Genomic DNA, 55,567 nt, shown 5'->3' with positions numbered 1-55,567 from the left:
GGCCCACTGGGGCCTCGGCACCGGGCCGATCAGCCACCTGGTGCGGCACATGGAGTCGCGGGGGATCGTCGTCGTCTTCCCCCAGGCCGACGAGGACGCGGTCACGGTGGACGCCTTCTCCACCTCCAGCCTGCCCCGGCCCATCGTCGTCCTGACGCCCAACCGCTTCGACGACGTCTACCGGCACCGCTTCACCGCCGCCCACGAGCTGGGGCATCTGGTGCTGCACGGGGACGCCGCGGCCGGGGACAGCCAGCAGGAGCGCGAGGCCGACTCCTTCGCCGCGGAGTTCCTCACACCGCGCGACAGCATCCTGCCCGGTCTGCCGGCCCGCGCGGACCTGCGGCGGCTCGCGGAGCTGCGCCGCGTCTGGGGCGTGTCGGTCGATTCCCTGCTGTATCGATGCCGGGAGGTCGGCCTGCTGTCCGACTCCGCGGCCGGACGCGCCTACCAGCGGCTCGCCGCGCTGCGCGGGCAGCCGGGTTTCGCGACCGAGCCGGTGTCGGGTTACCCCGGCGAGCAGCCGGTGCTGCTCGCGCAGGCGTTCGAGATGGCGGCGGCCGAGACCGGGCTGACCGGGCCCGCGCTGGCCCGGGAACTCGCCTGGCCCCTGACGCGCGTACGCGAACTGATCGGCCTGCCCGCCCATCGCCCCCAGCTGAGACTCGTCCCCTGAGGCCGCGTCCCGGGTGATGCCTCCTCACCCTGCGGACAGACGCTCGTTGAGGATCAGATCGAGCATGCCGGGAAACTCGGCGTCGAACTCGGGACGCCGCAGGCGGTTGAACCGGCGTGCCCCCTCGTCCCGCTGTTCGATGAGGCCCGCCTCGCGCAGAACCGCGAAGTGGTGACTGCGGGTGGCCTTGGAAACCGGCAGGTCGAAGGTGCCGCAGGCGCGCGTCCAGTCGGGCTGGCCGGCGAGTTCGCGGATGATCGCCCGCCGTACCGGGTCCGCGACCGCGTCGAGGGCGGTCTGCAGGCTCACCTCGCGCGGATGCCTGTGCACCAGACTGCGGGCACGGGCCGTGGACGCGGTGTTCGATCCCTGTCGTACACTCATGGTGTTAGACCTCCATCGAACATTTTAGATGGGAGCTCAGCGTGATCCAGCAGAACGACGCCCGATACGGCACCGCCGCGCGCAACCGGCTCGACGCCACCGGCGACCCCTCGGCCGAAGGTGCGTACGCCGCGCTCGAGACCTTCTACTACGCGCTGAACCACCGTGATGCGGCCGTGCTCCGCGAGGACTGGAGCGATCACCCGCTGGCGCAGCTCAACAACCCGCTGGGCGGCATCCTGCGCGGCGGCGACGCGATAGCGGAGCTGTACGGAAGGATCTTCGACGGCCCCGTGCGGGTCGAGGTCACGTTCGGCGACATCGTCGAGTATCTGGGCGAGGGTCACGCCGTCTTCGCCGGCCGCGAGATCGGCACGTACACCGGCCCGGACGGCCTCGCCGTGCCGCTCGCCATCCGCACCAGCCGTTACTTCCGGTACGAGAACGGCCGCTGGCGGCAGTTCCACCATCACGGCAGCATCGACGACCCCGACGCGCTTGCCGCCTATCAGCAGGCGGTGTCCGGCCGCCACGCCACTGGTTGACCACGCCGCTGGTGTCGCTCGCGACTTTCATGACCTATCTGGACAACAACGCGGTCAACGTGGCCCTGCCGACGATCCAGCGAGGTTTGGACCACGCCTGCCCCGGCGGAAGCGCGGGTCAGACGAGCGGGGTGGGGTCGGCGGGGGTGAGCAGGCGGCGGGTGGTCTCCAGCCCCCACGCGTCCAGGCCGCGCAACCGGTCGCTGGAGGCCCGCAGGCCGCCGTATCGCTCGACGGTGCGCGCCCAGTCCTCCCGCCGTTCGACCTCCGGACGGAGCATGAGGCAGTCGGGGTCGTTGATCCAGAACCTGCCGTGCTGCCACGCTCTGGCGACGGTGTTCCTGGTGGCGTTGGCCTGGCTGGGCTCGGACGGGTGCGCGCTCGGGTTCTGCCAGTACGCGGCGATGTCCGGGCCCACCCGCATCGCGTCGACCATGCCGACCGAGGGCAGGATCGGCGCACCGCACCCCAGCAGGTACGCCTCGGGACCGATCGCCTCGCGGATGAGCCGCAGGCCGTGGCGGTAGGCCTGCACGCCGGTCACGTCCTCGTGGCGACGGCCCTCCAGCGCCCCCGCGTACACGAAGTCGATTTTGAAGTAGTCGACGCCCCAGCCCCGCATGGTGCGCAGCACGTCCGCCAGGTATTCGGCCGCGCCGGGGTGGGTGAGGTCGAGCGCGGCGCAGGAGCCGCCGAGGACGTCGCCCGCGGAGACCGGGTCGCCGCTCCCGGGATCGGTGACCAGCCACTCCGGGTGTGCGGCGCAAAGGGCGCTCTCGCGGGCCACGACCATGGGGGCGATCCAGATCCCGGCGCGCCGCCCGTGCTCGCGGACGCTCCGGACCAATCCCGGCAGGTCGTCGAAGCGGCCCGAGGACGTCAGCCAGTCGCCCGGCGCGGCCTGGTAGCCGTCGTCGATCTGCACGACGTCCACCGGGACCGCCAGGTCGTCCATGGCCGCGAGGTTCTCGGCGACGTCCTCCTGGGTGACGTCGGAGAAGTACTGGTACCAGGAGCACCAGACCGTGGGCGCCGGGCGCAGGAGCACACCGGCCCGCGCGGCGAACGCGTCGCCCCAGCGGGCCGGCGCCGACTCCAGCCCGCCCTGATGCTTTAGGTGATGCACGGGGGCGTCCGACGCGATCACGACCTGACCGCCGCGCGGCCGCGCCTCGATGACGGGCACCCGGGACTCGGCGCTCGCGGCGCCGAAGACGTGGACCGGCCCGCCGTTCCCGGGATCGACGGCCAGCAGCCCCTCACCCCGGAACACGCCCTCGTCCGGTGCCGAGCCGTAGTGGCAGTCGATGACCAGCGAGTTGGGCAGGGTCACCCGATAGGGCGTCTCGGTCAGGTGAAGGGCGGCGGTGACGCTCCAGGACTGCCAGCCCTCCGCGTAGACCCGGGCCCTCGCCGGGTCCACGCCCAGGGCGGCGACGTCCTCACAGTGTGATTCCATCACCGGCCAGTTCAGCCGTGAACCGGTTAAGGGTCAAGGGCCGTTCCAGCGCGTGGACGCGTCGGGCATTGCGGCAGGCTGACCGTTCAGGCCGCGACGGCGCTCTGCACGACCTGCTCCTTGAGCGGCGCCAGGGCTCCGGCTATGGAGCCGATCGTCTCATCGTCGACGCCGCACGACTCCAACGCACCGGCGAGGTGGAAGACCACCTGGTCGAACTCCTCCGCCGTGATGCCGAGCCCGGCGTGCGCCTCGTCCATCGACCTGCCCCGATATTCCTGTGGGCCGCCGAGCGCGGCGGCGACGAAGCTGCGCTGGTGCGCCTTGAGCTTGGCCATGTCCACGCCGGTGAAATGGCTTCGCAGCATCGGGTCGTCGACGACCCGGGTGTAGAACTCGTCGACCACGGCCGCGACCGCGCCAGAACCGCCGATCCGATCAAAGATGGACGCCATACCGCTTTCCTCCCGCGCGTGCGTGACCTCGTTGTCCATGACGATGGCCACGGATCGTTACGGCCCGATGACGGGGCGGAAATACGTACGTAGCCGGGCGCTCACCCGGTCGACACGACCGAAAAGCGGCCCACGGCGGCTTCCCGCCGCTACGCGCACGCCCGTACGGCGAGGCGACCGGGTGTCGGTTGTTGCTCCAGGTAGTTGTTTAGAGGTGCCGGCCGGGGATGGCAAGGCCGCCCGCGCCGCCTTCGCCCAGATGGGCGGGGGTCAAGCTCACCCAGTTCGAGAAGATGAAGCGGTTCCTGGACTACGGCAGATCCATCGCCTCGGGTGACGACGTCGCCGACTCCTTGGGCCGAGTTATGGAGGCGGGCAGCGAGGCCACGGCGGAGAAACCGGGCAAGCACTCGGCGGAGGCCGCCACATTCGCCCTGGACGCGATCCTGGCGGCCGGCTCGTTCGGCAGCTGCCGCACACCGCCCGGGACTCCATTGGCCTCGATCGCCAAGTCCTACATCCACGAACTCGCCTCCGGCGCCCGCTTCGACAAGGCCGTGTACCGGACCTCCGGCATGACCCGGCCCGGCGAGTGGCTGCCGATCCCCGGCGTCACTCCCGCGTTCTACTTTGAGCCCGGGAGACACCTACCGTTTCCTCCAGACGTTCGCCGGCGAGGAGCGGCTCACCGACGACTTCGACAAGACCGCAGCGCCACAGGCGCCCCGCATCGCCGCGCAGGATCCTCCACCCTTCGCATGCAGGAGCGGGAGCAACCGCTCTATGGTGTGCCAATAGCCAGGACCTCCTTTCCGGCCAAAGGGTCCGTGCGGCGATCCCGCGCCTGCGGACCTCGCGTGTTCACCTCGTCTATCTCAAAAGACAACAGCTGGTAGCCGCCGCATCACAGATGTGATCGGGGGACACTGGGGGTGGCAGGACGCCCCCACGTCTGACGAAGAGGTGCACACACGATGTCCGCCGAACTCCCCCCGTGGGCCGTACGGCTCCGCGCCGAACGACGCGACCGCCTGTGGAGCCAGAAGGAGATGGCCCGCAGGCTCGCCGAGGCCGCCGACGAGGAGACCCGCAACCGCCTGCCTGCCCGCGAGACCGTCATCCGCCGGATCAAGGCGTACGAGGCCGGGCACAACGAGCCTCACGACCCCTACCGCATGCTGTATGCCCGAGCCTTCGGCACCACCGAAACCGACTTGTTCGGCTCGGGGCGGCACCCTGTTCCCTCCCTGACCAGTGCGCCCGACCCGGATCTGTATGAGCGCATCACGAAGGCGATCGAGCGCCCACAGCGCGTGGATGCCACCTCGATCGAGTGGCTTGAACGCTGCCTGGCCGAACACCGCCGTGTCGAGGACACCTTGGGAAGCGGTCCCCTGCTGCCGGTCGTACGCGCCCAGCTCGACGCGATCACGACGCTCGCGCAAGGGGCTCCGGGCCCGCTCGCCGACCGCGTGATCGCCATGCTCGGGCAGTACGCCCAGCTCATCGCCTGGATGTGCCAGGACTCCGGCGACCACGCCGCCGCGCTCGCCTGGTACGACCGCTCGCACGGCTGGGCGCTGGAGGCGGGCGACGCGGCCCTGGCCGCCACCACGCTCAACATGCGCGCTCACCTTGCCTGGGGCATCGGCGACCCGCTGCGGTGCGTACGGCTGGCGGAGGCCGCGCGCTGGCACGACGGACGGACGACTCTCGGCGTGCAGGGCATGGCGGCTCAGATGGCGGCCCGCGGCCATGCCGAGATGGGAGAGGCCGGGGCCGCGCGACGACTCCTCGGAGAGGCCGAGGAACTGATCCGGGCAGCGTGCGAGCGTCCGGAGAACGAACCGCCCTGGATGTACTTCTACGACGACGGCTGGTTCGACATGCAACGAGGAATGGCGGAACTGGTCCTCGGCGACGGTCCGCGCGCGGTGCGATTCCTCGACCGCGGACTGGCGACTCTGCCCGAGGCGTACCGGCGTGACCGTGCCTGGTTCGGGACATGCCTGGCACGCGCCCATGCCCTCGCGGGTGACGTGGAAGCCGCCGAGGATCTCGCGGTCGCCGCGGTTCCCGATGCCGTGGCCGTCAACCGTTACGCCGTTCAGGACCTACGCAAGTTGTCCGGCGCACTGCGCCCCATCCACCGGCAGAGCGGGCAGAGCATCGAGGATGCCTTGAGAGCGGCAGAGCGACAGCATCGCCTGGCGTGAAGGAGACGGAGCCCGGACTCGGGCCGGGCGCGAGGTGCCCCTGGAAGCCGACGCCGTCGATCGGCACGCCCTGAGCCTTGAGCTGCTTCACGAGGGTGTAGCACGCATCGCTCTTCGGCCCGATGGCCTCGAGGTTGTAGTCGTTCAGGTAGAGCTTGGCGTGCGGGTCGGCCTGGCGCGCCCAGCGCAGCGCGTCGGCGATGTAGCCGGGACCGAGCGTCCGGTAGAAGATCGTGTCGCGATAGGTGCCGTCCTCGTTGAACGCCTCGTTGACGACGTCCCAGGAGCAGACCTTGCCGCGATAGTGGCGGGCCTCGTTCAGGATGTGGTTCTTGAGGCGTAAAGAGACACCCGTCCGTCGAACTCCGCGTCGTACCGCTTTCGCCCGAGGAACAGGCCGAGGAACAGGCCGAGGAACAGGTCGCGGCGCGCGGGCAGGATGGCGACGTACGTCGTCCAGTCCTCGTAGTGCCAGCGGGGCGCGCAGGCGCACCCGGTGAAGCGGAAGTTGGCGAGGTATCTGCCCACCTGTCCCGGTCGGAGCGTGAACAAGTGGGAGCGGTGCCGCTGCAGGGGGTAGGCGGCGTGCGAGGGCAGGCGCTCGACCTTCAGGCCGCCGTCCGTCCGGGTCAGCAGGAGGCGCACGTCCTCCGCCTTGGCCGTCGCCCGCTCCTCGACCCGAACGCCCCCCTCGGTGTCGATCAGCACATCGTGGACGAGCGGCGTTCCCGGCGGCGACGCGGGGTGGGGGAACGCACGGCCGAGTTCGGCCCGGCGCGTGGCCTCGCGGGCGCCGCGCCCCTCCTTCGACCAACGGACGCGCACCCGCTGCACCACCACCGTCATCGCCGCCACGTCCGTCGTGTCCGCCATGCCCGTCATGGTCTCAACCGGCGACGGTGAGACACCAGCTCGGGCGCGAGGGCCGGGGCGCCCCCGGCCCTCGCGTGGTCACGGTTCCAGGCTCTCCGGGATGGAGTCGGAGCGGCCCTTCGGGCGTTCGGTGCGGCCGTGGGCGTCGTAGATCTTCACCCAGCGGATGCCCGGAAGGCGCTTGAGCGTGGGCGTGATCTCGTCGGCGACCGTGAACGCCGACCCGCCGCTACCGAGAGAACCGGTGAGCCCCACATGGGCGACCCCGTCACGGACGACGACCGAACGGACGCCGGTGGCACCCGAGGCGACGAAGCGCAGCCCCTTGGCGTACTCCGCCTGCGTCGGCCCGGCGAACAGGCGCTGGAGGGCGGCGCGGGCGGTGGACGGCGGCACGACCGGCCGTGACACCTCCGCCGTGTACGGCCTCCGCCCCGCCGCGTACGCCCGGGAGTCGAGGAAGTACGTTCTCACCGGCACGGTCCGCTGGGGCGTCTTGATGTCCACGACCACCCGGCTCGGGCGCGTGAGGGTGTAGACGCGGTAGGACGCCTTCCTGGTCAGGCCGACGCCGAACGTGAGCTCCGCCTCGAAGTCGCCCGCATTGACGACCTGGATCACGCCGGGCAGCGCGAAGGTCTCGCGAGCGGGCCCATAGGTGGGGCGCCCGCTGTTGTCGTGGCCGGTCGCGCCACCGAAGCGGAGTCCGAGGATCGCGTCGCCGGCCACCGGGACCGTGCGGCCCGAGCCGTCGGCGTTCAACCGGGACACGTAGCCGGCGTTCCGCCGCGCCGGGAGCGGCCCGCGGAACTCGAAGACGACCCGGTCCAGTCCGGGATGGTGTGAGGCGCGCACGCCGACCAGGGTCGCCACGCGCGGGGCCGCATGCGCGGCGGCGGTCGAAGGGACGGGTGTGGCAGCGGCCGGGGAGGCCGGGATCGCCAGCAGTGCGGTCGCGCTCACCAGCGGCACGGCCAACGCCGCGAGCGAGCGCCTGGGGGGCAGAAACATGAGGGCTCCTCTGCCGGGTTCCTTTTTCGCGAGTCGGGGGACCCGCGGGCGGGCGCAGGACCGGTTCCCGGGCCGGCACCCACCTGAAGTATCCCCAGGTGAACAGAGCTCGGGGACGGGACAGACCTGTCACCTTCCATCCGGCTTTTCTGACCCATTGACGGCGCAGTGGGCCCTATGTAACATCTGGGCAACCTAATGTAAAAAATTTGCAGCTCTCAATCGAGACTTTGCGGCTCCCCGCAAGTTCCGGCAGGAAGCACTGCGTCCGTGCGCCCCGCCACCGTCACCTTTCGCATGAAAGGACCTGAGGTGATGTCGGCCACGGCAGTGGGCAACCGGTCGCCGCCGCGACCCCGTCCAGCCCCGATCTTCGAAATCCCCCCACGACCGCGGATCGGACGACCCGCCGGTCGGTTCCTGCCGGACGAAGGAACGCCAATGTCGAAAACGCACGTCCCGTTATTGCGCTTGATCGCTGTGATCGCCGCGGCCTGCCTGCTCGTCGTGGCCGCACCTCTCTCCCCCGCCTCGGCCGCGGGCCCCAACCTCGCCGCCGGCAAGACCATGAAGGAAAGCGCCCACGCCGACGTGTACGGCGCGGGCAACGCCAACGACGGCAACCAGGCGACCTACTGGGAGAGCGCCAACAACGCCTTCCCGCAGTGGCTCCAGGTGGACCTCGGCTCGGCCGTCAGCATCAACCAGCTGGTGTTGAAGCTCCCCAACCTGTCGGCCTGGCAGACCCGCACGCAGACGCTGTCGGTGCTGACCGGCACCACCGACAACCCGGCCACCACGACGGTCCCCTCTGCCGGCTACACCTTCAACCCGGCCGGCGGCAACACCGTCACCATCAACTTCACCGCCACCACCGCCCGGTACGTACGGCTGAACATCACCGCCAACACCGGCTGGCCTGCCGGGCAGATCTCCGAGTTCGAGGTCTACGGCCCGGGCAACCCCGGTGGTGACGATCAGAAGCCGACAGCTCCGGGCAACCTGGCCTACACCCAGCCCGCCTCCGGGCAGATCCGGCTGACCTGGAACGCCTCCACCGACAACGTCGGGGTGACCGGATACACCGTCTACGCCAACGGCACGCAGCGCGGCACAGTGGCCGGCAACGTGCTCACCTACACCGACACCCAGCCCGACACCGCCACGGTGTCCTATTATGTGACCGCCAAGGACGCCGCCGGCAACGAGTCCGGCCCGTCCAACACCGTGACCCGCACCGGGACCGGCGGGCCGGGCGGCACCAACCTGGCGCTCGGCAAGCCGATCACGGCCAACGGCTCGGTGTTCACCTTCGTGGCCGCCAACGCCAACGACAACAACATCGGCACCTATTGGGAGGGCGCGGGCGGCAGCTACCCCAACACCCTCACCGTGGCGCTCGGCGCCAACGCCGACATCTCCCAGGTGAACGTCAAGCTCAACCCCGACAGCTCCTGGGGACCGCGCACGCAGACCATCCAGGTGCTGGGCCGTGAGCAGAGCGCGGCCGGATTCACCAACCTGACCAACGCCACCCAGTACTCCTTCAGCCCGGCCACCGGCAACTCGGTGTCCATCCCGGTCAGCGGCCGGGTCGCGGACGTGCAGCTGAAGTTCACCGGCAACTCCGGCGCACCGGCGGGCCAGGCGGCCGAGTTCCAGGTCATCGGCGTCCCCGCCCCCAACCCCGACCTGACCATCAGCGCCCTCAGCGCGTCCCCGGCCTCCCCCGTGGAGACCGACCCGGTCACGCTGACCGCGACCGTCAAGAACATCGGCAACGCCGCCTCCGGCGCGACGAACGTGAACTTCTACTTCGGCACCACCAAGGTCGGCACGGCGAACGTCGCCGCCCTCGCCGCCGGGGCGGGCGTGAACGTCTCCGCCGACATCGGTCCCCGCGACGCGGGCACCTTCCCGCTCACCGCCAAGGTGGACGAGGGCAAGTCGGTCATCGAGCAGAACGAGGACAACAACGGCTTCACCGCCGCGTCCTCGCTCACCATCCGCCCGGTGGACACCTCCGACCTGGTTCCCGGCACCACCTGGTCGCCCGGCAACCCGGCGGGCGGCGGGACGGTGACGTTCAACGTCGCGATCAAGAACCAGGGCACGGTCGCCTCGGCGGGCGGCGCCCACGGCATCACGCTGACGATCGTCAACGACTCGGGCACCGTGGTCAGGACGCTGACCGGCTCCTACAGCGGCGTGATCGCGCCCGGGTCGACGACGAGCCCGGTGAACCTGGGCACCTGGACGGCCGCCAACGGCAGATACACGGTGAAGACCGTGCTCGCCGCCGACGCCGACGAGCTGCCGGTCAAGCAGGCCAACAACACCTCCAGCCTGCCGTTCTTCGTCGGCCGCGGCGCGAACATGCCGTACGACATGTACGAGGCCGAGGACGGCGTCACCGGCGGCGGGGCGGCGGTCGTCGGCCCCAACCGGACCATCGGCGACCTGGCCGGCGAGGCGTCCGGCCGTAAGGCCGTACGGCTCACCACCACCGGCAGCTACGTGGAGTGGACGACCAGGGCCGACACGAACACGCTGGTCACCCGCTTCTCCATTCCCGACGCGGCGGGCGGCGGCGGCACCGACGCGACGCTGAACGTCTACGTCAACGGCTCCTTCCTCAAGGCGATCAACCTGACCTCCAAGTACGCCTGGCTGTACGGCGACGAGAAGGCCCCGGGCAACTCCCCGGGCGCGGGGAGTCCCCGGCACATCTACGACGAGGCCAACGTCATGCTCGGGACCACGGTCCCGAAGGGCAGCAGGATCCGGCTGCAGAAGGACGCCGCCAACACCTCCACGTACGCGATCGACTTCGTGAACCTGGAGCAGGCGACGGCGATCCCCAACCCCGACCCCGCGACGTACGCCGTGCCGGCCGGGTTCGCCCACCAGGACGTGCAGAACGCGCTCGACAAGGTGCGGATGGACACCACGGGCAAGCTCGTCGGCGTCTACCTGCCGCCGGGCGACTACCAGACGTCGGGCAAGTTCCAGGTGTACGGCAAGGCGGTCAAGGTGGCCGGCGCCGGGCCGTGGTTCACCCGGTTCCACGCGCCCTCCAACCAGGAGAACACCGACGTCGGCTTCCGGGCGGAGGCGTCGGCCAACGGCTCGGCGTTCTCCGGGTTCGCCTACTTCGGCAACTACACCAGCCGCATCGACGGGCCGGGCAAGGTGTTCGACTGGCAGAACGTCGCGAACATGACGATCGACAACATCTGGGTCGAGCACCAGGTCTGCATGTACTGGGGCGCCAACACCGACAACATCACGATCAGGAACTCGCGGATCCGTGACACGTTCGCCGACGGGGTCAACATGACCAACGGCAGCACGGACAACCTGGTCTCCAACAACGAGGCGAGGACGACCGGCGACGACAGCTTCGCGCTGTTCTCGGCCATCGACGCGGGAGGCGCCGACGAGAAGAACAACGTCTACGAGAACCTGACCGCGATCCTGCCGTGGCGCGCGGCCGGGATCGCCGTCTACGGCGGGTACGCCAACACGTTCAGGAACATCTACATCGCGGACACGCTGACCTACTCCGGCATCACGATCAGCTCGCTCGACTTCGGCTATCCGATGAACGGCTTCGGCGCGAGCCCGCCCACCGTGTTCGACAACATCTCGATCGTCCGCGCGGGCGGCCACTTCTGGGGCCAGCAGACCTTCCCGGCAATCTGGCTGTTCTCCGCCTCGAAGGTGTTCCAGGGCATCCGGGTGAGCAACGTCGACATCGTCGATCCGACGTACTCGGGGATCATGTTCCAGACCAACTACGACAGCGGCCGGCCGCAAAATCCCATCAAGGACACGGTCTTCACCAACATCTCGATCTCCGGGGCGCACAGGAGCGGTGACGCGTTCGACGCCAAGTCGGGCTTCGGCCTCTGGGCGAACGAGCTGCCGGAGCCGAACCAGGGCCCGGCGGTCGGGTCGGTGACCTTCAACAACCTCAGGCTCAGCGACAACTACCAGGACGTCAAGAACACGACGTCCACCTTCACGATCACCGTCAACCCCTGACGACGTGACGGCGCCGCCGGAGGGACGTCACTCCGGCGGCGCCTGTTTCCCAGGGGGTGTCAGGGGGTCAGGGCGTCACGAGCAGCGGGTGCCGTTCAGCGTGAAGCCGGTCGGGTTGCCGTTCGAGCCGCTCCAGGTGCCCTGGAAGCCGAACGAGACGTTGCCGCCGGCCGGGATCGAGCCGTTGTAGGACAGGTTCTTCGCGGTCACCGACGACCCGTTCTGGCTGACGTCGGCGCTCCAGTAGCCGGTGATCTTCTGGCCGTTCGGGAAGGAGAAGCCGAGGGTCCAGCCGTTCACCGGGCTGGAGGAGGTGTTGGTGACGGTGACGTTGCCGGTGAAGCCGCCCTGCCACTCGCTCTTGCTGTAGCTCACCCGGCAGGCGCCGTTGCCGTTGCCGCCGGTCGGCGAGACGGCGGGGGACGGCGAGGGGTTCTGGACCACGCCGCCGATGCTGTAGGAGAAGTTGTTCACCGCGAGCCCGGCGCCGCCCACCCAGGGCTCGAATCCGGCCTGCACGCTGGTGAGATACCACGACCGCTGACCGTAGCCCCGGTTCACCATGTCGTCGAAGAAGGTCCGTACGGCGAAGCTGAGCGAGTTCGTCGGCGAGGTGCGGACGTACGAGACGACGTTCCAGCCGGTGTTGCCGTACCAGACGTCCCAGGTCGCGCCGGCGAGGTTGACCGTGCCGACCTTCGAGCCCACGGGCTGGATCGAGCCGGTGTGGTTGAGCCAGACCATGAGCTCGGCGCCGGTGTTCTGGCCGTCCTTGCGCGCCGTCGGGTCGAACCAGATGTCGTACGCCGCGTCGTAGACCCCCGAGCCCGGGTAGCTCATGCTGACGCTGGTCTGGACCGTGTTGAACTGGCTGTTGCTGACCGCGAGGGGCAGGCCGCTGCCGCTGGAGCAGTTGGCGTAGTGGCAGCCGGCGTACACCGCGGGGTACGACCCCGGAGCGCCGTTCTGCGGCTTGTTGTGGGAGGCCTGCGTGACGGAGAAGCCGTTACCGGTGACGTTGATGCACTGCTGAGTGTCATCGCCCCAGTTGTTGTTGATGACGACGTACTTGCCGCCCTGAATCGTGGTCGAGCCGTACTTCTCGCAGATCGTCGTGTCCGCGTGCGCCGCCTGACCGACGACGAGCGACGCGGCGACCGAGCCGAGCATGACGAGGCCCGCCGTGATCATTCGCATCTTCATGTCCCGGACCATAGACATCAGGGCAAGCCGTGCGACATGGGCTGATTTGATCGACAACGTGGACGAAATCCCGACCAGCGACAATGCCCTTACTGTAAGTGAAAGTTTCACTTACACGTTCTGTCCGGCCGCCGGACACCGGCGTGCGCCACCGTGCGGCGGGGGTATGCCCGCAGGAGGAGGTGGTGCCATGTCCGTCACGGTCCGCCGTGTGTACGAGGACCCCGCACCCGGGGACGGGACGCGGGTGCTGGTCGACCGGGTGTGGCCGCGCGGCCTCCGCAAGGAGGCCGCTCACCTGGACGAATGGGTCAAGGACGTGGCGCCGTCCAGTGCCCTGCGCAGCTGGTACGGCCACGTCCCCGAGAGGTTCGGCGAGTTCCGGAGCCGTTATCTCGAGGAACTGGACGATCCCGAGCGGCGCGCCGCGCTCGATGGGCTGCGCCGGCTCATGGAAAACGGCCCGCTGACCCTGCTCACCGCGACCAGGGACGTCGAGCACAGCCAGGCCGCCGTGCTCGCACAGGTCCTGTCCGGGCCGCCCGCCTGACCTTCGGCCGCGGTCCGTGCGGCCACGCGGAGGCCGGTGTACCGGGCGGCGGGAGCGCATGCGGTGGTCCCCCTGTCAGGAGTCGTGCGGCGGCACGGAAACTGCGACGTCCACGTTCATAGGACGACCCTTTGTGTTAGCGCTAACAATCAGTCCGGACCTGCGGTGAGAGTTACGTTAGGGTCGCTCGGATTTACCGTCAAGACTATGCGGCCGATTGTTTCGGGAGAATCGCAAAAGTTTCGGCCACCCGGTGTAGCGACACGTCGGCGACGCCGCCCTTGACAGGGCCGGTACCCCTCGTCGAACCGCTTCTGCGGTCGCCGGGAAGGACGGAGGCGGAGCCGCCGGCCGGGCCGATTCTCCGACGCGGCCCTGGCAGTGGCCCTGGGCAGCGGCCCTGGCAGCGGCCCTGCACCGGAGTTTCGTCACGGTGTCAGCGTCGTATCAAGCTTCTTGTGACCAGGTTCTTGACGAGTTTCAGAAGTGAGACGTAGGGTCCGGCGTTATCAGTCGCCACGTACTACGAAACTTTCTGGCCGCGGGTACTCCCGGAGCTTTCTGGCCGATATCCAGAAGGAGCGCAGTATGAATTCGTCGATTACCGCTCACCCGCCGGTTCGCAACCGGCGCCTCCGCCGCCCGAGCCATAACCGTGATCCGCTGAAACCATAATCGTGATCGCCGCCATGACGTGCCGCCGGCGCAGGCTGTCGACCCGCTCGGGGGCGGCCGGGGGCGGTCACGGTGGCTCGGTCACCGGCCACCCGGCGTCATGCGGCGCCCATTGAGAAGTGTCCGGCGAATACCGCTCTCTTGAGCACGGCGCATCCGGATGCGTCAATCCTCGGCGAGAAAGCCCGGCCGGGTCGCCGCCGGCGACACGATCCGCGGATGACTTCCCGGCGTGGCGGAACACCGAGCACCTCGCCGGCTCCGCGGGACATCGCTCCCACCGAGTCACCGATCTATCACCCCGCATGACGCTGCGCACCGATAAGGACGCCCGGCAGGCGAGTCACGAATGCCTGGCTGTGCGCGGCCGCGTCGGCCTCACAACGTGGGACTGAAGCCGCGAGAACTCCCGGGTCCCCGCCTCCTTCCCCGGCGAGGGGCCTCGTCACCGCGCTACGAGAACGTCCGCGACAAGCCCGCCAAGCACGCGATCGCCGCCGCTCCGACTCCTGAACCCCTGACTCCTGAGCTCCTGACTTCTGCGCCCTGGAAGACCTCCCTCCGCTCCTGACCCCGAAAGGGACTTCCCATGTCACCTGTGTCGTTCCGCAGAGCCACGCCGGCCGTGCTCGCCGCGGCCATCGTTTTGACCGCCGCGGCCTGTGGAGGTGGCGGCGGCACCTCTCAACAGTCAGGGGACGGCAAGTCGTTCGAGTTCTGGTCGTTCACCGGCATCAACCAGAAGAAGACGGTCGAGGCCTACAAGAAGATCCACCCGGATGTGCAGGTGAAGCTCACCGAAGTGGGCTCCACGGCGGAGACCGCACAGGCGCTGACCACGGCACTCGCCGGTGGCAAGGTGCCCGACCTGGTGCTGATCCAGGGCGACGACCTGCCGAAGTTCCTCCAGCAGCCGCAGAACTTCCAGGACCTGCGGCAGTACGGCGCCGACAAGATGAAGGGCGACTACCTGGATTGGGTGATCAGCCAGTCCGTCGCCAGGAGCGGCGAGATCATCGGCATTCCCACCGACGTCGGCGGCATGGCGGTGGCCTACCGGACCGACTTGTTCAAGGCCGCCGGGTTGCCCACGGACCGTGAGGAGGTGAGCAAGCTCTGGCCGACCTGGGACGCCTTCATCGAGACCGGCAAGAAGTACACCGCCGCCACCGGCAAGGCGTTCATCGACAACGCCGCCACCAGTGTCTTCCTCCAGGCGGTCAACCAGGGTCCGGAGAAGTACTACGACCAGAACGGCAACGTCATCTACCGCACCAGCCCGCAGGTCAGGACCGCGTTCGACCTGGGGCTCAAGGCGATCCAGGCCGGCATCAGCGCGAAGCAGAGCTCCTTCTCCGAAGGATGGAGCGCGGGCATGGGCAAGGGGGACTTCGCGGTCATCTCCGCGCCGTCGTGGCTGCTCGGCCAGATCCAGGACAACGCGCCCGGCACCAAGGGCAAGTGGGACATCGCCACGATCCCGGGCGGCGCCGGCAACTGGGGCGGTAGCTACCTGGCCATCCCCAAGCGCGCGGCCAATCCGAAGGCCGCCTGGGAATACATCTCGAAAATGCAGTCTCCGCAGGGCCAGCTCGACCACTTCCTCGAGGCCGGTTCACTGCCCACCACCCCGTCGGTCTACCAGGACTCGAAGCTTCTGAGCCAGAAGGACCCGTTCTTCTCCGACGCGCCGATCGGAAAGATCTACACCGAGTCGCTGCTCGGGCTCAAGCCGTACGTCATCGGGCCCGACGACCCGGCCATCGGCTCGGAGTTCCTGGCCGCGATCACCAACGTCGAACAGGGCAAGGGCGATCCGGCCAAGGCGTGGGACGCGGCGATGGCCAACATCAAGACCGCGATCGGCAAGTGACGTGACCACGACGCTCAGCCCGCGGCGGACGACGCCCGAGGCCGAGACCGAGGCGCGGGTGCGGCAGAGCCTGGCCGAGCGGCTGGCGCCATACGCCTACATCGCTCCGTTCTTCCTCATCTTCGGGATCTTCGGGCTCGTCCCGCTGCTGTTCACCTTCTACGTCGCGTTGTTCGACTGGAACCCGATCGGCGAGCACGTCTTCATCGGCCTCGACAACTTCAGCCGCCTGCTCGGCGACCCGCGGTTCTGGAACGCGGCCTGGAACACGATCAGCATGTGGCTGCTGTCCACCGTGCCGCAGCTCCTGGCGGCGCTGGTGCTGGCGCATCTTCTCAACCACGCCAGGCTGCGGCTGGCGACGTTGTGGCGGATGTCGATGCTGGTGCCGTACATCACCTCGGTCGCGGCCACCACCATCGTGTTCGCGCAGATGTTCGACCGCGACTATGGCCTGCTCAACTGGCTGCTCGGGCTCGTCGGCGTGGGGCCGATCAACTTCCAGCAGTCCGTGTGGGGCAGCCACATCATGATCGCGACGATGGTGACCTGGCGCTGGTTCGGCTACACCACGCTGCTCTACCTGGCCTCGCTGCAGGCCATTCCGCGGACGATCTACGAGGCCGCGGCGGTGGACGGCGCGGGTGCGTGGAAACAGTTCCGGCACATCTCGATCCCGTCGCTGCGCCCGGTCATCATCTTCACCATCGTCACCTCCACGATCGGCGGTCTGCAGATCTTCACCGAGCCGATGCTGGCCTCCCACACAACTCCGCTCACCTGCGGCCCGATCCGCCAGTGCCAGACGCTCACGCTGTTCCTGTACGAGCAGGGCTTCGGCCAGTTCCAGTTCGGCTACGGCGCCGCCATCGGCGTCGCGCTGTTCGTGCTGATCATCGTCATCGCGACGCTCAACTACCTCCTGTCCGCCCGCATCCGTCCGGAGCGATGAATGAAGAAGGCCGACAGGGTCCGCTGGTGGACCTATCTGATACTCGCGCTGGCGACGCTGGCGTGCGTGTTCCCGCTCTACTGGATGTTCGTCGTGGCCACGACGGACACGGCGACCGCCACCCAGCTGCCGCCGGAGATCGTGCCGGGGGGAAACTTCTTCCACCTGGCCGGGCTCGTGTTCTCAACCGTGCCGTTCGTCCGTTCGATCATCAACAGCCTCGTCGTGGCCGGCACCATCGGGGTCGGGCAGGCCGTGCTGTGCTCGCTGGCCGGCTTCGCCTTCGCCAAGCTGCGCTTCCCCGGCCGTAACGTGCTGTTTCTCGTCGTCGTGCTGACCATGACCGTGCCGACCCAGCTCGCCGTCATTCCCCAGTACATGATCATTTCTCAGCTGGGGTGGGTGGACACCCTCCAGGCGCTCATCGTGCCGGGGCTGGCCAGCGCGTTCGGCATCTTCTGGATGCGCCAGCACCTGGCCACCACGCTCAGCGACGAGATCCTCCAGGCCGCCCGCATCGACGGGGCCACGTCCTGGCAGATCTTCTGGCGGATCGCCTTCCCGCTGGTCCGGCCGGCCGCGTTCGTCCTGGGACTTCTGGGGTTCGTCTTCGCCTGGAACGACTTCCTGTGGCCGTTCATCGTGCTCAAGTCACCTGAGATGTACACCGCGCAGATCGCCATCAAGGCGCTGCAGAACAGCCGGAGCATCGATCTCGGCCTGGCCATGTCCGGTTCGTTCCTGGCCACCCTGCCGCTGCTGGTGCTGTTCGTGTTCGTGGGCAGGCGAATGGTCGTCGGGATCATGGACGGTGCGTTCAAGGGCTGACCCCTCGTCCAGGGCGCGGGCGGTGACCGGACGCGAGGTCGAGCCGGACCGTCGCCGGGAGGCGGCGCAGGCCGAGCGTGCTGCGCAGGTCCGGCACGGCCTCATCGTGCAGCCGGGTGACCAGTGCCCCGAGGTCGGCCGGCTCCACGGCGGAGACGCCGAGATCGAGACGCGGGTCGTCGGAGGAGCCGCGCAGCACCGCGTGCGCCCTGCGCACCTCCGGATAGGCGCCGACCTGCGCGGCCAGGGCCTCGCTCGCGGGATGCGCGTCGACCTCGGTGACCCCGGACGTGCCCGACTCCAGGCGCAGCCGCCGCAGCCGGTCGGCCCGCAGCAGTGCCAGCAGCCAGGCCAGCCCGATGAGCGCGAGCACGAAACCCACGGCGGCAACGACCGGCCAGAACCACGGCGCCGTCGCCGCGAAGCTCCTGGTCCCGGCGTCGATCACCGGCCGTCGCGCGGCGTCGCCGCCGAAGGCGCCGAGCGCCCGCGCGAGCGCGAGACCGCCCGCGGCCAGCGGCACCAGCCCGCACAGGGCGAGCCCGACGCGGTTGCCCTTGCCTGATCTTCTCCTCACAGCCTGCCTCCTCCACGCGCTGTCCGCGGACGTTCACCGGGGTCGGGGGGCGGAGACCACGAGTCAGGACGGGCCGTGGACACGCAGGTGCAGCGAGACGCGGTGGGCGGGGGCGAGCCGGGCGAGTTCGTCCTCGACGGCCGTCCGCACGCGCTCCCCGAGCGCCGTCGTGTCGCGCAGATCGGTCCGGACCGACACGTCCGCGTGCCAGCCGCGCATGCGCGCCCGGGCCGCGCGCACGCCGTCCACCTCGTTCGCCCGTGCTCTCAGCGCCCGCGCCAGCGTGCGCCGCGGCATGCCCACCGCGAGGTTGGGGTCCCCGGTGCGCAGCGCGACCATCCGCCCCCGGCCGGGGACCGCCGCGATCAGTATCAGCGCCAGGCCGATGAGGGCCAGCGCCGAGGCCACCGCGAGGGCCCGGGTGTCGTCCCAGGCCGTGGTCTTCGCCCAATGGGCCCACTGGTCGTACGGCACGATCTTGACGGGGAGCCCCAGCAGTGCGGAGACCACGTGGACGGCGGTGAGGCCCCCGATCCCCAGCAGCGCCAGCGCGGCGACCGCGGCTGGCAGCCCACGGCTGGGCCGGAAGGCCCGGCCGGCTCCCCCGCCCGCGAACCCCCGCATCGGAACGAAGAGCGGAACCCTCTCAGACGGGCCTCGGCCTTCGGTCATCGCCCCTCCTCTGCCGGTGCCCTTGCTCGGGCACCAGCTCCACGACCTCGATGTCCACGTTCTCCACGGCGATGCCGGTGAGCTCCCGCAGCCGCCGCCGGATGTGATCGCGGAGCTTCGCGGCCAGCCGGGGCACCGGCGTCGGATAACGCACGGCCAGATCGCAGCGGACCGCCGCGACCGCGCCGGTGACCGACGCCGAGACGTGCGGCCGCCCGGTCACGTGCTCGTCCTCGCTCGCCAGCTTCTCGGCGATCCTCGCAAAGGCGCGATCCGAGACGGTCGTCGTCCCGCGCGCCTCCGGAACGCTCACTGGCGTCTCGGGTGCATCTGCGGCAGGTGTACGCCGCCTTCGAGCACCAGGCCGACGAGGAACCCCACGATGCCGAGGACCAGGACGATGATGAACGCGCTGAGGCCGCCGAAGGCCCCGACCACCCCCAGCACCGTGCCGAACAGCAGCCCCACGAGGCCCCAGAGCGGATAGCCTTCCATGATCATTCCTTCCTCTCGCCGACGTCTGTGACCACATCGGCGATCGTCACGTCCACCCTGCGGCCGCGTGCGAGGCCGCCGATCGCGTCGCGAACCAGGTCGGCGACCTCCGGCAGCGGCCTGCCGTATCGCGCGACGATGTCGACCTCGATGGCCTGGTCCCGTACGGCGACGCCCGGGACCATGCCACCGGGCAGGTGCGTCGCGACCACTCCGAACGGGCCACGGGACAGGTCCGCGACGTCGGGGCACGACAGCACCCGGTCGGCGATCCGCCGGGCGGAGATCTCGCCTTCCTCCTCCGCCGCGGCGCGCCCGTCCCGTTCCGGCGGGCCTTCCGGGGAGCCGCGCGCGGCGCCCTCGGACGCCGCGGCCCGCAGGCCGCCGCCTTCCACCCCCGTGCTCTCCGGAACGGCGCTCATTGGACCCGAGGCTCCAGGTCGGCGGACGCCTGCGACTCCTGCTGCCTCGGCAGGTAGACATCGTCGACCGCGATGTTCACCTCGGTGACCTCCAGCCCGCACATGCGCTCCACCGCGCGGATCACGTGGCTGCGCACCGCCTGCGCGAGGTCGGGGATCGCGACGCCGTACTCGACGATGAGGTGGATGTCGACGGCGGCCTGCCGCTCGCCGACCTCGACCGACATGCCCCGGGTGACGCCGTCCTCCCCGCCCAGCGCCCCCCTGATCGCACCGAACGCGCGGGCCGTGCCGGTGCCGAAGTCGTGGACTCCGTCGATCTCACGAGCCGCCATACCGGCGATCTTTGCGACCACCTCGTCGGCGATCGTGGTGCGGCCCCGCTCCGTCACCAGGCCCGACACGCCCTGCGTCCCGTGGGACCGCCCGGCTGCCGGCTCGACGGTCGCAGTCGACGTTCTGGTCTCGGTCATGTGACTCCCCCGCTTCGCCTGCGCGATTCGTACCGCTTCCCGCCGATATACGCGCCTGATACCCAATTCGCGCACAGTAATCAGCCCAGGTGGGGCGAGGTTGAGTCATCGGAGCCCCTCGAACATCCCAAGACCGGCGAGCTCGTGGAGAGCCAGGGCGGACAGCCCTAACGCCGAGATCAAGCCACACCAAAACTGTCCGGTATGTACGAGATCGAGTTTTTATGTGCAGGTCTAGGGCATTCATACCGTTCAGTCGGGTCGCAGTGCCGCGTGGCGAGCCGGGCGGACGTCCGGTCCGGCGCTTGGGGGGCGGGCCAGTAGGAGGCGCGATCATGAAAGACGGACTGAAGGTGGCTCTGGCGGTCATCGCGGGCTACTACCTCGGCCGGCATCAGAAGCTCCGTTTCGCGCTGATGCTGGCGCTGGCCATCCTCGCCTCCCGTCTGAAGGGAGGGGGAACGACGGGCGCCCTGCTCGAACAGGTCCCCAAGATCCTGGGCGGCGCCGCCCCCGACATCGGAAAGATCACCGAACGCGTGCGCGGCGACCTGCTCGACATCGGCAAGGCGGCGGCGATGCGCGCCACCAGCAAGCAGATCGACAACCTGAGCGACAAGCTGCACGAACGCGCCGAGGCGCTCCGGCAGCCCAAGGGCCGGGGCCGGGCCGCGGAGGAGGAAGAGGAAGAGGAGGAGCGGCCGGAGGAGAGCCGCCGCCGAGCGCCCCGCCGCCGCCCGCCGCGGCGCGAGGCTGAGCGCGAAGAGGCCCCCGAAGAGGCCTACGAGGAGGAAGAGGAGGACGAGGGGCCGTACGAGGAGGAGGCGGAGGAACCCGAACCCGAGGAGCGGCGCCGGCCCCGGATCCGTCCCACCCGTCCCGTGATCCGGAGGAGGTGAGACCGATGACCGAACAGACGCGGGAACGGACCCAGGCGGAACGGGTGCAGGACACACGGGCGCCGGACGAGGGAGCACTGCCCACCCAGCGACTCGGGCAGGAGTTCCAGAACCTCGCCACCGCCGTGGCCGAACGGGCCCTGTCGCGGGTCGCCGACAAGATCGACGGCCTGGCCGGTCGTCTCACCGACTACGTGGAGCACGGCGGCTCAGGGCTGTTCAGCGCGCTCACCGGCAAAGAGGGGGGCGGGCGGGAGGCCCTCGGCGGGCTGCTCGGCGGCCTGACGCGCGGCCGGAACGCCCAGGGCCTGCTCAAGTCGGCGGCCGACCGGCTCGGCGCGACGGGCGGAGGCGGCCTGCTCGGTGCTCTCACCAGCGCTCTCACCGAGAACGGCGGAGGTGGTCACCCCGTACGCGCCGCCCTCATGGCGTACGGCAAGGAGAAGATCAAGGGCCTGTTCGGCGGTGGCGGCGGGGGCAAGGGCCGCAAGGGCAAGAAGCTCAAGGTCACCAACATCGTCGAGTCGCTCGACATCGGCGCGCCGCTCCGCCTGGTCTACAACCAGTGGACGCAGTTCGAGGATTTCCCGAGCTTCATGAAGAAGGTCGAGACGGTCGAGCAGAAGTCCGACGAGAAGCTCGGGTGGAAGGCGCAGGTCTTCTGGTCCCACCGCACGTGGGAGTCGACCATCATCGAGCAGGTTCCCGACAGCAGGATCGTCTGGCGGTCGCAGGGTCCGAAGGGTTTTCCCGACGGCGCGGTCACCTTCCACGAGATCACACCCGAGATGACCCGGGTGCTCCTCGTCGTCGAATACCACCCGCAGGGGCTCTTCGAGCGCATCGGCAACCTGTGGCGGGCTCAGGGCCGCCGGGTGCGGCTCGAGTTCAAGCACTTCAAGCGGCACGTCATGACCAACGCCCTGCTGCGTGCCGACGACATCGAGGGCTGGCGGGGCGAGATCCGCGACAGCCAGGTCGTCAAGGACCACGAGACGGCGCTGCGCGAGGAGCGCGAGCGCGAGGGCGGCGAGGAGGGCTACGAGGAGGAGCCCGAGGAGTTCGAAGAAGAGGAGGGCCCGGAAGAGGAGGGCCCGGAAGAGGAGGGCCCGGAAGAGGAGGGCCCGGAAGAGGAGGGCGCAGAGGAAGAAGGCGAAGAAGAGGAGCCGTACGAGGAAGAGGAAGAGCCCGAGCGGACGCGCAGGCCCGCCTCCTCGGGCGAAGAGCCGGGCGGCCGGGCCAGGGCGCAGGTGGCCCGCAGTCGCGAGGCCGAATCCGAGGGACGTGGCCGGCGGCGTGAGGCCGGGCCGGACGAAGGCGAACGGGGCGAACGAGAACGGAACGAAGGCGGACGAGAGCGGGGCGAACGCGAAGGGGACGAAGGCGGGCAGCCCGGCGAGCAGGCACGCAGGGGCGAGGAGAAGGGCGAGAAAAGGGGCGAGGCGGGCAAGCCTCCGCGCCGTCCCCTGATCCGGCGCCGCCGTCCGTCCCAATAGCCGTTCCGCAACGACGGCCCCGCCAGCCGTTCCGCAACGGCGGCGCGACCGCCCGACACGCCGCGAACGGCCGCCGGGCGCCACAAGTGATCGACACCACGACAGGAAACCGAGGAGGGGAAGCACATGACGGTAGCCGTTCCACCAGCGGGTGGCGGCGGATTGCCGGGCCGGTCGTCAGGATCCGGTCTGGCCGACGTCATTGACACGATTCTGGACAAGGGCCTCGTCATCGACGCCTACGTACGGGTCTCACTGGTCGGCATCGAGATTCTGACCATCGACGTGCGTGTCGTCGTCGCGAGTGTCGACACCTATCTGCGTTTCGCCGAGGCGGTGAACCGGCTGGACCTGGCGTCCCAGCAGCAGGGGTTGCCCGACCTGCTGTCGAGCGCGCCCCAGAGCATCGCCCGCGGCAAGTCCAAGGGCGTCGCCCAGGGCGTGATCGAGGCGGCCGGAGAGAAGCTTCAGGACCTGCTGGCGAGCTATGCGGAGGAGGACCCCGCCCCGCGTACCCGCCGTCGTCGAAGGGAGGAAGACTGAGATGTCGGGCACCGTAAGGCAGTCCGGGGCGGGCGACCGGGCCGAGGCCCCGCAGCGCGACACGGCGTGCTACGTCTACGGGATCCTCCCCGAGGACGTGGAGATCAGCGAGGACGCCGTGGGCGTGGGTGATCCCCCCAGCCGCGTCAGGATCGTCCGGCACGGGGAGATCGCCGCTCTGGTGAGCGACGTCGACGTGGACCGCCCGCTGGGCCGGGCACAGGACCTGGTGGCCCACGAGCAACTGCTCGACGAGGCGGCGGCCGAGGTTCCCGTGCTTCCCCTGCGGTTCGGCGCCGTGATGACCACGCCCGAGGCGGTCGTGGAGGAACTGCTGGCCCCTCATCACGACTCGTTCGCGGCCGCGCTGAAGCAGCTGGAGGGACGCTCCCAGTTCGTTCTCAAGGCGCGGTACGCCGAGCAGCCGGTGCTGGTCGAGGTGCTGTCGGAGAACGCCGAGGCCAGACAGCTGCGTGAGCGGATCAGGCAGTTGCCGGAGGAGGTCACCCGCAACGAACGGATCCGCCTCGGCGAGCTGATCACTCAGATCATCGGCGCGAAACGCGAGGCCGACACGCAGGCCGTCATCGATCGTTTCGAGCCCTTCACCGCCGGCACGGTCGTCCGAGACCCCAGTCACGAGCGCGACGCGGCGCACGTCGCGTTCCTCGTGGAGAACGACCGCCAGGCCGACTTCGAACGCGCCGTCGGTGAGCTGCGCTCCGAGTGGGGAGAGCGGGTCGAGATCCGCCTGCTCGGGCCGATGGCGCCGTACGACTTCGTCACCACCTGACACATGAGGGGAGGCCGCCGTGGGGCTGATCAGCATGCTGTTCACCTGGCCGCTCGCCCCGATCCACGGTGTCATCCGGCTGGGCGAGCTGATTCAGAAGCAGGTCGAGCATGAACTGAGGGATCCGGCGGCGGTCCGGCGGCGGCTGGAGGCCATCGAGGAGGCCAGGCGCTCGGGCCAGATCTCCGAAGAGGAGGAGGCCCAGGCCGTGGAAGAGATCCTCAGGCTCATGAGCGGCCCGCAGAGGGGGTGATCGTCCCGTGCCTCCCCGGCGGAGAGCCCGGTACGACGAGGACGCCGCGGCGTACGGGCGGCGGGCCTCCTCCGGCGTGCCCGCCGAGGAGGACGGGCCGTACGACGAGGGCGAGGGCGAGCGCGAGGCGGAGCCGCGCCGGCGCCGGGCCGCGCTGAACGCGGCGTCGGTCGGCCGGCTCGGCCTGCGCTACATCGCGGATCTGACCTCCAAGGACACCGAAGGGGTCACCTTGGTGGAACCGGTGGAGAACGGCTGGCTGGTGAACGTGGAGGTCGTCGAGGACCGCAGGGTCCCTTCCACCGGCGACATGCTGTCGCTCTACGAGTGCCAGGTGGACGACGAGGGGAACCTCATGTCCTACCGGCGCACCCGGACCTACCGGCGCGGCACGGGCGCCTACGGCGGTGGGCTATGACCGATCCCCGCTCGCGTCCCGTTCTGCGCGAGTCGTACGCGCCGCCGGCCGTCATGGGCCGGGAGTCGACCAATCTGGGCGACATCCTGGAGCGCGTGCTCGACCGGGGTGTCGTGATCGCCGGCGACATCCGGGTGAACCTGCTGGAGATCGAGCTGCTGACCATCAAGCTGCGGCTGGTCATCGCCTCGGTCGACACCGCGCGGGAGATCGGCATCGACTGGTGGGAGCGTGACCCGTGGCTCAGCGGCAAGGACCGCGAACTGGTCGAGGAGAACCGCCGGCTCCGCGAGCGCCTGAACGCGGTCGAGGAGCGCCTGCTCGCCTGGGAGGAACGGACGGAGCTCGAACCGGGCGCGTACGCGGACGACCGCGACCGCCAGGGCGAGCGGCAGGGCGAGCGGCGGGGCGACCGCCAGGCCGAGGCCCGCGCCCGGCGGCTCGGCGGGCCCGGCAGAACGGAGCCCGGCCGTGAATGAGAGCCACCACACCGTGGGCGAGAGCCACCACGCCAGGGGGGAGAACCACCCCGCCGTGGGTGGTCCCGGCCAGGGGGTTTACCTGTACGCGGTGACGTCCGGCGGGGAGCCGCCTCGCGACCTGCGCGGCGTGCTGGACGGCGCGGTGCGGCCCGTGCCGTACGGCGGGCTCGTGGCCCACGTCAGCGACGTGCCCCTCGACCGGTTCGGAGAGGAACCGCTGCGCCGCTCGCTGGAGGACCTCGACTGGGTGGAGGGAGTCGCCCGCGCCCACCACCGGGTCGTCGAGGCATTGGCGGCGGCCGGGCCGACCGCCCCCGTGCGCCTCGTGACCGTCTACACCGGCGACGAGCAGGTCCGTGACCTGCTCGACCGGCGGCATGACGACTTCGCCGAGATCCTGTCGCATGTCGCGGGGAGGCGGGAGTGGGGCGTCAAGGCGTACCTGCGCCGGGGCACGCCACCCCCTTCTCCGGCGCCCCCTCCCCCGGCGGCGCCCTCGTCGGCGGCCTCGGCGGCCTCCCGGGCCGGTGGCGGCAGCCCGGGCATGGCGTACCTGCGCCGGAAGAAGGAGAACCTGCGCGGCAGGGAGGATCTGTGGCGCGCGGCGGCCGAGCTGGCCGAGCACCTGCACGCCGAGCTGGGCCAGGTCGCCGTGGCGAGTTACCGCCACCGCCCGCAGGACCCCCAGCTGTCCGGGCGGAGCGAGACGATGGTGCTCAACGGCGCATACCTGGTGGATCCGGCCCGCGAGGAGGACTTCGCGGCCGTCGTCAGCGGTTTTCGCGACCGGTTCCTGGACGTGGAGCTCACCGGGCCGTGGGCGCCCTACTCCTTCACCTCGATCGACCTCGGGGCGAGCCGGGCCGGGGGCGTGCGATGACGCCGGGAACACCGGCGTACCTGCCGGAGCGACCGCGGGGGGCGGCCCTCGCCGCCGAGGGCCGCCTGCCGCCCGAGCGGGTGGCGCTCGTCGATCTGCTCGACCGGCTGCTCGCGGGTGGTGTGGTGATCACCGGCGACATCGTGCTGTCGATCGCCGACATCGACCTCGTCCGCATCTCTTTGCGGGCGCTGCTCGGCTCCGTACGCGGCACCGAGCCGTTCGACCCGCTCGGCGAGCCGTCGCGTCCGGGAGGCGGGCCGTACGCGGAAGGCGGGCGGGCCACGGACGATGGCGGCGGCGGCAGGAGGGAGAGGGAGGATGACCGGTGGTGAGGCCAGGAGCTCTCCACGGGACACCGCGGCGGGCCCCTGGCGGCTGGGCGTGGAGACCGATGCGGGCGGCCCGAACCAATGGGAGCAGGACCAGTGGGAACAGGGCCAGTGGGAGCGGGACCGGCGGGAACCGAACGCGGAAACCGGGAGGGGCGGCCCCTGGCGGCTGAACACCGACCCGGAGGCGGTGCGGCGTGACCTGAGCCGCCTCGTGCTGACACTCGTCGAGCTGGTGCGTCAGCTCGTGGAACGGCAGGCCATCCGGCGGATGGATCAGGGCGACCTGTCCGACGAGCAGGTCGAGACGCTCGGCCTGACGTTGATGCGCCTGGAGGAGGCCATGACCGAGTTGTGCGAGCGGTTCGACGTGTCGCCGTCCGAGCTCAACCTCGACCTGGGGCCCCTCGGCACGCTGCTGCCCACCGACGGGCCGTGAGCGCGGCGTGTGCGCCCAGGTCACAGGGGCAGACGGAGGAGATCGATCGGGGCCGGAAGGAGAGGTCATGAGTGTCGTCGGCCGGGACGAGGTCCGGGCGCTGCTGGAGTCGCCGTCGCCGGACGCGACGTTGGTGCTGGTGGGTGGGCGGTGCGAGGTCGTGCCGGAGGAACGGGCCGAGGGCCTGGTGATCGCCAGCCGGCGTGACCTGCGAAGCCTGGTGGGAGACGGCCCGGTGGACGACCGGCGGCTCGGCGAGCTCGCGGACCGGCTCGACACCGTCGCCCGCGACCTGGGGGCCTGACCGGTCGACCGGCGACCCCGCGGCGCTGGGGGGAGCGTATGGGGAAGTTCGATGCGTCCGCGTACGGACGGACGATCGCGGACATCTACGACGAGATGGTGGGCCATCTGCCCACCGGCCCGGCGGTCGAGCGCGTCTCGCGACTGGCCGAGGGAGGGCCCGTCCTGGAGTTCGGGATCGGCACCGGCAGGCTGGCGCTCCCTCTGGCCGCCCGCGGCGTGACCGTCGCGGGTGTCGACGGGTCGCCCGACATGGTGGCGGTCCTGCGGGACAAGCCCGGCGGAGACCTCATTCCGGTGACCGTGGGCGACTTCTCGGAGGTGCGGGTCGAGGGGCGGTTCGCGCTCGTCCTGCTGGCCTTCAACACCGTCTTCGCGCTGCCCTCCCAGGACGCCCAGGTGCGGTGCTTCCGCAACGCGGCGGCCCATCTGCGGCCCGGAGGGCGTTTCGTGGTCGAGGCGTGGGTGCCCGACCCCACGGCCTTCCGCGACCGGACGTCGCTGCGGCTGCTGTCGCTCGGCGAGGACGAGGTCGTCGTCGAGGCCGCCCGGCTCAGCCCGGCCGAGCAGTTCATGCACACGACGAAACTGCGGATGACGGCGGACGGCCTGCGGTTGCTGCCGGCCGACCACCGCTACGCCTGGCCGTGCGAGCTGGATCTGATGGCCCGCCTCGCCGGGATGGAGCGGGAACACCGCTGGGCCGACTGGTCCGGCGCTCCGTTCACCGACGACAGCCGGGCCCACGTGTCCGTCTACCGCCTGCTGGAGAGCTGATGCAGTTGCCCGCGCCCCGAGGCCCGCTCACCGACCGGCTCTTCGCGGAGCTGGCCCGGCCGCCTCACGCTTTCGGCCCGCCGCCCGCCGATCCACGAGACGACGAGGAGGACGCCCAGCTCGCGCTGTTCGTCTGTTACGAGCTGCACTATCAGGGCTTCGACGGCGTCGACGACCGCTGGGAGTGGAACCCGTCGGTGCTGGCCCTCCGAGAGCGCCTGGAGGGGTGGTTCGAGCGGTGGCTGGCCCGGCGCGTGCCCCGCCCGCCCGCTCCGCCGCCTCGGCAGGTGCCCCGCGCCCTGGCGGCGCTGGTGGCGTCCGAGGACGGCCCCTCCCTGTCGGCGTACCTGCGTGGCAGAGCCGACGTGGAGCAGTTTCGCGAGTTCGTCATCCACCGGTCGATCTACCAGCTGAAGGAGGCGGACCCCCACACGTGGGGCATCCCGCGCCTGCTCGGCCGGCCGAAGGCCGCGCTGGTGGAGATCCAGTCCGACGAGTACGGCGGGGGCAGGCCCGAGCGCATGCACGCCGAACTGTTCCGCGCGACCATGCGGGGCTTCGGCCTCGACGACTCCTACGGCGCCTACCTTGGCGTCGTCCCCGGTGTGACGCTGGCGATCAGCACAGTGATGTCGATGTTCGGACTGCACCGCCGCCGCCGGGGCGCGCTCCTCGGGCACCTCGCGGCATTCGAGATGACCTCGTCGCTCCCCAACCGCCGCTACAGCCAGGGGCTGCGGCGGCTGGGCGGCGACGCCGGCACGCGCCGCTACTACGACGAGCACGTGCAGGCCGACGCCGTGCACGAGCAGATCGCCGCGCACGACCTGTGCGGCGCGTTCGCCGCGGAACATCCCGATCTGGCCGGCGACGTCCTGTACGGCGCCGCCTGCGCGCTGACCCTCGACCGGCTCTTCGCGGAGCACCTGCTGGGCCGCTGGCGGGAGGGGCGCACCTCCCTGTGGGAGGCGCGGTGGCGGGCGGACGCCGAGGTGACGGCCCGATGACCACGCTCGGCCGGCACCCGGCGGAAGCCGATCGACCGGCATCGCCGCCCGGCGGGGACGCGCCCGCGATCAGCTACGTGCTGCCGCTGCGCTGGCACGACGACGCCGGGCTGGCGGAGCTGACCGGCTATCTGCGCGCCCTGGCCCGGCACGCCCGGATCGTGGTGGTCGACGGCTCACCGCCGCCGCTGTTCGAACGGCACGCCCGCCTGTGGTGCGGCATCGCCGAACACGTGCGGCCCGACGACGACCTGACGGTCGCGAACGGCAAGGTGGCCGGTGTGCTCACCGGCATGCGCCGCGCCCGGAGCGAGCACGTCATCATCGCCGACGACGACGTGCGCTACGACGCGGCCGCGCTCGCCCGGGTCGGCGCCCTGCTGGAGCACGCCGACCTCGTCCGGCCGCAGAACCACTTCGACCCGCTCCCCTGGCACGCCCGCTGGGACAGCGCCCGCAGCCTGCTCAACCGCGGCCTCGGCGCCGACTACCCGGGGACCTTCGGCGTACGCCGCTCCACGTTCGAGAAGATGGGCGGCTACGACGGCGACGTGCTGTTCGAGAACCTGGAACTCATCCGCACCGTCCGCGCATATGGCGGCCGCGAGGTCCGCCCGCTCGACCTGTACGTGCGGCGCCTGCCGCCCGGCACCCGCCGCTTCTGGTCCCAGCGGGTCCGGCAGGCGTACGACGACCTGGCCCAGCCCGCGCGGATGGCGGTCTTCCTCGCCGTACTGCCCTGCGTGGGCGCGGCCGTGTGGCGGCGCCGGCCGGGCTTGGTCGCGGCGGGCGCGGCGGCGGCGGTCGGCCTGGCGGAGATCGGACGCCGCCGCGCCGGGGGCCGCCGGATCTTCCCCGCCACCGCCGCCCTGTTCGCCCCGATCTGGGTTCTCGAACGCGCCACCTGCAGCTGGGCGGCCCTCTTCGCCAGGCTCGTGCTCGGCGGCATACCGTACGCGGGGCGGCGCCTGCGGGTGGCCGCGCACTCGACCCGCCGCCTCCGCCGCCGGGCACTCTCGCCGGCAGCCCGGCCCGGCGTGCTCGCCTGGCACCGCGGTGTCCACTGAGCGAGTCGGTCACCGCCAGAAAGCGTGGGCGGCGCCGGTCACCGCGGTGCACCTCAGCCGGGACGGCCACTGCCATGAAGCTCGGGCGGAGCGGCCGGCACTGCCACACAGCTTGGCCGAGTCACACCACCGCCACACACCTTGGCCAAGCCACCACCGCCACACACCTTGGCCAAGCCACCACCGCCACACACCTTGGCCAAGCCACCACCGCCACACACCTTGGCCAAGCCGGTCACTGCGCCGGAAGGAACCTCCGGTCCTCGCGAAGCCCGCTCCGCTGGGCCTTCGCTCCGGTCCTCGCTCCCTTCCGCTCCGCTCCCTCAGACTTCCGCGAACAGATCATCGTCAGCCCGGCGGGTCGGGTTCGCTGGAGGCCCGGAAGCCGACCGCCTTATGGGAGCCGTCGCAGAACGGCTTGGTCGAGGATCGGCCGCAGCGGCACAACGCCACCGTGGCCCTGCCCGGGTCGATACGCCGCCCGTCCTGCGTCAACAGCGTGAACGGCCCGCGCACCAGCAGCGGGCCGTCCTCGCAGGGCGTCACCGTGACCGCCGTCACCGCGGCCGGGTCCTCCGCCGAGTGCTCCATTGGTGCAGCCTGCCCGGCACGGTGACGGCGTAACACGTGGTCAGCGACGCATGATCAGTCCCATCTCGCGCAGTGGGCGGAGGGGCTGAAGGCCCAGCAGCCGGTACGGCCGGCATCTGCCGGTTCGTCCGCCGCGAACGCGTACGCCGCGAACGGCGCCCTGAACGCGCCCGGGACGCCCGACGGGCTGGGCAGGGCCGTTTTCGCCGTCGGCGGGGCGAAGGCCCATCGCGGCGTCGCCGTGCCTCCTGACGGTTCACCGCCCGCGAGCGCGGACGGCTGCCCGGACGTACGGCTCCGCCAGGGCGCAAGGCTCCAGCAGCCGGCCGCGTCGTCGTCCCCGCACCGATGCTGTGTATGGGCGGCCAGCGGCGGCAGCGGCACGTATCCCGGGATCACGATCGGCGTCGTCGGCGGCTGTCCGGCCGTGGGAGGCGGCGCCGCCGCGGACCGGCTGCCGAGCGACGGCGCAGAGGACACCCACAGCGGGCTGTCCGGAGACGTCGGCACGGCCGTGGGAAGCGTGGGATCCGTGGACGCCACGGGCGGAGGAACCACCCATGGCGGCGTCGCCGCGCCGGACGCCTCCGGGACGACGGGCGGCGTCGCCGTTGGCGGACTGACCGGCGGCGGAGCGACCGGGGGTGACGCCACGGCGGTCGGTGGTACTGCGGTCGGTGGTACTGCGGGCGGCGTCGCAGGAGGCGGAGAGGCGGCGGGAAGCGCGGTCGAGGTTACGGTCGCGCTCGGCTTCGGCTCCGGAGGCTGCTGCGTCGGCTTGTCCGCCGGCGTGCCCGTGGGCTTGTCCGTCGGCTTCGGCTGCGTGGTTGGCTTGTCCGTCGGCGTGCCCGTGGGCTTGTCCGTCGGCTTCGGCTGCGTGGTTGGTTTGTCCGTCGGCTTCGGTTGCGTGGTCGGTTTGTCCGCCGGCTTGGCTGTAGCCGTGGAGCCCGGGCCGGGTGAGAGGCTCACCGAGATGGTCGTGCTCGGGGTGGCCTTCGGTGTCGCCGTGGCGGTCGGCCCGCTGCTCGGCGTGGGCGCGGCCCCGCCGCTCGTCCCGGGTGCGGGGGTCGTGGATGCGGGGGTCCTGGGTGCGGGGGTCGTGGCTGCGGCGGTCTGGACCGTCGCCCCCGGCGTCGCCGTCGCGGTGGGGCCGCTGCTCGCGGTCGGCACCGGTGCCCCCTGACCGCCCTGGCCGGGGGATGCGGCGGGGGATGCGGTGACGCCACCGCCGGCCGTCGGCTCCGGTGTCGACGGGGCGCTCGGCCCGCCGTTCGGCTCCGGCTTGCCCTGCACGCCCGGCGCGGACAGCGCCCTGGTGTTTGCGCCGCCGCTCGCGGTCGGGAGGGGCCCCTGTGGAGCTGACGACGAGGACACGGGCGGCGTCGCCGTGCCGCCGGGTGTGGACGGCGACGGAGCGGCCGGAGGAGGGGGCGGGGCGGAGTCGGCGACGCGACGGTGCTCGGTCGTGTGATTGGAGGTGCCGGCCTGCCGTTCACCGCCGAGGTGGCGTGCGGCGCCGGCCTGCCGCTCACCGCTGGTGCGGCCGGACCCGTGGCGGCTGTGATCACGGGCATCGCGAACCGTCCAGTCGCCGACGACGCCGCTGCGGCCCTCGCGGCCCCGATCACGCGACTCGTGGGCCGTCCGGTCCCGGGTGGAAGCGCCCCCCGAGCCGGATGTGGTGGCGTCGGACGACCTCGGGGGCGAGTCCGCCGTGTTCCGCGACCTCGCGGACGAGCCATCAGGGCTGTCGGCGGAGTCCCCTGCCTTACGGGACGAACCGCCTGAGGAACCGGAGCCGGCCCTTTCCGCCGCCTGTCTGCGGGGTGCGGTGTCATCCGGCGCGTTCGCGGAGTCGCTGTCACCCGCGCTATCGGGTGCGTTCGCGGAGTCGTCCCGCGCACTGTCACCCGCGCCATCGGATGCGTTCGCGGTGCTGTCCGGCTCGTTCGCGGTGTCATCGGAGGCTTCGTCATTCGTCGAACCGGACGAACCACCCGCGTCGCCGGACGAGTCCCGCGCCGCGTCCGACACACGGTCGGAACCACGCGGGAGGTGACGGGTCGCACCGGGCGGGCGGCCGGGCGACTCATGGGCCGCACGGGACGAACCGCCGGAGGAACCGGAGCCGGCCCTTTCCGCCGCCTGTCTGCGGGGTGCCGTTTCATCCGGCGCGTTCACGGAATCGTCCCGCGCGCCGTCATCCGCGCCGTCCGAGCCGCCGTACGAGGACCGTGATTCCGTATCCGGCGCCGAATCATCCGACGAGGCGTCCACGGGGTCGTTGGAGGTGGAGGCGTCCACGGGGGCGGCGCCTTCTACCGTTGGGGGGGCGTCCCAGCCGGGCTCGGCCACGGCGGCCCAGGGCTGTCCGGCCACGGCGCCGCCGGTGGCGGATACCGCGGCCAGGAGCAGGCCGGAGACCAGAGTGGTGCGCCGGGAGGACTTTCGGGGGGTCATTGGAGGGCTCTTCCTCGATCTAGGGAGTGGGCCGGGGACCAATGAGGGACTTCCAGCCCGCCGCGGCGAACTCGGGCGTCCCTGGGAGAGCGGCTGCGGGCACGGACGGGGGCGTCGGGTCGGGGATGTTCACCCAGTCGCCCTTGTCCGCACCGCGCATGTCGGGTTTCCACGCCATCAGCAGGCTCATGGCGTAGGGGCTGGAGTAGACGGGGCCGGTGGCACCGGCGCCCGTGGTCGCGGTCACCTGGACCAGGACGGAGACCTGCACCTGGTCGTCGGAGCGGACCTTCCACTGAACGCCGATCGTCTGCGTCCGCAGGGCCGCCCCGGCGGGCAGGTCGCCTTCGGCGGGAAGGCCGAGGGTCTCCCGCCAGCCGCGTACGGCGTCGCGGGCGCCCTCGCGCGCGGCCCCACGCTGGTCCGGCGGGGCGTACAGCGCGGCCGCCTGTTCCGCCTGGCCGACGTCGAGCGTCCAGGCGGCCTCCAGGGCGGCGGCCGCCGCGGACGCCGCCCCGATCTCGGTGTGGGGGAACCCCACGGGATAGCCTCCGTCACCCTCGTGACCGGTGGGCACCGCCAGCGCGACGGACGGCGCGGCGACGCGCACCGGTGTGGGAGGCGGCGCCTCCGCCCGCCGCGTCTGCAGCACGATCACCGCGACGGCGATGACGGTGACGATCCCCGCGATCGCGACGACCAGGTGCCGGGGGTCCCATCGCCGCGGCGGTCCCAGGTCCCAGTCGAGCGCCGGATCGGGGATGACGGAAGGTCCCACTACTTGCTCCGGTCCGGTCGCTGCCCGAACGCCTGCCCGGCGGCCGCGGCCAGGCGCAGGTACGCGCCGCGGGTGGTGGGCCGCAGCCGGGCCAGGTCGACCTCCGCGCCCTCCTTCAGATGCGGGTCGAACGGGACCCGGACCACGGTGCGACAACGTCCGGCGAAGTGACGTTCGAGCAGGTTGACGTCGACGTGCGACTTCGGCTCGACCGCGTTCAGCACGACGATGGCGTTCTTGACGAGGTGGCCGTGGCCGTGGGCGGTGAGCCAGTCGAGGGTGGCGGCGGCCGAGCTCGCGCCGTCGACCGCGACCATGGTGACCAGCACGATCTGGTCGGCGAGCTCCAGTGTGGCGCCCATGGCGCCGTGCAGGAGCCCGGTGCCGCAGTCGGTGATGCAGATCGAGTAGTAACGCTCGATCAGGTTGGCGACCGTACGGTAGTCCTCGGCGTTGAACGCCTCGCTGACGGCCGGGTCGGTGTCGGAGGCGAGCACCTCCAGCCGCGCGGACGACTGTGAGGTGAACGCGCGGGCGTCGGCGTAGCGCACGATGTGCGGCGCCTCGGCCAGCAGGGTCCGGATGGTCGCCGCTGTCTCCGACTTGACCTTGATGCCGAGCGTGCCCCGGTCGGGGTTGGCGTCGATGGCGATCACCCGGTCGCCGCGCATCGAGGCCAGCGTGTTGCCCAGCGCCGCCGTCGTCGTGGTCTTCCCCACCCCGCCCTTGAGGCTCATGACCGCGATCCGGTGATGACCGCTGGCGACGGGCGTCTGGGCCTGGGCGATCAGCGTCCGGCGTTCCAGCTCCGCCGCCGACTCCGACGGGTTGATCCGGCCGCCGGAAAGCTGGTAGACGAGCCGCCGCCAGCCGCCGGTGGGCTCCACGCGGCGGTTGATCAGCAAATGTTCGGCCGTGAGAGGCACGCTCTCCGGGAACTGCTCGGCGGGAGTAGGCACCGAAGTATGGATCTCGGTCATTGTCGGGTCCTTTCCCCGAGGACGGGAGGAAACGGGGGTTATCAGCAGCTGCTCCATCGCACGGTGGCGGTGCCGTCGCCCTTCGGGCCGTGCAGTTCGAGCGGCGCCGTCACGGGTGAGGGGACCCCGCACCAGTAGCGGACGCGCAACGCGCGCACGGTGAGCACGTCGGTGTGCCCGGGCTTGAGCGTTCCGCTGGACGGCTCGACCAACAGGCCGGGAGCCGATATCCGCCATTTCACGGGTTTTCCTGATGTCGTCGAAAGAGAGAGGGTGCCTCTTCCGAACGCGTCGAGTGTGATGACGGACGGCGCCTGCACGCCCCAGGCCCCCATCAGGAAGGCCCCCGGGGATGCGGAGACGTCCGGAGTGACGCCCTGTCCATTCGTCTGTGCGGCGCCTCCGGCAGCGGCGGTCGCGGTCACCGTGACCTGCGGCGCGCCCGAGGCCCTGCCCTCCGCGGCATCACCCGCCGCCGCACCGCCCGTCGCGCCGGCCGCCGAGGGGTTGTCGGCCGTGCGCGCGGGATCGGCGGACGCCTGCGCGACGCCCGCCTCGAGCGACCCCTTCTGCGACTGGGGAGAGGGGGCGAAGAGGTTGATTCCCATCACGGTTCCGGCCGCCCCCGCGACGACCACGATGACGATTCGCAACGCGGTCGCTCGCAGCAGCGAGCCGACCCGCGCAAGGATCTCCACGATCCTGATCTGCGTACCTGCGAGCGGCCTGTGGGGAAGGTCCGCCTCGCCGGGCGCGTCGGCGACGTCGGCGGCCGGGACCGCCTCGGCGGCGTGCGCCAGGGCCTCCCTGGCCCTGATCTGCGAAAGCAGCGCGTTGTAGAGAGGCGTGTCCTGCCCGGGCGGCAGACTCGGCGCGGTCGCCTCGGGTGCCGCGTGCGCGGACGGCCCCGGCGACGGGGCGGGCCGTCGCGTGCCGCGCGACCTGGACGTCCCGGACGGCCACGGCAGGCTCGGCTGCGTGTCCTCCTGGGAGATGGCCCGCGCCGGAGGCTCCGGCCGCTCGGGCCCGCCACCGGCCGACACGCCGGAAGACGTGTCTTTCTTGTCCGCTCTGTCCTGCCGCGACGGCGTGGCGGACTCCGCACGGGGCGCGGGCAGCGACAGGCCGGAGTCGGGTGGCACCAGCGGCGGCACGGGCGGCGTCCTCGGCGCCGGGGGAACCGTACGGGGCGACGGGACGGACGGCTGCGGGGATCCCTGGGCCGGAACGGCCGGGTGGCCGCGGGACTCCCGCGGCACAGCAGGAGGCGGCGCGGGGGCCGCCGGTGCGGACGCGGTGTTCACGGGAGCGGCGAGGGGCATGCCGAACGACGAGGGAGGCCGATGCGCCGCCCGCTCCGCCCTGGCGGGCCTGGTCCTGTTCAGAGCGTCCAGGAGTCGCTGCCTGGTCTCGTCCGCGAGGTCGGCGACCGGGGGGCGGGAGAGGATCTGCGGAACGGTGTATCGGATGTTGATGGGCCGCTTGCACACCACGCAGGTCACGATGTGCCGGAGCAGGGCCGTACGGGCGGCGCCGAAGTCGGCCGCGTCACCGTGCCCGTCCGGGAAGACGGCGGCGGCCAGCGGACCGAGCTCCGGGCAGATCGGCCGGCCCCGGGCGAGGCCGTCCAGGCCGCTCACGAGGATCTCCACCACGTCCTGGGTGCGCGCGATGAGCCTGCCGGCCTCCTTGAGCGGCAGGGCGAGCACGTACACGAGATCCCGCAGCGGGAGTTCGTGGCGGTAGAGCAGGCGCAGCGTCTCCGCGCCCAGGGGGTCCGCAAGGTTCCACGCCCGCCGCACCGCCCCCTGGTCGGGTCCTCCGGGACCGGACGCGGGCAGGAAGCCCCGTCCCGGGCCGGTGGCGCACTCACGGCGCAGCGCGGACAGCAGCCAGGCCCGGTCCGAGACGTTCTCGGGGCGTTCGCGGGCGGCGCACGACTCCAGCGCGGCGATCACCGCCGTGAGCATGGGGGCGGATTCGAGGTGACAGGCGGCGTAGTCGACGAGGTGGGCGCCGTGCTCGTCCACCCATGCCATCCCCTGACCGGGGTCGAGCGTCACATTCCCGGCGGGCGGGTTCATGCGCACCGGATCAGGGTGAGGACGGCGACAACGTCATGTTCGGCCAGAGCATCACTGCGACTTGGGTGTCGCACTTGCCTAACTGGAAATCTTGATGCATACCGATACATAGAACGAGATCTTAGACTGACTGCGATGTGTTGGGAAGGAAAAGAACCATAGAAATCCTGAGTTGAGGATAAGCCGCAAATAACGCCTATATGGCCATCCGAAACGGACCCAGCAGCGGCGCCCGTTAACACATACGGACCTGTCTGGAGAAGTCGCGACTCTTACCGTTCTGATCTTCCAAATACCGGTATGACCTGGGCTTATATTCCGCTTCCACGCGCCGGGCGCATCGGCGGTGGAACGGTTTCCCCACCTGGCTTTCGATCCGTCACCTGACCGCCACATCTGATATGAATAGCTTTCATATCCCCGGGGAATAATCAGCGATCCACGCTTTCCCGACATTACAGCACGCGCACGTCCGGTCTCGGCGTGAAGCAGCCTCTCCGCACCGCGAAACGATCTCGCGCGATTTACTCCGGAAGGCGCAACCAACGGCGTGATCGACGGCGAAGAGGTACGCGTGGACACCGTCGTCGTGCTGTTCAACCGGGACCTGCGAATTCACGATCACCCAGCGCTCTCCGAGGCGTGCGCCGTGGCCCGGCACGTCGTTCCGTTGTTCGTGTTCGATCCCGCGATCGCCGCCCGGCACCGCCGTGATTTCCTCCACGCGTCCCTCCACGACCTGCGGTCGTCCCTGCGCGGGCTCGGCGGAGACCTCGTCGTACGCGACGGGGACCCGGTGGCCCACGCCGTACGGGCGGCCGGGGAGACGGGCGCGTCGGCGATCTGGGCGAGCGAGGACGTCAGCCCGCTGGCACGGCGGCGGGAGCGGCGCCTGGCGGAGGAGTGCCGGGCCCATCGACTGGAGTTCCGCCTGTTCCCCGGCGTGACCGTGGTGCCCCCCGGCGCGCTGCGACCCGGGAGCGGGAGCCACTACCGGGTCTTCTCGCCGTACTGGCGGGCCTGGTCGGCCACCGCGAGGCGGCCGGTCCTCGGCGCGCCCCACCGCCTGTGCCTGCCGCCCGGCGGCCGCGAATCCGGCATCGATCCGGGCGTCCTGCCCGAGGCGCCCCCCGAGCCGTACGGGATCGTGCGGGGCGGGGAGAGCGAGGCGCGGCGGCGGCTGGAACGGTGGGTGGGCGACGGCCTGGCCTCCTACGCCGGCACGCGCGACCGGATGGCGGGACGCACGTCGATGCTCAGCGCCTACCTCCACTTCGGCTGCGTGTCACCGGCGGAGGTGGTCGACCGGGCCTGTGAACGGCCGGGCGGCGAGGAGTACGTCAGGCAGCTGTGCTGGCGCGACTTCCACTACCAGGTCGTCAATGCCTTCCCGGAGATGGGCCGGCGCGACTACCGGCAGAGGGACGTGCGGTGGCGGCGCGACGAGGAGGTGGAGGCCGCCTGGCGGGAGGGCGTGACCGGGGTCCCGATCGTGGACGCGGGGATGCGCCAGCTTCGCAGTGAGGGCTGGATGCACAACCGGGTGCGCCTGGTCACCGGCTCCTACCTGACGAAACGGCTCGGAATCGACTGGCGGGCGGGGCTTGAGCACTTCGCCGAGTGGCTGCTCGACGGCGACATGCCCAACAACTGCGGCAACTGGCAGTGGGTCGCGGGGACGGGCAACGACACCCGGCCCTACCGCACGCTCAACCCGCTGCGGCAGGCGAAGAGATTCGACCCGCAGGGGGAGTACGTGCGGCGCTACGTCCCCGAGCTCGCGGCGCTGCCCGACGACCTTGTTCACGAGCCCTGGAAGGTACGCGGCGGGGTGCCGGGCTACCCGTCCTCGCCCCTCGGTGGTGAGCTCAGATCATGACGGCCGTTGCGCTGCGTCGCCGCCCATTCGTCGTCGTTCTCGGCGGCCGGACTGTCCCCGCCGCATGATTCCCCTGGGTGCACGGCCCGGCCTCACCGGCCGGGCCGTAGGCCGTCGCTGTAATTTGAAGTGTGGATCCACGCAGACGGGTGCCCCGCACCGACGCCGTGCTGGCCGATCCGCGGCTGGCCGCCGCCATCGGACGGCTGGGCCGTCCGGTGGTGAAGGACGCGGTCGCGCGGGCGCAACAGCGGGTACGGCAGGGCGAGATCGACCCCGAGGACGTCGCGGACGAGGCGCTGGCGGAGCTGCCGCACCACGCGACGAGCCTGCGACGTGTGATCAACATGACCGGCGTGCTGCTCCACACGAACCTGGGCCGGGCGCCGCTGTCCCCGGCCGCCGTCGAGGCGGTGGCGGTGGCGGCGGGGGCGACCGACGTGGAGTTCGACCTGGCCACGGGGGCGCGGGCGCGCCGGGGACGCGGCGCGGCCGAGGCGCTCGCGCGGGCCGTGCCCGCCGCCGAGGCGGTCCACGTGGTCAACAACAACGCCGCCGCGCTCGTGCTCGCGGCCACCGCGCTCGCCGCCGGGCGGGAGATCGTGATCAGCAGGGGCGAGCTGGTCGAGATCGGCGACGGCTTCCGCATCCCCGACCTGCTCGTGTCCACCGGCGCACGGCTGCGCGAGGTGGGCACGACCAACCGCACCAACCTGGACGACTACCGCCGGGTGATCGGGCCGGAGACGGGGTTCGTGCTCAAGGTCCACCCGTCGAACTTCCGGGTCGAGGGTTTCACCGGCGCGGTCGGGGTGGCCGAGCTGACCGGGCTGGGCGTGCCCGTGGTCGTTGACATCGGGTCCGGGCTGCTCGACCGCGATCCGCTCCTGCCCGAGGAACCCGACGCCGCGAGCGTGCTGCGGGCCGGCGCCGGCCTGGTCACCGCGAGCGGCGACAAGCTGCTCGGCGGCCCGCAGGCGGGCCTGTTGCTCGGCCGCCGCGACCTCGTCGAACGGCTCAGGCGCCACCCGCTCGCTCGCGCGCTGCGCGTGGACAAGCTGACGCTGGCCGCGCTCGAGGCGACGTTGCGCGGCCCGGAGCCCCCCGTACGGCAGGCTCTGCACGCCGACCCGATAATCCTCGGAGAGCGGGCGGAGGCGCTGGCCAAGGCGATGTGCCAAGCGGGAGTGGACGCGGCCGCCGTGCCCGCGGAGGCGACCGTGGGCGGAGGCGGAGCCCCCGGCGTGTGCCTGCCGAGCGTGGCCGTGAGCCTGCCGGAACGGCTGGCCGTTCCGCTGCGGCGGGGCGAGCCTCCCGTCGTCGGCCGGGTCGAGGGGGGCCGCCTGCTGCTCGACCTGCGCGCCGTGCCGCCGGACCGGGACGGCGAGGTCCTCGACGCCGTCCTGGAGGCCGCCCTGAAGACGGCCCTGAAGACGGCCCGGAAGGCGTCCGGCCGATGAGCGGCCCGCTCATGGGCGACCGGCGCATGGGCAACGGGCTCATGGGCGCGGGCGGCGCCCGCCGGTGCCGCGCCGCCCGCGCACTCGGGGAGGGATGAATGCACGTCGTGGCCACGGCCGGGCACGTCGATCACGGCAAGTCGACGCTGGTGCGGGCCCTGACCGGGATGGAGCCCGACCGGCTGGAGGAGGAGCGGCGGCGCGGGCTCACGATCGAGCTCGGCTACGCCTGGACGGCCCTGCCCTCCGGAGAGCGAGTGGCCTTCGTCGACGTGCCGGGGCACGAGCGATTCCTCGGCACGATGCTCGCCGGCGTCGGCCCGGTCCCCGCCGTGATGTTCGTCGTCGCCGCCGACGAGGGGTGGATGCCCCAGTCGGAGGAGCACCTGGTCGCGCTGCGCACCCTCGGCGTACGGCACGGCCTGCTCGCCGTCACCCGCGCGGACCTCGCCGACCCCGCGCCCGCGCTGCGGGACGCGCGCGACCGGCTGGCGGAGGCCGGGCTGGGCGCGGCGGAGGCCCTGGCCGTGAGCGGGCGCACCGGCGAGGGCCTGGACGGCCTCCGCGCCGCCCTCGACCGGCTGGTGGCGGCGCTGCCCGCGCCCGACCCGGACGCCCCCGTGCGGCTGTGGATCGACCGGGCGTTCAGCGTGCGCGGCAGCGGGACCGTCGTGACCGGCACGCTGCCCGCGGGTCGCGTCCAGACGGGTGACGAGCTGGAGCTGGACGGCGAGCCGGTGCGGGTGCGCGCCCTGGAGTCGCTGAAGGAGCACGTCGACTCGGTCACCGGGGTCGCGAGGGTGGCGCTCAACCTGCGCGGGCGGATCGCACCCGAACGCGGGCACGCCCTCGTCACGCCCGGCGCCTGGACCACGACGGACCTGGCCGACGTGCGGGTGACGATGGCGGAAGGCGCCCGTGGGCCGCTTCCGGCGCGGCTCACCGCCCACATCGGCTCGGCGTCGGTGCCGTGCGAGGTGCGCCCGCTCGGGGCGGAGGCGGCCCGGCTGCGCCTGGCCCGGCCGCTTCCCCTGCACCTGGGCGACGCGCTGCTGCTACGAGACCCGGGCCGAGGGCAGGGCGAGCCGCGGGTGCTCGCGCGGGCGACCGTGCTCGACGTGCGGCCGCCGGAGCTGCGCCGCCGGGGGGCGGCCAGGGAACGGGCGAAGGCTCTTGCGGAGGCGTCGGCGGACGCGGCCTCCCTCCTGCGTACGCACCTGCTGCTGCGTGACGGCGAACTGGCCGCGATGGGCTGCCCGCCCGGCGGACGGCCGGTGGCCGCCGGCTGGCACGCCGACCCCGATCACTGGTCGGGGCTGTCCGCCCGGCTCCCGGAGGTCGTGCGGCGGTACGCCGCCGATCACCCGCTGGAGCCCGGCATGCCGGTGGAGGCCGCCCGTCACGAGCTGGGCCTGCCCGACCGCAGACTCGTGACGGCGCTCGTGCGGCCGCCGCTGACGGCGGCCGACGGGCGGATCACGATGTCGGGCAGTGCCGTGGCAGGGACCGCGGGGCTGCCCGCTCCCGTCGCCCGGGCGGTGCGGGCGCTGCTGGACGACCTGGCCAGGGCGCCGTTCCAGGCGCCGGAGGCCGGGCGGCTGGCCGCCCTGGGGCTCGGGCCGCGCGAACTCGCCGCCGCCGTACGCGCCGGGGCGCTGCTGCGGGTGGCCGAGGGCGTCGTGCTCGCGCCGGGCGCCGACACGCGGGCCGCGGCGCTGCTGGCCCGGCTGCCGCAGCCGTTCACGGTCAGCCAGGCCAGGAGCGCGCTCGGCACCAGCCGCAGGGTCGCGGTGCCGTTGCTGGAACACCTCGACCGCACGGGCCTCACCGAGCGGATGGACGAGGTCCACCGCCGCTGCCGCCCGCCGCGGGGGTGAGGTGCGCCGACGGGGACGACGACGCACCCCGGTCCGTCAGCCCTGGCAGTGGACGGGATAGGTGGTCTGCGCCGTCGGCTTGTTGTGGTTCAAGACCTCGATCTTGACCGTTCCGTCGGTCTTCTCGGCGCGCGTCCAGTTCCAGGCCTGAATGCCTATCACGCCGCTCTCGGGGACCGTGTGGGTGAAGCTCTGCCGGTTCACGCCGTCGACCACCCAGCGGTAGGTGATCTCCGTCCCCGCGGGCGCCTTGAACTCGCCGAAGGCCGTCACGTAGGGAGCGACCACGCAGTCGCCGTAGTAGCCGACCGACTCGATCTCGGTGATCTGCACGGTGCCCGGCGAGGGGTCCGGCGCCACGCACGTCCAGCTGTACGGCACCTGCTTGACGGGCTTGTTCTGGTTGAGGATCTCCAGGCGGACGACGCCGGAACCACTGGACCTGGCACTGCTGTACCAGAAGTCGCCGATCGTGCTCCGCGTGCCGGGCTTGAGCTGGGCCGTCCTGAGCGCGCCCGGCTTGTCGTCGACGACCAGGCGATACTTGACCTCCGCGTCGCGGTCCGTCAGGACCATCGCGCTGGCCCGCATGGGGAACGAGCCGTCGCACTCGCCCTTGAAATGAGGCGTCAGCATGTACTCGACGGTCAGGGTGGCGTCGCCGCCCTCGGCCACGCACGTGAAGCTGAACGTGCGCTGGGCCGGTTGGGCGGGGCCGCCTCCGGCCTGCAGGCCGAGGGTGTGGGAGCCGCCCCGGGCGGAGTCGAAGCTCCAGGTCGCGGACACGTTCTGCACGCGGGGCTGGTCGCCGGCGGGGAAGTCGACGAACTGCTCCTGCCACGTGGAGCCGTCGAGGATCCACCGGTATCCGACCCTCTGCGCCGGGCCGGCCGGGAGCGAGATCTGGCCGGTGGCCTGGTACGTGACGGGCTCGAGGCAGCCGCCCTCGTAGTCGCCCGGCGTGAGGCCGGTGATCTGCGGCACGGGCGTCCGCACGGGCGGCGGCGGATCCGCCGGAGGACTGGGCGACGGCAACGGGCTGGGCGAAGACGACGGCCTGGGCGACGGCAACGGGCTAGGCGACCGGCTGGGCGGAGCCGACGGGCCCGGCGAGGCCGGCGGGGCCGTCGTGCAGGTCGCCGTGTAGGCGGCCCGCCCGGAGTCGTGGCCGCCCGCGTTCAGGATCCGGATGGCCTTCCAGCCCGCGGTGGAGCTGCCCACGGACAGCGGGAGCGTGACCTGCCGGATGCGCGGCCCGCCGGCCGGGAAGAAGACCGACTCGATCCGGCCCTCTCCGGTGCCGCTGTCGATCCACCGGTAGCCGACCTTGGCGGGCGTACGCGACACCTGGATGGTTCCGGTGAACGTCACCGTCGTGGGGCAGGCGCCCCGGTAGGCCGCCGGACTCGCGCCGACCGCGGCCGCGGCGACCAGCGGCTTGGCGGGCCGGGCCGGCAGCGGGTGGGAGACGTCCCAGATCACGAGGGGGCCCGTGCACGCGACGTCGAAGCGGCCCTTGGCCGACAGCCCCTTCTTGCCGAGGATCTCCACGGCCTGCCAGCCGGAGCCGCCGCGGTCGAACGTCTGACGGTCGCGCACGACCACCGTTCGCGCACCGTTGACGCGGAAGCTCCTGATGGCGCCCTTGCTCCCGTCGCTGCGCACCCAGCGGTACCGCACCGTTCCCCTCCCCTTGGCCGCCACCACGGCGGAGAAGCCCACGGTGGTGGGGCAGGCGCCGGACCTGCCTGCCAGGCTCGCCTTGACCTTGGCCACAGCCGTCCTGAGGACGGTGCCCGGTCTGGGAGCGGAAGCCGGCCTGGGGGCGGTGGCCTTTGCGGCGGCGGGGGCCGTCATGGGAGCAGGGGCCGCGAGCACCGGAGGGGCGGTCAGCAGGCTGCCGAGCAGCGAAGCGCTCAGCAGCATCGCCGTCCATCTCATCGGGGGTCCCTTTCGTTGTTCAGGAAAGACGGGGGCCATGCTCTCCGATCCGGCTTGGGAACCACTGAACTCCGTCTTGTAACGCATCCCGGGAGTTATCCGGCGGTGCTCCCTCATTGACACGGTTGGAGGCGGATCTTACGGTGCAAGGTGTTCATATTTGAGGAATCAGTTCACATACATGACCCAAGGAGTCAGCCATGGCACCCCCGACCCCCCTGATCGGCCGACGTCGGGCGTTGACCGGTGCCGTCGCGCTTCTCGGCCTCGCGATCGCGTCACCCGCGCGCGCCGCCCATGTGCTCCCCTTCGGCCGGTACGGCTCGCCGCGGCGCCGGCTGAACAACCGGACGCTCTACGTGGACATCCAGGGCCGAGGAGACCACACCACCGTCCAGGCGGCCGTCGACGCGACCCCGGACGCCCCGGCCGGCGGCTGGACCCTGGTGATCGCCGCCGGAATGTACCGGGAGACCGTCGTCGTGCCGCAGGCCAAGACCGGTCTGTGCTTCCTGGGGGCGACCGGCGACGCGCGCGACGTCGTGATCGTCTACGACAACGCGGCCGGCACGCCCAAGCCCGAGGGCGGCACGTACGGCACCAGCGGCAGCGCCACCACCACGATCCAGGCCGACGGCTTCACCGCCGCCGATGTCACGTTCGCCAACGACTGGCTGCGGGCCGACCACCCGGAGATCACCTCCACCCAGGCGGTGGCGGCGAAGGTCATGGGCGACCGGTCGTACTTCGACAGGTGCCGATTCCTCGGCCACCAGGACACCTTGTATGCCGACACCCGCACCCTGGCCTCCTTCGCGCGGCAGTGCTACCGCGAGTGCCACATCGAGGGAGACGTCGACTTCGTCTTCGGCCGCGCGACCGCCGTCTTCGAGCGCTGCGAGCTGATGACCCTGGCCAGGGACGTCACGTTCCGTCCGTACGGCTTCGTGTTCGCGCCGAGCACGGCCGCCGTCAACCCGCACGGCTACCTGGCGGTGCGATGCGTGATCGACGGGGCCGCGGCCGGCGCGTCCTTCGGCCTGGCCCGGCCCTGGCGGCCCAGCAGCGACCCGACCGCCCTTCCGTCGCTCGTCGTACGCGAGACCCGGATGGGCCCCTCGATCGACGCGGCCACGCCGTACGTGGACATGAGCGCCGGGTATCACTGGCAGGACGCGAGGTTCGGCGAGTTCCACAACAGCGGCCCGAGCGCCGCGATCCCCGTCCCCGGGAACCGGCCGCAGCTCACCCCCGAACAGGCCGCCGAGCACACCCCCGCGAACTACCTCGGCGACTGGCGCCCCGCCCTGCTCCCCCGCCCGTCTGGCCGGTGATCATCCTCCGCACCGACCGGCTTCCCGGTGAAAGTCTCCGGTGGCACCAGGACCGCCGACTCGGGCGGAGCCTGCGGAAGGACGACAATTCGGCGTCTGACAGAAAGCAGTTCCCACGTTCGGCAGATCCACCGCCGGCTCTTCGGCGGATCTACCACGTACCCTCCGGCAGATCTACCACAGACATGTCGGCAGATTCACCACAAACCACTCGGCAGATCTACCACTGATCAGGCCATCCCCCTATGCTGAGCTGGTGGATGTCGATGAGCTGACGCTCTTTCCCCGGCGCGCGGAAAGCATGGCGCTGGAGGCACTAGCGGACACTCGTGTAGTTGTGATCAACGGTGCCCGTCAGGTTGGCAAGAGCACTATGGCGAAAGCGATCGTGCGACGCTCGCCCGGGGCTCGCGAGATTTATCTCGACGAAGCCGCCGTGCGTTCGGCGGCACGGAACGATCCAGACGGCGTGGTGCGCCACGACGGACTTCTCCTCATCGACGAGATCCAACGCGTTCCCGAGCTGCTCCTGTCGATCAAACGCGTCGTCGACGCCGATCCGCGTCCTGGACGCTTCCTCCTGACGGGATCCGCCCGGCTTTTGGGTCTTCGAGACCTTCCGGATGCGCTGCCCGGCCGGTCGGAGACGATCGAGTTGTGGCCGCTGTCGCAGGGGGAGATCGAGCGAAGGCCGGACAGCTTCGTCGACGCCGCCTTCCGTGACGGTCCTGGCATCAAGGTCGCAAGAACACGCCTTCGACGGGCCGACTACGTGGGCCGCGCGCTGAGAGGAGGCTATCCGGAAGCAGTCCACCGGCCGACACACCGCAGGAGGGCCCGCTTTTTCGAGTCGTACATCTCAGATCTGATCAATCGTGACGTCAGGCAGGTCGCCGACATCGAACGCCCCGCCGACATGCGCCGTCTGCTCAACGTCCTGTGCGGCCGGATGGGCGGCCTGGCAGTGATCGACAACATAGGTCGTGATCTGGGGCTGCCGCACACCACCACCAAGCGGTATGTCGATCTACTCGAACTCGTCTACGTGATCCGACGGATACCGGCGTGGTCCTCCAACGCCACCACGCGGGCCATCGCGACCCCGAAGCTGCTGATAGTCGACTCCGGTCTCGGGGCTCATCTCGCCGGGCTCACTCCTTCCCGCGCCACGGACTTCACCGCCCCGGTCGGGCCCCTCCTAGAGAATTTCGTCCTCGGTGAGCTGGCCCGTCAACTCACCTGGACAGAAGAACCGGTCAGGCTCTACCACTACCGGGATCGCGATGGAGTGGAAGTCGACGGAGTGCTGGAGAGGGCGTCCGGGGAGATCATCGGTATCGAAGTCAAAGCGGCGGAGACCGTGCGGGGCGAGGACTTCAGAGGGCTTCGGCACCTCGCTCGCAAGCTCGGCGACCGGATGATTGCCGGATACGTCCTCTATGCGGGTCCGGAAGCGCTTCCCTTCGGGGATGGGATGCGAGCGCTTCCGATGTCTGCATTGTGGGAGGCGGAGCCGGCGGCTTGACGTACGCAGGCCGAAGGTGAGCGGAGGCGGACGGGAATCGAACCCGCCAGGCCGAGGACCTCGGCCTCGTCGGTTTTGAAGACCGCGGGGGCCACCAGGCGCCCACACACCTCCGGGAGAAACCTAGCCGGAACGGGGTAGGGACCCGGCGGCGCCCCCCGATGGCGGCGTGGCGGACGGACGACCCGGAACGAGGGCGGCATGACCGAGACGGCGGAGCAGGCCGGTATCCGGCTCACCCAGCGGGCGCACGGCGGCGGCTGCGCCTGCAAGATCCCCCCGGGCGAGCTGGAGAGCATCGTGGCCGGGCTCGTCGCCCCCGGCCCGTCGGCGTACGCGAACGAACTGGTGATCGGGCTGGACGACGGCGACGACGCGGCCGTGGTCAGGATCGAGGGCGGCCGGGCGGTCGTCGCCACCGCCGACTTCTTCACCCCCGTCGTGGACGACCCGTACGACTGGGGGCGGATCGCGGCCACCAACGCACTGTCGGACGTGTACGCGGTGGGCGGCGAACCGATCGTGGCGGTGAACCTGCTGGGCTGGCCCAGGGAGACGCTGTCCATGGACCTCGCCAGGGAGGTGCTGCGCGGCGGCCTGGACGTGGCGCGGGCGGCGGGTTGTCACGTCGCGGGTGGTCACAGCGTGGACGACCCCGAGCCGAAGTACGGCATGGCGGTCACCGGCCTGGCCGACCCGGACCGGTTGCTGCGCATCGACGCGGGCCGCCCCGGCGTGCCGATCTCCCTGACCAAACCGCTCGGCGTGGGTGTGCTCAACACCAGGCACAAGGCGACCGGTGAAGTGTTTCCGCAGGCGATCGAGGCGATGACGACGCTCAACCGGGACGCCTCCCGGGCGGCGCTGGCGGCCGGGGCCCGCTGCGCGACCGACGTGACCGGGTTCGGCCTGCTCGGCCACCTCTACAAGCTGGTCAGGGCGAGCGGTGTCACGGCGGTGGTCGACGTGGCGGCCGTGCCCTACCTGGAAGGCGCGCGGCAGGCGTTGCGCGACGGCTATGTCAGCGGCGGCACCCGCCGCAACCTGGAGTGGGTCCGGCCCCGCCTCGACCCGGGCCGGTACGGCGAGGAGGACCTGCTCCTGCTGGCCGACGCCCAGACCTCGGGCGGTCTGCTCGTCGCCGGCGAGGTCTCCGGCGCGCCCGTCGTCGGCGAACTCGTCCGGGCCGAGGCCGCCGCGATCCGGCTCGCCTGACAGCTCCTGACGCCCGGGACGGTGGTGAGGTGGTAGACCCGGGACATGCGCCCGGCGTACGGCACGTGACCTCGCGGAGTCAGCGGGGTTCGCCGAGTGACCACAGGGAGGCCGCCATGAGGAGAGCGGTCAGCCCGCCGCAGATCATCACGGTGGAGACCGAGAAGGCGTCCACGACGCGTCCGCCGAGGAACGCGCCGAGGGCGAATGTCGCCTGAAAGGAGGAGGTGAAGACGACCGCCGCGGCCTCGGGCGCGTGAGGGGCGGCGGCGATGAACGACGCCTGCGAACAGACGGGTACGCCTCCGTAGGCCAAGCCCCAGACCACGAGTGACATCACGGCGCCGATGGTTGTGCCGCCGACCGAGGGCAGCAGCAGGGTGGCGACCGCGATCAGGAAGCCGCAGGTCACGAAGGCGGTTCGCAGCCGCGTGACTGTGCCCTTGCCGGCCAGGAAGTTGCCGACGATTCCAGCGATGCCGTACGCCAGCAGGATGGCGCTGACGGCGGCGGGAGGCAGGCCGGTGACGTTCTGGAGGAAGGGCGTGACGTAGGTGTAGGTGCCGAAATGGGCCAGGACGATGAGGAAAGTGGCCAGTAAGGCGATCGCGGCGCCCCGGGTGCGCAGCAGGTCGAGCAGGACGCGAGCACTGGTGACCTGATGGGCGGGCAGCGGCGGCAGCAACAGTGTCAGGGCCGCGAGGACCAGGAGTGCCGGCACGGCCAGGACCAGGAAGGCGGTCCGCCAGCCGGCGAGGTCGCCGACGAAGGTCCCTGCCGGTACGCCGAGCACGGAGCCCAACGGCACGGCCGAGAAGATCACAGCGGTGGCGGCGCCGACGGCGTGCGGCGGCATCAGGCGGCCGGCCAGTCCGGCCCCGATGGACCAGAAGCCGCCGATCGTGAGGCCGACGAGCACCCTGGAGATCAGCATGATCCAGTAGGAGGTCGCCACTGCGGCCAGCACGTCGGCCAGGGCGAGCACCCCCATGAGGACGCACAACATCACACGCCGGTCCAGGCGCGCGGTGGTCAGTGTGACGGTAGGCGCGGCGATCGCGGCGACGATGCCGGGCAGGGTCATGGTCAGCCCTGTGGTGCCGTCGGAGATGCCGAAGTCGGCGCCTATGGCGGTCAGCAGGCCGATGGGCAGGATCTCGCTGGTGACGATGGCGAAGATGCCCAGCATGAGCGAGGTGACGGCGAGCCAGCCGACGAGGGGCGAGCGGGGCCGGGTGAGCGTGGTGGTCGTCATGGGTCCGTTCGTCCAGGTGCGGGTGGAGGGCGTGCACCCAGCCAAACAGTGAGGAGGCAACGAGCACTGGCACGTTTCGGACGCGGCCACATCGCTTGTCGGCGGGATCGGTGAGCCGGGGCGTTCGGCGGACCGCGCATCGTGGGATGTGCTCGTCATCCCACTGAATTTCGAACTTGATCGGGTTGGTGATCTACTTCGCCGCGCTAGCGGCCGGGGACGGAGGCGGGGCGGCCGGCGTCGAGGCGGTCGCGCTGCGACACGACGGTGTACGCGGGGTCCTTGGCCGAGGCCCGGCCCGCCTCCAGCACGCCGAACCGGGTGCACAGGGCCCCTGCCGTGATCGCGATCCCGGACAGCGCGGTGAGGGCCCGGCTGCGTCCGGCGACCGCGGCGAGCAGGCCGCCGCCGAGAGTGAGCACACGGGAGGCCCGCATGAGCCTGCCCGCCCTGCCCTTCCGGTACGGCTCGCCGACGAGCCCGAGGCGGCGCTCCATCAGCCCACCCGCGACGACCTCGGCCACGGCACCGGTCACCGCCGCCGCGCGGGCGGGCGCCGCCTGCGCCCGGGGCGTCGTCAACATCAGCGCCGCACCCGCCGAGGCGAGAGCGCTGCCGGAGAACAGGAACGGCAGCTCGCGCATCCCCTCATGCCACGCGGGAACGGCGGTGTCGGCCAGCAGGACGGCCGTGTAGGTGGTCATCGCCGCACCGCTAAGGGCGCTCGCCACCGACGCGGCGTCGCCTACGAAGGGCAGCAGGCCGGTCACCGCGGAGCCCGCCGCGACGCCGGTCAGCCCGCTGTGGGCGGCCAGCGTCCAGGACCCGACGCTCATCGGCGAGGAGAGCTTGAACACCCGCAGCATGTTGAGAAAGCGCATGGGACGACCCAGCTCGGCCACGAGGAAGACGGTCCCGCCGCTCGCCCCGGCGAAGGCGGCCATCCGGGCGGCCAGTTCCAGCCGATCCTGCCCGGTGAGGCGGGCGGCCGCCGCCATCGCGCCCGCCGCGCCGGACAGCCCGCCCAGGTAGAGGTACGCCGGCATGTGGGGCTCGTGCCAGATGGGCTGCTTGATGACCGGCTGGCCGTAGTAGGACCGGAACTCGGCGTCCGGCACCATCTCGTCCCGGCGCCTCGGCATCAGATCCTCCCCACGCAGGGTGTCGCCATCACACTCGCCCATCCCACTGACCGGACGGCACGTCCCGGCCCCGGCTCGTCGCGTTCCTCCGCCAACCCCGTCAGCTCCTCTTTCCCAGGAAGCAGGCGGCGACGCCGGCGGCCAGAGCGAGCGCCGCGCCGCCCGCCCAGCGCCACATCGCGGGCAGGTCGCGGGTGGTCACCACGGGATCCGGCGGCAGGCCGTACGTCTCCGGCTCGTCGAGCAGGAGGAAGAACGCGCCCGTGCCGCCCACTCCGTTGTCCGGGTTCTCGCCGTACAGCCGGGCCTCGGTCACGCCCTCGGCGTGCAGCCGCTCGACCCGCGCCTCCGCCCGCTCCCGCAGCTCGTCCAGCGGCCCGAACTGGATCGACTTCGTCGGGCACGCCTTGGCGCAGGCCGGCTCCATGCCGCCGCGCAGCCGGTCGTAGCAGAGCGTGCACTTCCACGCCCGGCCGTCGTCCTCCCTGCGGTCGATCACGCCGTACGGGCAGGCGGGAACGCAGTAGCCGCAGCCGTTGCAGACGTCGGACTGGACGACGACGGTGTCGAACTCGGTGCGGAACAACGCCCCGGTCGGGCAGACGTCGAGGCAGGCGGCGTGGGTGCAGTGCTTGCACACGTCCGACATCATGAGCCACCGGCCGTCCTGCTCGACGAACGCGACGTGCCGCCAGGTGCTCGCACCCAGCGCGCCGGTGTTGTCGTAGGAGGTGGCCCGGAACACGAACCCGTCGTCGGGCACGTCGTTCCACTCCTTGCAGGCCACCTCGCAGGCCTTGCAGCCGATGCAGACGGTCGTGTCGGTGAAGAAGCCCATCCGCTCAGCCATCGCGATACCTCTCGATCAGGTCGAGCAGCGCCCTGCCGCGCGGACGGCGGCCCGGCAGGACGTCGCAGGTGCCGGCCTTGCTCTCCTGGATGTAGACGTTCGGGTCGAGCACGATCGACGACAGGTCGTTGACCACGTCCCCGGTGATCACCCCGCCGCTGCTGTATCCCCAGTGGTACGGCATGATCACCTGGTGGACGGTGCGGCCGTTCAGCCGCAGGGGCCGTACGCGGCCGGTCACGAGCACGCGCAGCTCGATCGCGGTGCGCGCGGTGACGATCGTCGCCCAGCCGCCGTTCTCCAGCCCGAGCTCCTCCGCCATCTCCCGCGACACCTCGCAGAACGCCTCCGGCTGGAGCTCGGCGAGATAGGGCAGGGGCCTGCTCATGGCGCCCGTCGTGTGGTGCTCGGTGAGCCTGCTCGTCGTGTAGACGTGCGGGAACCGGGGCGACAGCGCCGGGTTGTACGGGTTCTCCGGCCGGTCGACGGTCCGGCGGGCCGGGTTGGCCTGCTGCCCGTACAACGCGTTGCGCACCGGCGACTCGTGCGGCTCGTAGTGGGTCGGCAACGGCCCGTCGGACAGTCCGGACGGGACGTACAGCCAGCCCCTGCCGTCCGACTGCATGATGAACGGGTCGGTGCCGGCGAGCGCGTGCTCGGCCTTGGCCCCCTCGGGTGGCACGTAGTCGGGCGCCTTGTCCTCCTCGAAGTCCGGCACATCAGGCCCGGTCCATTTGGTCCCGTCCCAGTAGACGTACTTCTTCCGCTCGCTCCACGGACGGCCCTGCGGGTCGGCGGAGGCACGGTTGTAGAGGATGCGCCGGTTGGCCGGCCAGGCCCAGCCCCATTCGAGCGCGACCGGCCCCTGCTCGGTGTGCGGCGTGCGCCGGGCCGCCATGTTGACCCCGTCGGCGTACACACCGCAGTAGATCCAGCAGCCGCAGCTCGTCGAGCCGTCGGGCTTGAGCTCGCGCAGCGACGCCAGCAGGCGGCCGTCGGCGGCCGTGCCGTTGATCTCGCGCAGCACGGCCTCGGCGTCGGGATCACGCTGCTCGCCGATCTCCGGGTAGTCCCAGGTCAGCTCCTGCACCGGCCGATCGATCTCGTCGTCGCCGAGCCGCTGCCTGATCCGCTTGCCGAGGTGGTAGTAGAACCACAGGTCGCTGCGGCAGTCGCCCGGCGGGTCGAGGGCCTTCTCCCGCCACTGCAGCAGCCGCTGGGTGTTGGTGAAGGTGCCCTCCTTCTCCACGTGGCTCGCGGCCGGCATGAAGAAGACCTCGGTGCCGATCTCCTCGGTCCGCAGCTCGCCCGTCTCGATCTCGGGCGCGTCCTGCCAGAACGTCGCGGTCTCGACCAGCATGAGGTCGCGGACCACCAGCCAGTCGAGGTTGGCCAGGCCCAGCCGTTGCGCCTTGCCGTTGGCCGAGCCGACCGCCGGGTTCTCGCCCACGACGAAGTAGCCCTTGACCGTCCCGTCGATCTGGCCCATCACGGTCGCGTAGTGGCCGTGGTCTCCGGTCAGGCGCGGCAGGTAGTCGAAGCGGTAGTCGTTGTCCTCCGTCGCCGCGTCGCCCCACCACGCTTTGAGCAGGCTGACGACGTACGCCCGCCGGTTGCCCCACCAGCCGGTGTCGGCGCCCTCCCGCCTCAGGTAGTGGTCGAGGCCGTCGTGCCGGTGGGCGTGCGGCATCGCGATGTATCCCGGCAGCAGGTTGAACAACGTCGGGATGTCCGTGGAACCCTGGATGCTCGCGTGCCCGCGCAGCGCCATGATGCCGCCGCCCGGACGGCCCATGTTGCCCAGCAGGAGCTGCAGGATCGCGGCCGCCCTGATGTACTGCACGCCGACCGAGTGCTGCGTCCAGCCCACCGAGTAGACCCACGCCGTGGTCCGCTCCCGGCCCGAGTTGGCCGTGATCGCCTCCGCGAGTTCCTGGAACCGCTCCTGCGGGATGCCGCACAGCTCCTCGACCATCTCGGGCGTGTAGCGGGAGTAGTGCCGCTTGAGAATCTGGTAGACGCACCGTTGGTCGGTCAGCGTCGGGTCCACGGGCGGCGTCGCGCTGGCGCCCGCGCCGCGCGCGCCGTAGGAGTCGGACCCCGCCGCCTCCGCGTGCCGCTTGCCGCCCTCGGTCAGCTCCTCCTCCTCGGGCACGTCGCCCTCGTACGCCCAGCTCGACGGGTCGTACCTGCCGGTCTCCTCGTCGTAGCCGGAGAACAGGCCGTCGAGGTCCTCGGTGTCGCGGAAGTCCCTGTTCACCAGGGTCGCGGCGTTCGTGTACGCGAGAACGTACTCACGGAAGTCGAGCCCGTTCGACAGCACGTAGTTGATCAGCGCGCCGAGCAGCACGATGTCGGTGCCGGCGCGGATCGCCATGTACCTGTCCACGGTCGCGCTGGTCCGGCTGAAGCGCGGGTCGATGTGGAAGACCTTCGCGCCGCGCGCACGCGCCTCCATCACCCACTGGTACCCCACCGGATGGCACTCGGCCATGTTGGAGCCCTGGATGACGATGCAGTCAGCGTTGGCCAGATCCTGCTGATACTGGGTCGCGCCGCCACGCCCGAAGCTGGTCCCCAGACCGGGGACGGTGGAGGAGTGTCATATGCGCGCCTGGTTCTCGACCTGGATCGCGCCGAGGGCGGTGTAGAGCTTCTTCATCAGGTAGTTCTCTTCGTTGTCGAGCGTCGCCCCGCCCAGGCCGGCGATGCCCAGAGTCCTCCTGACCTCCTGCCCCTCGTGCGTCTGCTGCCAGGTCTCGCGCCGGGTCCGCACCACGCGGTCGGCGATCATGTCCATCGCGGTCTCGAGGTCGAGCGGCTCCCACTCGGTGCCGTACGGCCTGCGGTGAAGGACCTTCGTCTGACGGCCGGGATGGGTGACGAGCTGCTTGCTGGCCGACCCCTTCGGGCAGAGGCGCCCGCGGGAGATCGGCGAGCCGGGGTCGCCCTCGATCTGGGTGACCTTCCCGTCCTTCACGTAGACGAGCTGGCCGCAGCCCACGGCGCAGTAAGGGCAGACGGAACGCGCGACCGTATCGGCCCCCTCGACCCGGGGCCGCAAGGCGTCCGTACGCGCCGAGCGCGCCGCCTGCCCTCTGCCGTCCTCTCCCCTGAGCTGCCGGATCACCGGCCAGCGGGAGAGCCATCCAGCACCCACGACGCCTCTGATGCCCCGGTCGTGACGGTCTAATCATGAGAAATCGCCGTGTCCGGTAGAGGGCCACCCGACGTGTCGGGGGCGCTGTCTGGGGAATCTGTGAGAGCTTGGGCCCGGCGGGGTGTAGAGCGCGCTGGGAGGGCATTAAGGGCCTGATCCGGCACTCTTCGTGGGCAACTCATGCCCGCGGGACCACCCTCACGCAGAGGACATCGATGAGCGACCAGCCGCCCGAGTGGGCGAGAAATCTTGAGAAGGCGGCGATCGAGGCGGCCAGGGCCGTCGAACGCGCCGGCCGGGCACTCGGCAAGGCGGTGGAGCAGGCAGGGCGCACCGCCAAGGCCCAGGCGGCGATGGCGGCCGCCTACCAGGCGGATCTGGAAGGGCTGGAGAAGGTGCTGCGGACCCTTCCCGCGGAGCAGGTCAGGGACATCTCGGCGGCCGCGGCGGTGGTGACGGCGACCGCCGATCAGGTGCTGGCCCAGACGCCGAAGGACGACCTCTGAGGCGGTACCCGCGCGCGGGCGGACGGCCCGATCTTCGTGCGTCTCCTCGGGAATCCGCGTGCCGTCGGCGGGGTGTTGCTTGAGATCTCGCCCGGCGGCGACCGGTCGCCCGGAGCGAGGCGATATCCACAGCCTGTGGACGGCCGGCGACCCCCGTGGTTTCCGCACCACGGGGGTGTTCCGATGCGGGCCCGGCACCTCGCCGCGCCCGGCCTTCCCGGCTCTCGGCGTGACCTCCGGCCTGGTGCTGATCGTCGTCAACGTCGCCCGGTGAGGTCCGCACGCTTGATCGCGGCCACCGTCGAGACCCAGGCCATGGCGACCAGCACTCCGACGCACAGGGTGAGAGAGCCGGCCCGCCCGCCGGACATGGCCCAACCGTTGCCCAGCAGGAGTGCCAGGCCGCTGAGACGGGAGGCGGCCGCGTGCCCGCCCCGGCCCGCGCGGGCGAAGTG

The 55,567-nt window shown here is 71.2% G+C and carries 54 protein-coding genes, 1 tRNA gene and 1 pseudogene (2 of these 56 cut by a window edge); 31 read left to right on the top strand and 25 right to left on the bottom strand.

The features are described from left to right. Positions 1–676, top strand: partial view of an XRE family transcriptional regulator gene (locus AB0O28_RS20375; RefSeq protein ID WP_363642313.1) — the 3' portion only. The gene continues 515 nt to the left of window position 1, outside the view; the window shows 676 of its 1,191 coding nt (coding positions 516–1,191); its start codon lies off the left edge, out of view; its stop codon occupies positions 674–676. Between the two features lie 24 nt (positions 677–700). Here the strand turns inward: AB0O28_RS20375 and AB0O28_RS20370 are convergent, their stop codons facing one another. After that, positions 701–1,060, bottom strand: coding sequence for a helix-turn-helix domain-containing protein (locus AB0O28_RS20370; protein WP_363642311.1), 360 nt, complete (start codon positions 1,058–1,060; stop codon positions 701–703). Between the two features lie 41 nt (positions 1,061–1,101). Between AB0O28_RS20370 and AB0O28_RS20365 the strand changes: the two genes are divergently transcribed. Continuing rightward, positions 1,102–1,605 carry a nuclear transport factor 2 family protein gene (locus AB0O28_RS20365; protein ID WP_363642309.1) on the top strand — a complete coding sequence of 168 codons (504 nt, stop codon included), beginning with the start codon at positions 1,102–1,104 and terminating at the stop codon, positions 1,603–1,605. Positions 1,606–1,723: 118 nt separating this feature from the next. Here the strand turns inward: AB0O28_RS20365 and AB0O28_RS20360 are convergent, their stop codons facing one another. The 3 genes from AB0O28_RS20360 to AB0O28_RS20350 all read right to left on the bottom strand — a co-directional run bounded on the left by AB0O28_RS20360 (position 1,724) and on the right by AB0O28_RS20350 (position 3,997). Continuing rightward, complete coding sequence (locus AB0O28_RS20360) at positions 1,724–3,064, bottom strand: glycoside hydrolase family 36 protein (RefSeq protein ID WP_363642307.1); 1,341 nt, start codon at positions 3,062–3,064, stop codon at positions 1,724–1,726. 86 nt (positions 3,065–3,150) lie between these two features. After that, entirely contained in the window at positions 3,151–3,519 is a 369-nt protein-coding gene (locus AB0O28_RS20355; protein ID WP_363642305.1) for a group 1 truncated hemoglobin, read from the bottom strand. Between the two features lie 310 nt (positions 3,520–3,829). Next, positions 3,830–3,997, bottom strand: a complete 168-nt coding sequence (locus AB0O28_RS20350; RefSeq protein ID WP_363642303.1) for a hypothetical protein — start codon at positions 3,995–3,997, stop codon at positions 3,830–3,832. A gap of 496 nt (positions 3,998–4,493) precedes the next feature. On the opposite strand from AB0O28_RS20350, the gene AB0O28_RS20345 reads away from it, so the two are divergent. Continuing rightward, entirely contained in the window at positions 4,494–5,735 is a 1,242-nt protein-coding gene (locus AB0O28_RS20345; RefSeq protein WP_363642301.1) for an XRE family transcriptional regulator, read from the top strand. A gap of 85 nt (positions 5,736–5,820) precedes the next feature. On the opposite strand, the pseudogene AB0O28_RS20340 reads toward AB0O28_RS20345, so the two are convergent. The 3 genes and pseudogenes from AB0O28_RS20340 to AB0O28_RS20330 form a co-directional block, all read right to left on the bottom strand. Continuing rightward, a pseudogene (locus tag AB0O28_RS20340) lies at positions 5,821–6,057 on the bottom strand (endo-1,4-beta-xylanase); the annotation flags it as partial. After that, on the bottom strand, positions 6,054–6,608 hold the full coding sequence (locus tag AB0O28_RS20335) for a hypothetical protein (protein ID WP_363642299.1): 555 nt from the start codon (positions 6,606–6,608) through the stop codon (positions 6,054–6,056). The pseudogene AB0O28_RS20340 and the gene AB0O28_RS20335, both read right to left, overlap by 4 nt. A gap of 78 nt (positions 6,609–6,686) precedes the next feature. Beyond that, the gene (locus tag AB0O28_RS20330) at positions 6,687–7,619 is read right to left on the bottom strand and encodes a GerMN domain-containing protein (protein ID WP_363642297.1); all 933 of its coding nucleotides are present in this window, start codon (positions 7,617–7,619) and stop codon (positions 6,687–6,689) included. 480 nt (positions 7,620–8,099) lie between these two features. Between AB0O28_RS20330 and AB0O28_RS20325 the strand changes: the two genes are divergently transcribed. Next, positions 8,100–11,666, top strand: coding sequence for a discoidin domain-containing protein (locus AB0O28_RS20325; protein WP_363642567.1), 3,567 nt, complete (start codon positions 8,100–8,102; stop codon positions 11,664–11,666). A 75-nt stretch (positions 11,667–11,741) separates the two neighbouring features. Here AB0O28_RS20325 and AB0O28_RS20320 read toward each other — a convergent pair whose 3' ends face one another. Then, on the bottom strand, positions 11,742–12,869 hold the full coding sequence (locus AB0O28_RS20320) for a cellulose binding domain-containing protein (protein WP_363642293.1): 1,128 nt from the start codon (positions 12,867–12,869) through the stop codon (positions 11,742–11,744). A gap of 190 nt (positions 12,870–13,059) precedes the next feature. On the opposite strand from AB0O28_RS20320, the gene AB0O28_RS20315 reads away from it, so the two are divergent. From AB0O28_RS20315 to AB0O28_RS20300, 4 genes are all read left to right on the top strand, one after another. Further along, positions 13,060–13,419 carry a DUF488 family protein gene (locus AB0O28_RS20315; protein WP_363642291.1) on the top strand — a complete coding sequence of 120 codons (360 nt, stop codon included), beginning with the start codon at positions 13,060–13,062 and terminating at the stop codon, positions 13,417–13,419. 1,273 nt (positions 13,420–14,692) lie between these two features. Continuing rightward, positions 14,693–15,967: an extracellular solute-binding protein gene (locus AB0O28_RS20310; protein ID WP_363642289.1), complete on the top strand. Its 1,275-nt coding sequence runs from the start codon at positions 14,693–14,695 to the stop codon at positions 15,965–15,967. Position 15,968: 1 nt separating this feature from the next. Continuing rightward, positions 15,969–16,919, top strand: a complete 951-nt coding sequence (locus tag AB0O28_RS20305; protein ID WP_363642287.1) for a sugar ABC transporter permease — start codon at positions 15,969–15,971, stop codon at positions 16,917–16,919. After that, complete coding sequence (locus AB0O28_RS20300) at positions 16,920–17,747, top strand: carbohydrate ABC transporter permease (protein ID WP_363642285.1); 828 nt, start codon at positions 16,920–16,922, stop codon at positions 17,745–17,747. It abuts the gene before it with no gap. Here the strand turns inward: AB0O28_RS20300 and AB0O28_RS20295 are convergent. The 6 genes from AB0O28_RS20295 to AB0O28_RS20270 form a co-directional block, all read right to left on the bottom strand. Then, on the bottom strand, positions 17,737–18,324 hold the full coding sequence (locus AB0O28_RS20295; RefSeq protein ID WP_363642283.1) for an alkaline shock response membrane anchor protein AmaP: 588 nt from the start codon (positions 18,322–18,324) through the stop codon (positions 17,737–17,739). The two genes, AB0O28_RS20300 and AB0O28_RS20295, sit on opposite strands and share 11 nt — an antisense overlap. Before the next feature lie 63 nt (positions 18,325–18,387). Beyond that, positions 18,388–18,996: a DUF6286 domain-containing protein gene (locus tag AB0O28_RS20290; RefSeq protein ID WP_363642281.1), complete on the bottom strand. Its 609-nt coding sequence runs from the start codon at positions 18,994–18,996 to the stop codon at positions 18,388–18,390. Beyond that, positions 18,971–19,309: an Asp23/Gls24 family envelope stress response protein gene (locus tag AB0O28_RS20285; protein ID WP_363642279.1), complete on the bottom strand. Its 339-nt coding sequence runs from the start codon at positions 19,307–19,309 to the stop codon at positions 18,971–18,973. Before AB0O28_RS20285 ends, AB0O28_RS20290 begins: the two co-directional genes overlap by 26 nt. Then, entirely contained in the window at positions 19,306–19,491 is a 186-nt protein-coding gene (locus AB0O28_RS20280; protein ID WP_183543489.1) for a hypothetical protein, read from the bottom strand. The genes AB0O28_RS20285 and AB0O28_RS20280 overlap by 4 nt, the downstream gene beginning before the upstream one ends. Positions 19,492–19,493: 2 nt before the next feature. Next, on the bottom strand, positions 19,494–19,913 hold the full coding sequence (locus AB0O28_RS20275; protein ID WP_363642277.1) for a hypothetical protein: 420 nt from the start codon (positions 19,911–19,913) through the stop codon (positions 19,494–19,496). After that, positions 19,910–20,386 carry an Asp23/Gls24 family envelope stress response protein gene (locus tag AB0O28_RS20270; protein ID WP_363642275.1) on the bottom strand — a complete coding sequence of 159 codons (477 nt, stop codon included), beginning with the start codon at positions 20,384–20,386 and terminating at the stop codon, positions 19,910–19,912. The genes AB0O28_RS20275 and AB0O28_RS20270 overlap by 4 nt, the downstream gene beginning before the upstream one ends. Positions 20,387–20,721: 335 nt before the next feature. Here AB0O28_RS20270 and AB0O28_RS20265 point away from each other — a divergent pair, with 335 nt between their 5' ends. The 14 genes from AB0O28_RS20265 (at position 20,722) to AB0O28_RS20200 (ending at position 30,075) form a co-directional block, all read left to right on the top strand. Next, complete coding sequence (locus tag AB0O28_RS20265; RefSeq protein ID WP_363642273.1) at positions 20,722–21,285, top strand: hypothetical protein; 564 nt, start codon at positions 20,722–20,724, stop codon at positions 21,283–21,285. 5 nt (positions 21,286–21,290) lie between these two features. Continuing rightward, positions 21,291–22,781: an SRPBCC family protein gene (locus AB0O28_RS20260; protein WP_363642271.1), complete on the top strand. Its 1,491-nt coding sequence runs from the start codon at positions 21,291–21,293 to the stop codon at positions 22,779–22,781. A gap of 126 nt (positions 22,782–22,907) precedes the next feature. Further along, positions 22,908–23,324, top strand: coding sequence for a gas vesicle protein GvpJ (gene gvpJ, locus AB0O28_RS20255; protein WP_363642269.1), 417 nt, complete (start codon positions 22,908–22,910; stop codon positions 23,322–23,324). A 1-nt stretch (position 23,325) separates the two neighbouring features. Then, the gene (locus AB0O28_RS20250) at positions 23,326–24,117 is read left to right on the top strand and encodes a GvpL/GvpF family gas vesicle protein (RefSeq protein ID WP_363642267.1); all 792 of its coding nucleotides are present in this window, start codon (positions 23,326–23,328) and stop codon (positions 24,115–24,117) included. A 19-nt stretch (positions 24,118–24,136) separates the two neighbouring features. Beyond that, positions 24,137–24,370, top strand: coding sequence for a gas vesicle protein GvpG (locus tag AB0O28_RS20245; RefSeq protein ID WP_363642265.1), 234 nt, complete (start codon positions 24,137–24,139; stop codon positions 24,368–24,370). 7 nt (positions 24,371–24,377) lie between these two features. Then, positions 24,378–24,788, top strand: coding sequence for a gas vesicle protein GvpO (gvpO, locus tag AB0O28_RS20240; protein ID WP_363642263.1), 411 nt, complete (start codon positions 24,378–24,380; stop codon positions 24,786–24,788). A 53-nt stretch (positions 24,789–24,841) separates the two neighbouring features. Next, complete coding sequence (locus AB0O28_RS20235) at positions 24,842–25,267, top strand: gas vesicle protein (RefSeq protein WP_363642565.1); 426 nt, start codon at positions 24,842–24,844, stop codon at positions 25,265–25,267. Then, positions 25,260–26,150, top strand: coding sequence for a GvpL/GvpF family gas vesicle protein (locus AB0O28_RS20230; protein WP_363642261.1), 891 nt, complete (start codon positions 25,260–25,262; stop codon positions 26,148–26,150). Before AB0O28_RS20235 ends, AB0O28_RS20230 begins: the two co-directional genes overlap by 8 nt. Continuing rightward, complete coding sequence (locus tag AB0O28_RS20225) at positions 26,147–26,485, top strand: gas vesicle protein (RefSeq protein WP_363642259.1); 339 nt, start codon at positions 26,147–26,149, stop codon at positions 26,483–26,485. The genes AB0O28_RS20230 and AB0O28_RS20225 overlap by 4 nt, the downstream gene beginning before the upstream one ends. Next, a complete protein-coding gene (locus tag AB0O28_RS20220; RefSeq protein ID WP_363642257.1) occupies positions 26,472–26,921 on the top strand; it encodes a gas vesicle protein K in 450 nt (149 codons plus the stop codon). The genes AB0O28_RS20225 and AB0O28_RS20220 overlap by 14 nt, the downstream gene beginning before the upstream one ends. A gap of 67 nt (positions 26,922–26,988) precedes the next feature. After that, the gene (locus AB0O28_RS20215; protein WP_363642255.1) at positions 26,989–27,225 is read left to right on the top strand and encodes a hypothetical protein; all 237 of its coding nucleotides are present in this window, start codon (positions 26,989–26,991) and stop codon (positions 27,223–27,225) included. 38 nt (positions 27,226–27,263) lie between these two features. Beyond that, a complete protein-coding gene (locus AB0O28_RS20210) occupies positions 27,264–28,001 on the top strand; it encodes a class I SAM-dependent methyltransferase (protein WP_363642253.1) in 738 nt (245 codons plus the stop codon). Then, positions 28,001–29,008 (top strand): iron-containing redox enzyme family protein, encoded by a 1,008-nt coding sequence (locus AB0O28_RS20205; protein ID WP_363642251.1) that lies wholly within the window; start codon positions 28,001–28,003, stop codon positions 29,006–29,008. Before AB0O28_RS20210 ends, AB0O28_RS20205 begins: the two co-directional genes overlap by 1 nt. Then, positions 29,005–30,075, top strand: coding sequence for a glycosyltransferase family 2 protein (locus AB0O28_RS20200; RefSeq protein ID WP_363642249.1), 1,071 nt, complete (start codon positions 29,005–29,007; stop codon positions 30,073–30,075). The genes AB0O28_RS20205 and AB0O28_RS20200 overlap by 4 nt, the downstream gene beginning before the upstream one ends. Positions 30,076–30,423: 348 nt before the next feature. Here AB0O28_RS20200 and AB0O28_RS20195 read toward each other — a convergent pair whose 3' ends face one another. Beyond that, positions 30,424–30,666, bottom strand: a complete 243-nt coding sequence (locus tag AB0O28_RS20195) for a CDGSH iron-sulfur domain-containing protein (protein ID WP_363642247.1) — start codon at positions 30,664–30,666, stop codon at positions 30,424–30,426. 241 nt (positions 30,667–30,907) lie between these two features. On the opposite strand from AB0O28_RS20195, the gene AB0O28_RS20190 reads away from it, so the two are divergent. Further along, positions 30,908–31,849 carry a hypothetical protein gene (locus AB0O28_RS20190; protein WP_363642245.1) on the top strand — a complete coding sequence of 314 codons (942 nt, stop codon included), beginning with the start codon at positions 30,908–30,910 and terminating at the stop codon, positions 31,847–31,849. Between the two features lie 1,296 nt (positions 31,850–33,145). Here the strand turns inward: AB0O28_RS20190 and AB0O28_RS20185 are convergent. Genes AB0O28_RS20185 through AB0O28_RS20175 form a run of 3 tightly spaced genes read right to left on the bottom strand, consistent with a single transcriptional unit; the run spans position 33,146 to position 36,974 of the window. Further along, the gene (locus tag AB0O28_RS20185) at positions 33,146–33,904 is read right to left on the bottom strand and encodes a hypothetical protein (protein ID WP_363642243.1); all 759 of its coding nucleotides are present in this window, start codon (positions 33,902–33,904) and stop codon (positions 33,146–33,148) included. Next, positions 33,904–34,884 (bottom strand): MinD/ParA family protein, encoded by a 981-nt coding sequence (locus AB0O28_RS20180; RefSeq protein ID WP_363642241.1) that lies wholly within the window; start codon positions 34,882–34,884, stop codon positions 33,904–33,906. The genes AB0O28_RS20185 and AB0O28_RS20180 overlap by 1 nt, the downstream gene beginning before the upstream one ends. 41 nt (positions 34,885–34,925) lie before the next feature. After that, positions 34,926–36,974, bottom strand: a complete 2,049-nt coding sequence (locus AB0O28_RS20175; protein WP_363642239.1) for a hypothetical protein — start codon at positions 36,972–36,974, stop codon at positions 34,926–34,928. 544 nt (positions 36,975–37,518) lie between these two features. Here AB0O28_RS20175 and AB0O28_RS20170 point away from each other — a divergent pair. From AB0O28_RS20170 to AB0O28_RS20160, 3 genes are all read left to right on the top strand, one after another. After that, positions 37,519–38,847 carry a deoxyribodipyrimidine photo-lyase gene (locus AB0O28_RS20170; RefSeq protein ID WP_363642237.1) on the top strand — a complete coding sequence of 443 codons (1,329 nt, stop codon included), beginning with the start codon at positions 37,519–37,521 and terminating at the stop codon, positions 38,845–38,847. Between the two features lie 131 nt (positions 38,848–38,978). Beyond that, the gene (selA, locus tag AB0O28_RS20165; protein ID WP_363642235.1) at positions 38,979–40,307 is read left to right on the top strand and encodes an L-seryl-tRNA(Sec) selenium transferase; all 1,329 of its coding nucleotides are present in this window, start codon (positions 38,979–38,981) and stop codon (positions 40,305–40,307) included. Positions 40,308–40,405: 98 nt separating this feature from the next. Then, a complete protein-coding gene (locus AB0O28_RS20160) occupies positions 40,406–42,184 on the top strand; it encodes a SelB C-terminal domain-containing protein (protein ID WP_363642233.1) in 1,779 nt (592 codons plus the stop codon). Between the two features lie 36 nt (positions 42,185–42,220). Here the strand turns inward: AB0O28_RS20160 and AB0O28_RS20155 are convergent, their stop codons facing one another. After that, positions 42,221–44,125, bottom strand: coding sequence for a hypothetical protein (locus tag AB0O28_RS20155; RefSeq protein ID WP_363642231.1), 1,905 nt, complete (start codon positions 44,123–44,125; stop codon positions 42,221–42,223). A gap of 200 nt (positions 44,126–44,325) precedes the next feature. On the opposite strand from AB0O28_RS20155, the gene AB0O28_RS20150 reads away from it, so the two are divergent. After that, entirely contained in the window at positions 44,326–45,459 is a 1,134-nt protein-coding gene (locus AB0O28_RS20150; protein ID WP_363642229.1) for a pectinesterase family protein, read from the top strand. A 256-nt stretch (positions 45,460–45,715) separates the two neighbouring features. Beyond that, entirely contained in the window at positions 45,716–46,984 is a 1,269-nt protein-coding gene (locus AB0O28_RS20145) for an ATP-binding protein (RefSeq protein WP_363642227.1), read from the top strand. A gap of 20 nt (positions 46,985–47,004) precedes the next feature. Here AB0O28_RS20145 and AB0O28_RS20140 read toward each other — a convergent pair. After that, positions 47,005–47,098: transfer RNA gene (locus AB0O28_RS20140), tRNA-Sec, on the bottom strand. Positions 47,099–47,185: 87 nt separating this feature from the next. Between AB0O28_RS20140 and selD the strand changes: the two genes are divergently transcribed. After that, entirely contained in the window at positions 47,186–48,199 is a 1,014-nt protein-coding gene (selD, locus tag AB0O28_RS20135) for a selenide, water dikinase SelD (protein ID WP_363642225.1), read from the top strand. Positions 48,200–48,278: 79 nt separating this feature from the next. Here the strand turns inward: selD and AB0O28_RS20130 are convergent, their stop codons facing one another. From AB0O28_RS20130 to fdh, 4 genes are all read right to left on the bottom strand, one after another. Further along, positions 48,279–49,454, bottom strand: a complete 1,176-nt coding sequence (locus AB0O28_RS20130; protein WP_363642223.1) for an MFS transporter — start codon at positions 49,452–49,454, stop codon at positions 48,279–48,281. Positions 49,455–49,660: 206 nt separating this feature from the next. Next, the gene (nrfD, locus tag AB0O28_RS20125; protein WP_363642221.1) at positions 49,661–50,596 is read right to left on the bottom strand and encodes an NrfD/PsrC family molybdoenzyme membrane anchor subunit; all 936 of its coding nucleotides are present in this window, start codon (positions 50,594–50,596) and stop codon (positions 49,661–49,663) included. Between the two features lie 100 nt (positions 50,597–50,696). Further along, positions 50,697–51,446, bottom strand: coding sequence for a 4Fe-4S dicluster domain-containing protein (locus AB0O28_RS20120; RefSeq protein WP_363642219.1), 750 nt, complete (start codon positions 51,444–51,446; stop codon positions 50,697–50,699). Next, positions 51,439–54,606: a formate dehydrogenase gene (gene fdh / locus AB0O28_RS20115; protein ID WP_363642217.1), complete on the bottom strand. Its 3,168-nt coding sequence runs from the start codon at positions 54,604–54,606 to the stop codon at positions 51,439–51,441. The genes AB0O28_RS20120 and fdh overlap by 8 nt, the downstream gene beginning before the upstream one ends. A 215-nt stretch (positions 54,607–54,821) precedes the next feature. Here fdh and AB0O28_RS20110 point away from each other — a divergent pair, with 215 nt between their 5' ends. Together AB0O28_RS20110 and AB0O28_RS20105 are read left to right on the top strand one after the other, a co-directional pair. Continuing rightward, the gene (locus AB0O28_RS20110) at positions 54,822–55,112 is read left to right on the top strand and encodes a hypothetical protein (protein WP_363642215.1); all 291 of its coding nucleotides are present in this window, start codon (positions 54,822–54,824) and stop codon (positions 55,110–55,112) included. A gap of 79 nt (positions 55,113–55,191) precedes the next feature. After that, positions 55,192–55,386 (top strand): hypothetical protein, encoded by a 195-nt coding sequence (locus AB0O28_RS20105; protein WP_363642213.1) that lies wholly within the window; start codon positions 55,192–55,194, stop codon positions 55,384–55,386. On the opposite strand, the gene AB0O28_RS20100 is transcribed toward AB0O28_RS20105, so the two are convergent. Next, positions 55,370–55,567, bottom strand: the end of a protein-coding gene (locus AB0O28_RS20100) for a DUF998 domain-containing protein (protein ID WP_363642211.1). It continues 603 nt past the right edge of the window; only the last 198 of its 801 coding nucleotides appear in the window; its start codon lies off the right edge, out of view; it ends in the stop codon at positions 55,370–55,372. The two genes, AB0O28_RS20105 and AB0O28_RS20100, sit on opposite strands and share 17 nt — an antisense overlap.

The sequence above is a fragment of the Microbispora sp. NPDC088329 genome (assembly GCF_040685655.1).
Classification (GTDB): Bacteria; Actinomycetota; Actinomycetes; order Streptosporangiales; family Streptosporangiaceae; genus Microbispora.
Note: the sequence above shows the minus strand (reverse complement) of the source record. Positions and strands in the feature narration are given on the sequence as shown.

Bases quoted from the DNA above. Each gene is read 5' to 3' on its own strand.
- AB0O28_RS20320 (WP_363642293.1), bottom strand. From the start codon at position 12,869: ATGAAGATGCGAATGATCACGGCGGGCCTCGTCATGCTCGGCTCGGTC.
- AB0O28_RS20300 (WP_363642285.1), top strand. From the start codon at position 16,920: ATGAAGAAGGCCGACAGGGTCCGCTGGTGGACCTATCTGATACTCGCG.
- AB0O28_RS20275 (WP_363642277.1), bottom strand. From the start codon at position 19,913: ATGAGCGCCGTTCCGGAGAGCACGGGGGTGGAAGGCGGCGGCCTGCGG.
- AB0O28_RS20345 (WP_363642301.1), top strand. From the start codon at position 4,494: ATGTCCGCCGAACTCCCCCCGTGGGCCGTACGGCTCCGCGCCGAACGA.
- AB0O28_RS20225 (WP_363642259.1), top strand. From the start codon at position 26,147: ATGACGCCGGGAACACCGGCGTACCTGCCGGAGCGACCGCGGGGGGCG.
- AB0O28_RS20235 (WP_363642565.1), top strand. From the start codon at position 24,842: ATGGGCCGGGAGTCGACCAATCTGGGCGACATCCTGGAGCGCGTGCTC.
- AB0O28_RS20160 (WP_363642233.1), top strand. From the start codon at position 40,406: ATGCACGTCGTGGCCACGGCCGGGCACGTCGATCACGGCAAGTCGACG.
- nrfD (WP_363642221.1), bottom strand. From the start codon at position 50,596: ATGCCGAGGCGCCGGGACGAGATGGTGCCGGACGCCGAGTTCCGGTCC.
- AB0O28_RS20315 (WP_363642291.1), top strand. From the start codon at position 13,060: ATGTCCGTCACGGTCCGCCGTGTGTACGAGGACCCCGCACCCGGGGAC.
- AB0O28_RS20220 (WP_363642257.1), top strand. From the start codon at position 26,472: ATGACCGGTGGTGAGGCCAGGAGCTCTCCACGGGACACCGCGGCGGGC.
- AB0O28_RS20360 (WP_363642307.1), bottom strand. From the start codon at position 3,064: ATGGAATCACACTGTGAGGACGTCGCCGCCCTGGGCGTGGACCCGGCG.
- AB0O28_RS20355 (WP_363642305.1), bottom strand. From the start codon at position 3,519: ATGGCGTCCATCTTTGATCGGATCGGCGGTTCTGGCGCGGTCGCGGCC.
- AB0O28_RS20155 (WP_363642231.1), bottom strand. From the start codon at position 44,125: ATGAGATGGACGGCGATGCTGCTGAGCGCTTCGCTGCTCGGCAGCCTG.
- AB0O28_RS20260 (WP_363642271.1), top strand. From the start codon at position 21,291: ATGACCGAACAGACGCGGGAACGGACCCAGGCGGAACGGGTGCAGGAC.
- AB0O28_RS20250 (WP_363642267.1), top strand. From the start codon at position 23,326: ATGTCGGGCACCGTAAGGCAGTCCGGGGCGGGCGACCGGGCCGAGGCC.
- AB0O28_RS20110 (WP_363642215.1), top strand. From the start codon at position 54,822: ATGAGCGACCAGCCGCCCGAGTGGGCGAGAAATCTTGAGAAGGCGGCG.
- gvpJ (WP_363642269.1), top strand. From the start codon at position 22,908: ATGACGGTAGCCGTTCCACCAGCGGGTGGCGGCGGATTGCCGGGCCGG.
- AB0O28_RS20330 (WP_363642297.1), bottom strand. From the start codon at position 7,619: ATGTTTCTGCCCCCCAGGCGCTCGCTCGCGGCGTTGGCCGTGCCGCTG.
- AB0O28_RS20335 (WP_363642299.1), bottom strand. From the start codon at position 6,608: ATGGCGGACACGACGGACGTGGCGGCGATGACGGTGGTGGTGCAGCGG.
- AB0O28_RS20195 (WP_363642247.1), bottom strand. From the start codon at position 30,666: ATGGAGCACTCGGCGGAGGACCCGGCCGCGGTGACGGCGGTCACGGTG.
- AB0O28_RS20205 (WP_363642251.1), top strand. From the start codon at position 28,001: ATGCAGTTGCCCGCGCCCCGAGGCCCGCTCACCGACCGGCTCTTCGCG.
- AB0O28_RS20215 (WP_363642255.1), top strand. From the start codon at position 26,989: ATGAGTGTCGTCGGCCGGGACGAGGTCCGGGCGCTGCTGGAGTCGCCG.
- AB0O28_RS20290 (WP_363642281.1), bottom strand. From the start codon at position 18,996: ATGACCGAAGGCCGAGGCCCGTCTGAGAGGGTTCCGCTCTTCGTTCCG.
- AB0O28_RS20280 (WP_183543489.1), bottom strand. From the start codon at position 19,491: ATGGAAGGCTATCCGCTCTGGGGCCTCGTGGGGCTGCTGTTCGGCACG.
- AB0O28_RS20210 (WP_363642253.1), top strand. From the start codon at position 27,264: ATGGGGAAGTTCGATGCGTCCGCGTACGGACGGACGATCGCGGACATC.
- selD (WP_363642225.1), top strand. From the start codon at position 47,186: ATGACCGAGACGGCGGAGCAGGCCGGTATCCGGCTCACCCAGCGGGCG.
- AB0O28_RS20150 (WP_363642229.1), top strand. From the start codon at position 44,326: ATGGCACCCCCGACCCCCCTGATCGGCCGACGTCGGGCGTTGACCGGT.
- AB0O28_RS20120 (WP_363642219.1), bottom strand. From the start codon at position 51,446: ATGGCTGAGCGGATGGGCTTCTTCACCGACACGACCGTCTGCATCGGC.
- AB0O28_RS20370 (WP_363642311.1), bottom strand. From the start codon at position 1,060: ATGAGTGTACGACAGGGATCGAACACCGCGTCCACGGCCCGTGCCCGC.
- AB0O28_RS20200 (WP_363642249.1), top strand. From the start codon at position 29,005: ATGACCACGCTCGGCCGGCACCCGGCGGAAGCCGATCGACCGGCATCG.
- AB0O28_RS20265 (WP_363642273.1), top strand. From the start codon at position 20,722: ATGAAAGACGGACTGAAGGTGGCTCTGGCGGTCATCGCGGGCTACTAC.
- AB0O28_RS20130 (WP_363642223.1), bottom strand. From the start codon at position 49,454: ATGACGACCACCACGCTCACCCGGCCCCGCTCGCCCCTCGTCGGCTGG.
- AB0O28_RS20270 (WP_363642275.1), bottom strand. From the start codon at position 20,386: ATGACCGAGACCAGAACGTCGACTGCGACCGTCGAGCCGGCAGCCGGG.
- AB0O28_RS20180 (WP_363642241.1), bottom strand. From the start codon at position 34,884: ATGACCGAGATCCATACTTCGGTGCCTACTCCCGCCGAGCAGTTCCCG.